Source organism: Pseudomonas sp. SDT291_1_S447, from assembly GCF_054070155.1.
Genome location: NZ_JBSVXS010000009.1, coordinates 57,672 through 105,501 on the forward strand (window position 1 = coordinate 57,672; position 47,830 = coordinate 105,501).

41 protein-coding genes and 4 tRNA genes (1 of these 45 running past the window's edge) are annotated in these 47,830 nt (G+C 59.6%); 8 read left to right on the top strand and 37 right to left on the bottom strand.

The features are described 5' to 3' along the window. The 3 genes from ACW9IR_RS05450 to ACW9IR_RS05460 form a co-directional block, all read right to left on the bottom strand. On the bottom strand, positions 1-89 hold the beginning of the coding sequence (locus ACW9IR_RS05450) for a sugar ABC transporter ATP-binding protein (protein WP_102901222.1). 1,465 nt of this gene lie to the left of the window's left edge; only the first 89 of its 1,554 coding nucleotides appear in the window; the start codon lies at positions 87-89; its stop codon lies off the left edge, out of view. A gap of 56 nt (positions 90-145) precedes the next feature. After that, positions 146-1,102 (bottom strand): sugar ABC transporter substrate-binding protein, encoded by a 957-nt coding sequence (locus ACW9IR_RS05455; protein WP_016984936.1) that lies wholly within the window; start codon positions 1,100-1,102, stop codon positions 146-148. Positions 1,103-1,303: 201 nt separating this feature from the next. Beyond that, a complete protein-coding gene (locus ACW9IR_RS05460) occupies positions 1,304-1,750 on the bottom strand; it encodes a hypothetical protein (RefSeq protein WP_457462067.1) in 447 nt (148 codons plus the stop codon). 349 nt (positions 1,751-2,099) lie between these two features. Here ACW9IR_RS05460 and ACW9IR_RS05465 point away from each other — a divergent pair, with 349 nt between their 5' ends. The 3 genes from ACW9IR_RS05465 to ACW9IR_RS05475 all read left to right on the top strand — a co-directional run bounded on the left by ACW9IR_RS05465 (position 2,100) and on the right by ACW9IR_RS05475 (position 4,348). Continuing rightward, positions 2,100-3,188: an asparaginase gene (locus ACW9IR_RS05465; RefSeq protein WP_034152752.1), complete on the top strand. Its 1,089-nt coding sequence runs from the start codon at positions 2,100-2,102 to the stop codon at positions 3,186-3,188. A 196-nt stretch (positions 3,189-3,384) separates the two neighbouring features. Further along, entirely contained in the window at positions 3,385-3,654 is a 270-nt protein-coding gene (locus ACW9IR_RS05470) for a DUF1654 domain-containing protein (protein WP_166219800.1), read from the top strand. Between the two features lie 4 nt (positions 3,655-3,658). Then, entirely contained in the window at positions 3,659-4,348 is a 690-nt protein-coding gene (locus ACW9IR_RS05475; protein ID WP_457462069.1) for an endonuclease, read from the top strand. 52 nt (positions 4,349-4,400) lie between these two features. On the opposite strand, the gene ACW9IR_RS05480 is transcribed toward ACW9IR_RS05475, so the two are convergent. Both ACW9IR_RS05480 and ACW9IR_RS05485 read right to left on the bottom strand, forming a co-directional pair. Then, entirely contained in the window at positions 4,401-5,303 is a 903-nt protein-coding gene (locus ACW9IR_RS05480; RefSeq protein WP_102901223.1) for a siderophore-interacting protein, read from the bottom strand. An 87-nt stretch (positions 5,304-5,390) separates the two neighbouring features. After that, positions 5,391-5,759, bottom strand: coding sequence for a penicillin-binding protein activator LpoB (locus ACW9IR_RS05485; RefSeq protein ID WP_102901224.1), 369 nt, complete (start codon positions 5,757-5,759; stop codon positions 5,391-5,393). A 250-nt stretch (positions 5,760-6,009) separates the two neighbouring features. On the opposite strand from ACW9IR_RS05485, the gene csrA reads away from it, so the two are divergent. Next, entirely contained in the window at positions 6,010-6,204 is a 195-nt protein-coding gene (gene csrA / locus ACW9IR_RS05490) for a carbon storage regulator CsrA (RefSeq protein ID WP_003179932.1), read from the top strand. A gap of 210 nt (positions 6,205-6,414) precedes the next feature. On the opposite strand, the gene ACW9IR_RS05495 is transcribed toward csrA, so the two are convergent. Continuing rightward, entirely contained in the window at positions 6,415-6,870 is a 456-nt protein-coding gene (locus ACW9IR_RS05495) for a DUF2214 family protein (protein WP_102901225.1), read from the bottom strand. Between the two features lie 615 nt (positions 6,871-7,485). Continuing rightward, positions 7,486-7,562 (bottom strand) — tRNA-Val (locus ACW9IR_RS05500). A 183-nt stretch (positions 7,563-7,745) separates the two neighbouring features. Here ACW9IR_RS05500 and ACW9IR_RS05505 point away from each other — a divergent pair. Next, entirely contained in the window at positions 7,746-9,029 is a 1,284-nt protein-coding gene (locus ACW9IR_RS05505; RefSeq protein ID WP_110719689.1) for an NAD(P)/FAD-dependent oxidoreductase, read from the top strand. A 47-nt stretch (positions 9,030-9,076) separates the two neighbouring features. Here the strand turns inward: ACW9IR_RS05505 and ACW9IR_RS05510 are convergent, their stop codons facing one another. The 23 genes from ACW9IR_RS05510 to leuC all read right to left on the bottom strand — a co-directional run bounded on the left by ACW9IR_RS05510 (position 9,077) and on the right by leuC (position 34,273). Further along, the gene (locus ACW9IR_RS05510) at positions 9,077-10,048 is read right to left on the bottom strand and encodes an XdhC family protein (protein WP_457462072.1); all 972 of its coding nucleotides are present in this window, start codon (positions 10,046-10,048) and stop codon (positions 9,077-9,079) included. A gap of 1 nt (position 10,049) precedes the next feature. Continuing rightward, complete coding sequence (locus ACW9IR_RS05515; protein ID WP_457462074.1) at positions 10,050-11,285, bottom strand: c-type cytochrome; 1,236 nt, start codon at positions 11,283-11,285, stop codon at positions 10,050-10,052. A 2-nt stretch (positions 11,286-11,287) separates the two neighbouring features. Continuing rightward, positions 11,288-11,827: a (2Fe-2S)-binding protein gene (locus ACW9IR_RS05520; RefSeq protein ID WP_102901229.1), complete on the bottom strand. Its 540-nt coding sequence runs from the start codon at positions 11,825-11,827 to the stop codon at positions 11,288-11,290. Then, on the bottom strand, positions 11,820-14,651 hold the full coding sequence (locus tag ACW9IR_RS05525) for a xanthine dehydrogenase family protein molybdopterin-binding subunit (RefSeq protein WP_457462077.1): 2,832 nt from the start codon (positions 14,649-14,651) through the stop codon (positions 11,820-11,822). The genes ACW9IR_RS05520 and ACW9IR_RS05525 overlap by 8 nt, the downstream gene beginning before the upstream one ends. A 503-nt stretch (positions 14,652-15,154) precedes the next feature. After that, a tRNA-Asp gene (locus ACW9IR_RS05530) sits at positions 15,155-15,231 on the bottom strand. Positions 15,232-15,324: 93 nt separating this feature from the next. Continuing rightward, positions 15,325-15,401: transfer RNA gene (locus tag ACW9IR_RS05535), tRNA-Asp, on the bottom strand. A 55-nt stretch (positions 15,402-15,456) separates the two neighbouring features. Then, positions 15,457-15,532: transfer RNA gene (locus ACW9IR_RS05540), tRNA-Val, on the bottom strand. A gap of 183 nt (positions 15,533-15,715) precedes the next feature. Continuing rightward, positions 15,716-16,492 carry an SDR family oxidoreductase gene (locus ACW9IR_RS05545; RefSeq protein WP_034152763.1) on the bottom strand — a complete coding sequence of 259 codons (777 nt, stop codon included), beginning with the start codon at positions 16,490-16,492 and terminating at the stop codon, positions 15,716-15,718. Continuing rightward, positions 16,489-17,700, bottom strand: coding sequence for an O-succinylhomoserine sulfhydrylase (locus tag ACW9IR_RS05550; protein ID WP_102901231.1), 1,212 nt, complete (start codon positions 17,698-17,700; stop codon positions 16,489-16,491). The genes ACW9IR_RS05545 and ACW9IR_RS05550 overlap by 4 nt, the downstream gene beginning before the upstream one ends. A 73-nt stretch (positions 17,701-17,773) precedes the next feature. Further along, positions 17,774-19,279: an amidophosphoribosyltransferase gene (purF, locus tag ACW9IR_RS05555; protein WP_016984539.1), complete on the bottom strand. Its 1,506-nt coding sequence runs from the start codon at positions 19,277-19,279 to the stop codon at positions 17,774-17,776. Positions 19,280-19,320: 41 nt separating this feature from the next. Then, positions 19,321-19,881, bottom strand: coding sequence for a CvpA family protein (locus ACW9IR_RS05560; protein ID WP_039771589.1), 561 nt, complete (start codon positions 19,879-19,881; stop codon positions 19,321-19,323). A 98-nt stretch (positions 19,882-19,979) separates the two neighbouring features. Further along, complete coding sequence (locus ACW9IR_RS05565) at positions 19,980-20,636, bottom strand: SPOR domain-containing protein (protein WP_110719694.1); 657 nt, start codon at positions 20,634-20,636, stop codon at positions 19,980-19,982. Further along, the gene (gene folC / locus ACW9IR_RS05570) at positions 20,620-21,927 is read right to left on the bottom strand and encodes a bifunctional tetrahydrofolate synthase/dihydrofolate synthase (protein ID WP_457462080.1); all 1,308 of its coding nucleotides are present in this window, start codon (positions 21,925-21,927) and stop codon (positions 20,620-20,622) included. The genes ACW9IR_RS05565 and folC overlap by 17 nt, the downstream gene beginning before the upstream one ends. Continuing rightward, positions 21,924-22,844 (bottom strand): acetyl-CoA carboxylase, carboxyltransferase subunit beta, encoded by a 921-nt coding sequence (accD, locus tag ACW9IR_RS05575; RefSeq protein WP_016984535.1) that lies wholly within the window; start codon positions 22,842-22,844, stop codon positions 21,924-21,926. The genes folC and accD overlap by 4 nt, the downstream gene beginning before the upstream one ends. A gap of 204 nt (positions 22,845-23,048) precedes the next feature. Then, entirely contained in the window at positions 23,049-23,675 is a 627-nt protein-coding gene (locus tag ACW9IR_RS05580; protein ID WP_102901234.1) for a phosphoribosylanthranilate isomerase, read from the bottom strand. Positions 23,676-23,740: 65 nt separating this feature from the next. After that, positions 23,741-24,565: a tRNA pseudouridine(38-40) synthase TruA gene (gene truA, locus ACW9IR_RS05585; protein WP_034152768.1), complete on the bottom strand. Its 825-nt coding sequence runs from the start codon at positions 24,563-24,565 to the stop codon at positions 23,741-23,743. 269 nt (positions 24,566-24,834) lie between these two features. Further along, positions 24,835-27,486 (bottom strand): FimV/HubP family polar landmark protein, encoded by a 2,652-nt coding sequence (locus ACW9IR_RS05590; protein WP_457462082.1) that lies wholly within the window; start codon positions 27,484-27,486, stop codon positions 24,835-24,837. A gap of 208 nt (positions 27,487-27,694) precedes the next feature. Continuing rightward, positions 27,695-28,705 (bottom strand): aspartate-semialdehyde dehydrogenase, encoded by a 1,011-nt coding sequence (locus ACW9IR_RS05595; protein WP_102901236.1) that lies wholly within the window; start codon positions 28,703-28,705, stop codon positions 27,695-27,697. A 276-nt stretch (positions 28,706-28,981) separates the two neighbouring features. Next, positions 28,982-30,094: an aspartate-semialdehyde dehydrogenase gene (gene asd, locus ACW9IR_RS05600; RefSeq protein WP_008083209.1), complete on the bottom strand. Its 1,113-nt coding sequence runs from the start codon at positions 30,092-30,094 to the stop codon at positions 28,982-28,984. Between the two features lie 66 nt (positions 30,095-30,160). Further along, a complete protein-coding gene (gene leuB, locus ACW9IR_RS05605) occupies positions 30,161-31,243 on the bottom strand; it encodes a 3-isopropylmalate dehydrogenase (protein ID WP_102901237.1) in 1,083 nt (360 codons plus the stop codon). A 54-nt stretch (positions 31,244-31,297) separates the two neighbouring features. Further along, positions 31,298-32,065 carry a class I SAM-dependent methyltransferase gene (locus ACW9IR_RS05610; protein ID WP_457462086.1) on the bottom strand — a complete coding sequence of 256 codons (768 nt, stop codon included), beginning with the start codon at positions 32,063-32,065 and terminating at the stop codon, positions 31,298-31,300. 133 nt (positions 32,066-32,198) lie between these two features. Beyond that, the gene (gene leuD / locus ACW9IR_RS05615) at positions 32,199-32,843 is read right to left on the bottom strand and encodes a 3-isopropylmalate dehydratase small subunit (protein ID WP_007913445.1); all 645 of its coding nucleotides are present in this window, start codon (positions 32,841-32,843) and stop codon (positions 32,199-32,201) included. A gap of 11 nt (positions 32,844-32,854) precedes the next feature. Beyond that, positions 32,855-34,273 carry a 3-isopropylmalate dehydratase large subunit gene (leuC, locus tag ACW9IR_RS05620; RefSeq protein WP_102901239.1) on the bottom strand — a complete coding sequence of 473 codons (1,419 nt, stop codon included), beginning with the start codon at positions 34,271-34,273 and terminating at the stop codon, positions 32,855-32,857. Between the two features lie 140 nt (positions 34,274-34,413). Between leuC and ACW9IR_RS05625 the strand changes: the two genes are divergently transcribed. The 3 genes from ACW9IR_RS05625 (at position 34,414) to ACW9IR_RS05635 (ending at position 40,429) form a co-directional block, all read left to right on the top strand. Then, positions 34,414-35,298: a LysR family transcriptional regulator gene (locus ACW9IR_RS05625; RefSeq protein ID WP_095123117.1), complete on the top strand. Its 885-nt coding sequence runs from the start codon at positions 34,414-34,416 to the stop codon at positions 35,296-35,298. A gap of 74 nt (positions 35,299-35,372) precedes the next feature. Further along, positions 35,373-38,651 carry a sensor domain-containing protein gene (locus ACW9IR_RS05630; RefSeq protein WP_457462089.1) on the top strand — a complete coding sequence of 1,093 codons (3,279 nt, stop codon included), beginning with the start codon at positions 35,373-35,375 and terminating at the stop codon, positions 38,649-38,651. Positions 38,652-38,737: 86 nt separating this feature from the next. Then, complete coding sequence (locus ACW9IR_RS05635) at positions 38,738-40,429, top strand: Hsp70 family protein (protein WP_457462091.1); 1,692 nt, start codon at positions 38,738-38,740, stop codon at positions 40,427-40,429. Here the strand turns inward: ACW9IR_RS05635 and ACW9IR_RS05640 are convergent. From ACW9IR_RS05640 to ACW9IR_RS05670, 7 genes are all read right to left on the bottom strand, one after another. Next, positions 40,426-43,128 carry a DUF805 domain-containing protein gene (locus ACW9IR_RS05640; protein ID WP_457462093.1) on the bottom strand — a complete coding sequence of 901 codons (2,703 nt, stop codon included), beginning with the start codon at positions 43,126-43,128 and terminating at the stop codon, positions 40,426-40,428. The genes ACW9IR_RS05635 and ACW9IR_RS05640 overlap by 4 nt on opposite strands. After that, positions 43,125-43,820 (bottom strand): DUF1266 domain-containing protein, encoded by a 696-nt coding sequence (locus ACW9IR_RS05645; protein ID WP_102901243.1) that lies wholly within the window; start codon positions 43,818-43,820, stop codon positions 43,125-43,127. Before ACW9IR_RS05645 ends, ACW9IR_RS05640 begins: the two co-directional genes overlap by 4 nt. Before the next feature lie 188 nt (positions 43,821-44,008). Beyond that, a complete protein-coding gene (locus ACW9IR_RS05650) occupies positions 44,009-44,455 on the bottom strand; it encodes an Hsp20 family protein (protein ID WP_034152778.1) in 447 nt (148 codons plus the stop codon). Between the two features lie 120 nt (positions 44,456-44,575). After that, complete coding sequence (locus ACW9IR_RS05655; RefSeq protein WP_095123107.1) at positions 44,576-45,535, bottom strand: tRNA dihydrouridine synthase; 960 nt, start codon at positions 45,533-45,535, stop codon at positions 44,576-44,578. 158 nt (positions 45,536-45,693) lie between these two features. Beyond that, positions 45,694-46,143 (bottom strand): acyl-CoA thioesterase, encoded by a 450-nt coding sequence (locus ACW9IR_RS05660; RefSeq protein WP_102901244.1) that lies wholly within the window; start codon positions 46,141-46,143, stop codon positions 45,694-45,696. A 46-nt stretch (positions 46,144-46,189) separates the two neighbouring features. After that, positions 46,190-47,023: an alpha/beta fold hydrolase gene (locus ACW9IR_RS05665; protein WP_457462097.1), complete on the bottom strand. Its 834-nt coding sequence runs from the start codon at positions 47,021-47,023 to the stop codon at positions 46,190-46,192. A gap of 30 nt (positions 47,024-47,053) precedes the next feature. After that, a complete protein-coding gene (locus tag ACW9IR_RS05670) occupies positions 47,054-47,593 on the bottom strand; it encodes a TetR/AcrR family transcriptional regulator (RefSeq protein WP_007913421.1) in 540 nt (179 codons plus the stop codon). Between the last annotated feature and the right edge of the window lie 237 nt (positions 47,594-47,830).

The window sequence follows — 47,830 nt, forward strand, 5'->3', positions numbered from 1 at the left end:
GTCAGATCGATGCCGGTGAGCACCGGTTGCGCATAGGTCTTACCGATACCGCTGACCGAGAGGACAGCGTTCGGGGCGGAAACTGACATAAAAACTCTCCATGCGCTCGCCCGGACGGACGAGCGCCGTTGTGTCGCCAGAAGACTTACTTGGTGACCAGCTCGACCGGTGTTTCGATCACGCCGTTGGCGCCGCTGTCGACTTTCTCGCCCTTGATGATTTTCAGCGCGGTTTCGATGCCGAAAACAGCTTGCTTGGCAGCGAACTGGTCAGCCGTGGCCAACACGCGACCGTCCTTCAACATGGGCTTAATGGCATTGATGTTGTCATAACCAACCACTTGGACCTGACCGGCCTTGCCCGCGGCGCGCACGGCGGAGACAGCACCTACAGCCATGCTGTCGTTGCCGGCCAGCAGCGCTTTGACATCCGGGTATTCGCTGAGGATCGACGCAGCAACCTTGTTGCCCTTGTCGATTTCCCAATCACCGGATTGCAGGGAAACGATCTTGATCTGCGCAGCGTCCATCGCATCCTTGAAGCCGGCAGTGCGCTGCTGAGCATTGGTGGTCGTGGAGACGCCTTCAATGATGCCGACTTCGTCACCGGCCTTGAGCTGCTTGGCCAGGTATTCACCGACCAGACGCGCACCTTTGCGGTTGTCCGGACCTACGAAGGGCACGCTGATGTTTTTGCTTTTGACGATGGCCGGATCGAGCTGGTTGTCGATGTTGATCACGGTGATGCCGGCATCGACGGCTTTCTTGATCACCGGCACCATGGCCTTGGAATCAGAAGGCGCGATCACTAGTGCATTGACCTTGGCCAGGATCATTTGCTCGACGATGCGGGTCTGGCCGGCCGTATCGGTTTCATCCTTGATGCCGTTGGAGATCAGGTCGAAATCGGCGGAGTGTTCTTTCTGGTAGGCCTTGGCGCCATCTTCCATGGTCAGGAAGAATTCGTTGGCCAGAGACTTCATGACCAGCGCGACTTTGGGTTTTTCGGCGGATTCGGCGAATGCCGAGGAGACAGGTAGTGCGGCGGCTGTGGCAGCCAGCATAGCGACAGCAAGAAGACGTCCAGCGAATGGCAGCTTCATGGGTTCACTCCGATCTTATGATTATTGTGAGCAACGTTTGCGCTGGCGTAAGCTACATCGCTCTCTTCCGGGCCATACAATGCGGGGAGAGCCGCGCAAACGTTTGCGTAGACCGAACTATGCGAATCCCGCCGACATTTGTCAACAATCAGAAATCGTCATTTGTTGTAGGGCGAATCGTCCGACTCGCCCCTTCGCTGCTTATGCTGTGGTACTGACCAGGTTACCGCTGGTGGAGCTCTTGGACATTTCCTTGACCAATGCACCCGCCACTTCTGCCATCGCGGCACTGGTTTGCGCGATCTGCCCCTGAATGGACATGACCGCCTGCGATTTCGCTTCGGGCGTCGGATAGGCTTTAGCTTGTGCCGCTGCCAGTTGCTGTTGCTGCTCCTGAAGTTGCTTCTGCAATTCCTGCATGCGCTTGAGCAGCATCTTGACGGTAACGCTCAGGTTACTGCCGCTTTCAGCCTTGCTGTCTTCTTGCGCAGCACCACCGGTTCTGACCTGATTGCTCTCATCTTTCTCAGTGCCCAGCGCCTCGGTTGAAGCATCCGCTTCCGCCTCGCTCAAGGCATTGATCGTCGCCGCCGTTTTGCCGCCGATGGTGACTGCCCCGGGATTTGAAAAACCGACCGTCAGTGACATGTGAACTCCCTACGTTTTAGTTTCCTTGAACACCCATCGGCCCGCGCGAGGGTTTCTTTAGCAGAAAAACCGAAACCGGCAACTCGAAACACCCGACAAAAGCAGTAGTCCTTTTCGGAGAGCCGAACACGAAAGCGCCGACTGTTCGGAAACCCGGATGAACGATTCAATCCAAGATTTGCCGACTCATAAAATCTTGATTTAAATCATCAAGTTAAACATTTCTCTGACGCAAAGTACGGCTGGTACAGATCCTGCTCCCTTCACCGTACTCCGGGCATCCAGATCGGCTTGGGGTGCATCTAGATGAACCTGCATCAGCACCGTCTCACTACTAGAGAGAAAAATAATGAAATCTGCTTTCAACACTTTGGTTCCGGGCGCTTTGGCCCTTCTCCTGCTCCTGCCTACCGCCCTTCAGGCGAAAGAAGTCGAAACCCAGACCAAGCTCGCTAACGTCGTGGTACTTGCTACGGGCGGCACCATTGCCGGTGCTGGCGCGAGCGCCGCCAACAGCGCCACCTATCAGGCGGCCAAGGTCGGCGTCGAACAATTGATCGCCGGCATTCCCGAACTGAGCAAACTGGCGAACGTGCGTGGCGAACAAGTCATGCAGATTGCCTCGGAAAGCATCACCAACGAAAACCTGCTGCAACTGGGTCGTCGCGTGGCCGAACTGGCTGATAGCAAAGACGTCGACGGCATCGTCATCACCCACGGCACCGACACCCTGGAGGAAACCGCTTACTTCCTCAATCTGGTGGAAAAAACCGACAAGCCGATCATCGTCGTCGGCTCGATGCGTCCGGGCACCGCCATGTCTGCAGACGGCATGCTCAACCTGTACAACGCCGTGGCCGTGGCCAGCAGCAAAGAAGCGCACGGCAAAGGCGTACTGGTGACCATGAATGATGAAATCCAGTCCGGTCGCGATGTCAGCAAAATGATCAACATCAAGACCGAAGCGTTCAAAAGCGCCTGGGGTCCATTGGGCATGGTGGTTGAAGGCAAATCCTACTGGTTCCGCTTGCCAGCCAAGCGTCACACCATGGATTCGGAATTCGACATCAAAAACATCAAGAGCCTTCCTGACGTAGAAATCGCCTATTCCTACGGTAACGTGAGCGATACTGCCTACAAGGCTCTCGCCCAATCCGGTGCCAAGGCCATCATCCATGCCGGTACTGGCAACGGCTCGGTATCCTCCCGCGTGGTGCCAGCGCTGCAAGCACTGCGCAAGGATGGCGTGCAAATCATTCGTTCGTCCCACGTCAACGCTGGCGGCTTCGTTCTGCGTAACGCCGAGCAGCCTGACGACAAATACGACTGGGTTGTCGCTCACGACCTGAACCCGCAAAAAGCCCGCATCCTGGCAATGGTCGCTTTGACCAAAACCAATGACAGCAAAGAGCTGCAACGGATGTTCTGGGAATATTGATCGACCTTCGCCCAATCAATTCTTGATTGGGCACCCTGCGCCATTCGCCTGTCGGGCGGGTGGTGCATCGCTCACAACGCTCTCGCACTTTTCCAACAAAAAATTCGACACGACCTACACCAAAATCGGAAAACCGCTGTCAGAGGATTTTCTTGAATTTTAAGCAGTTGCGAAAATGCTTACAGTTAAATACTGTATGCACGTACAGCTTAATAAGGATAACCTCGTGGCCACCTCCCCAGATGCTCCTGACGCTTACGAACGCATGGGCATGCGCGTTCAGAAAATCATCAACTCCCCCACTGCCCAAAAAGCCAAAGCCGCACTGATCTTCCGTCTGCCGGACGAGCCGATGGACGAGTGGGAGCGCCTGCTTGAGGAAATCGACGAAAACGACAACGTTACCCTCGCCTATCGCGACGACGGTGGCGTGCAGATTTTTTGGGTTGTACCGAAGGAAGATTGATTCAATGAGTGTCCGCTGTTTTGCTTTGCTGCTTTTGTTCATCGCCATGGGTGCCCAGGCTGGCGCCCCCCGCACCTTTACCGAAGCCAAGAAGGTCGCCTGGAAGCTTTATGCGCCGCAGTCCACAGAGTTTTATTGCGGGTGCAAATACACCGGCAACAAGGTAGATCTGAAGGCGTGCGGTTACGTACCGCGCAAGAATGCCAAGCGTGCATCACGCATTGAATGGGAACACATCGTGCCGGCCTGGCAGTTCGGCCATCAGCGTCAGTGCTGGCAGGAAGGTGGACGCAAGAACTGCACGCGTTACGACCCAAGCTATCAGAAAGCTGAAGCCGATCTGCATAACCTGGTGCCAAGTATTGGCGAGGTCAACGGAGACCGCAGCAACTTCAGCTACGGTTGGCTACCGGTGCAATCCGGGCAGTATGGCTCGTGCCTGACCCAGGTCGACTTCAAGGCGAAGAGGGTCATGCCTCGCCCGTCGATTCGCGGCATGATCGCCCGGACTTACTTCTACATGAGCAAGCAATACGGCTTGCGCCTGTCGAAGCAGGATCGACAATTGTACGAGGCCTGGGACAAGACTTACCCGGTGCAGGACTGGGAGCGCCAGCGCAATCAGAGTGTGGCGTGCGTGATGGGGCGCGGCAATGAATTTGTCGGCCCGGTGAACATGAAAGCCTGCGGCTGATCAACCACTGGAAAAAAGGCCTCGAACGTCATGTCCGAGGCCTTTTTTGTGGCTAGCTGCCCGCCTTGTTGTAACGCCAATAGCCCATCAGGTTGAGCGACTCCCGCGCGATTCCGCATTCTTTGATCAGGTACCTGCGCAGGCTCATCACTGCGGCGCTTTCTCCAGCGATCCAGCCATAGAAACCTTCACTGGCTGTCTCGGCTATTTCCCAAAGAATCTCTTTGTCGATATCGACCTCGGCCAACTCGACAGCCTGGCCGATGGATGAGGCATGAAGGGGTGGAACCGCTTTCTGTACCGCCGCCACCATCAACGTACCGGCGCTGGCCTGGTCTCGGATCAACCACTGCACCGTCAGCCCGGCCCAATCGGGAACTGCCAGCATATCCTCGACACTGTCGACTTCGAAAAACGCCTGCGTCAGGGGTGGCTCGGCCATAGCGGCCAACTCATCGAGAATGCCCATGGCCGCCGGTAGCGCCGTGCCGTCGGCGACCAACAGAACCTGCTTGAGAGTCTGCGGCGGCTTCCATTCGAATCCGCCGGCGTCCTGTGCTGAAAAGCGGCGATCCGGAGCGAGAATCTGCATCGAATCACCGGGCTGTGCCCGAAGCGCCCACCGCGAAGCCGGTCCGGTTTCACCGTGCAGAACAAAATCAATATCCACTTCGCCTTGTTCGGCCCGCAAATGGCGAATGGTGTAGGTGCGCATCGCCGGACGTCGATCGGCGATCATTGCCTTGAAGCGGGCGTACCAACCCTCGCCCTGAGCAAGCCTGGCAGGTGAACCATCAGCCGCAGGAAAAAACAGTTTGACCCTTTGATCCGGCGCCCAGGTGGCCATTTCTTTAACAGCAGGACTGGCCAGCGTGATCCGGATCATGTGCGGGCTGAGTAAGGTTTTGCGATGCAGGATGACGTCGAACAGCTTGTAAGGATTGGCGGAGGCCATGCGGAGCTCCTTCGGAAAATCGTGACTGACTCGTATAAGACGAGCCACATCCGAGGTCCTTTAGGTTGCTCCGCTGAAACGCAGCGCTTACGGCGTGAGCGGGTGCTCGATCACCACCGATTCAATATTCTGCTTCTTGGCTTTCACCAGAGCAGCATCCACTTGTACTTTTCGGGCTTCAGCTTCGGCTTGCGAGTTGAAAGGACCAATCAGAATTCGTGCTTTGCCACTGCTGTCCTTGATCACCGTAGGTACGAAAGCGTGCTCGATCAACCAGCCGCTAAGGTCGCTGACAGCCTGCGGGGTTTCGCCGCGCACTTCGAGATCCCATTGTGGTGCAGCGGGCGCAGCCGGCGCCGTCACTACAGCCGATTGTGGTTTTGCTGCGTCTGCATTCTTGCCTTCACCACACCCAGTCAATACCAGTGCCGCGACCAACCAAACCAATTTGCGCACAACGCTTTCCTCGAAATTCTCAAAGCCGCGATCTTATCATTCATAAATACTTCGCGAGGCCCGCAAAATGGGCACAAAACAACGAGATTGATGGTTGCAGCCTCTGTATAGTTACGCCCTGGGAATTAATGCCGCTTCTGCGCGTCAGAAAGAGGCACCCAAACCGTGAGACTTCGCACTAATCTATACGTACCACCGACCTCTGCACTGTCTGAATCAGGTGCCCTACAAAGCAATCAAGGAGAAGACCATGCTGATACTCACCCGCAAAGTCGGTGAAAGCATAAACATCGGTGATGACATCACTATCACCATTCTGGGCGTAAGCGGCCAACAGGTCCGCATTGGCATCAACGCTCCGAAAAACGTTGCAGTGCACCGTGAAGAGATTTACCAGCGCATTCAGGCTGGCCTGACCGCCCCGGACAAGCCACAAACTCCCTGAGCCAAATCGCAGTCAGTAGCCAGTCCGTTTACCCTGTGGAATGACTGGCTAGAGATTCACGCGCCGTTTTGCTATCCGCTCCCCACTCCGCTGGGCACGGCGCCTGACACACTCCCCCCTTTCACGCATCCCCTCTTGCTGCCGGATACTACCTGCCATCCCCCTGGCTGGCTGTCGGACGTTTCCGATAGAGCGCAGAGAATTCGCCCTCTAACTGAATGTCACGCCACGCGCCATGCCCGTGGCCGCCACCATCATCAGTACCAGCAACAACGCCTCGACATGACTGATTCGCGCGTACAGCTTGGCGCGCCCGGTATCGATTGCTGCATCGCGTGCGGACGCGATCCGCCACTTGATCAACGTGATCATCGGGGCGAGCTCTACAATCAGAATCAGCACAAACAACGTCATCTTCAGATGAAACAGCGGCTGATGGAGATAATAGTCAGTGCCCTTTTCAAAGCCGGCAAAAGCCCGCATCCCGCCTGTCACCAGCAGAATCAACGCAGAGATACCCCATAGGTTATCGGCCAGCAAAACGCGCTTGGTCTCACCTGCACCAGCAGCGAGGCGACTGAATGCCGTTCCTCGCGTCAGAACCGCCCAAAAGCCCAGGGCAAAAGCCAGTAGATGAATAGCTGCTAGAAACCAGTGAACCAGCATCGATACACCCCATCAGAAAGAGTTGAAAATCGGCCAGTCAGTAGTAGTTGAAAAAACAAGGATTTGCCTGCGGGGTGTCGCCAGGCTTTCAGGAGAGAGCGAAAGGAGAGATTTCAGCCAGTTGAGGCAAATCGCAGGCAAAAAAAATCCCAAGCAGCTGATGGAAGCTTGGGATTTAAAAATGCATAAACCGTGGTGGTGAACGCGGGGCGGATGTTACTTAATTCCACGAACAGTAACAACGTTTTTTTGATAACCGGCTGGTTAGTAACACTCGTAACCTGTTCAATATCCACACTTTTTCAAAGGACGCTGGCGACGAGCGGTGAATCGCCAGCCCACTGCCTGACCCGACGATGCAGAAATTCGATCGCAGGCGGGCGCACGACGAAGACTTGCGCACGCCATTCAGCAAGGACCGCAAAACGGTGAAGTACGCCTCGCAGTGAATCAACAGGCCTCGCATGGAATTTCGAATGCCCTGAGATCGACTAAACGCGAAGTCCAGCTGGCGCCCTAAGGAGGGTTCGCAAAAGCATTACAAATCGCAGACAACAAAAAAGGGCCCACCTTTCGGTGAGCCCTTCTAGACCGCCCAGCAGAGCGGATTTTGTTTGGTAGGCGCGATTGGACTCGAACCAACGACCCCCACCATGTCAAGGTGGTGCTCTAACCAACTGAGCTACGTGCCTGCTGTGAGGCGGCATTCTACGGAATTCCGGAGGGGTGTCAACACCTTTTTTTCACCTAACCCTATGAATATGCAAAATATTTAATTTCGGCTCGTCGACGAAGATTTTCCGGTGGCTGGCGGAGGTTTTTCAACTCGGGTAGGATCGACGCACTCGTAAAATATATTAAACAGAGGCTGCAGGATGGCGAACACCCTTTACCCAGAGTCCTATTACGCTGCGTCGGCCAACGCCGTACCGCCTCGCCCTGCCTTGCAGGATGATGTGGAGACGGACGTCTGTGTGATCGGCGCCGGGTATACCGGATTGTCCTCTGCCCTGTTTCTGCTGGAAAACGGTTTTCGCGTCACCGTGCTGGAAGCGGCCAAGGTCGGCTTCGGCGCTTCAGGGCGCAATGGCGGGCAGATCGTTAACAGCTATAGCCGCGACATCGACGTGATCGAGCGCAGCGTTGGGCCGAAGCAGGCGCAACTGCTCGGGCAGATGGCGTTCGAGGGCGGCCGGATCATTCGCGAGCGCGTGGCCAAGTACAACATCCAGTGCGACCTGAAGGACGGCGGCGTGTTCGCCGCGCTGACGGCCAAGCAGATGAGCCATCTGGAATCGCAGAAGCACCTCTGGGAGCGGTTTGGTCATACGCAACTGGAACTGCTCGATCAACGCCGTATCCGCGAAGTCGTTGCCTGCGATCAGTATGTCGGCGGCATGCTTGATATGAGCGGCGGGCACATCCACCCGCTGAACCTCGCGCTCGGCGAAGCGGCAGCGGTCGAGTCCCTTGGCGGCACTATCTATGAACAATCACCCGCCGTACGTATCGAGCGCGGCTCCAGCCCGGTGGTGCATACACCGCAAGGCAAGGTCAGGACCAAGTTCATCATCGTCGCCGGCAATGCCTATCTCGGCAACCTGGTACCGGAACTGGCGGCCAAATCGATGCCATGCGGCACGCAAGTGATCACCACCGAACCGCTGGGCGATGATCTGGCGAAAGCTTTGCTGCCACAGGATTACTGCGTTGAAGACTGCAATTACCTGCTCGACTACTACCGTCTCACGGGTGACAAGCGCCTGATCTTCGGCGGTGGCGTGGTGTATGGCGCACGCGATCCGGCGAACATCGAAGCGATCATCCGTCCGAAAATGCTCAAGGCATTCCCGCAGCTCAAGGACGTGAAAATTGATTACGCCTGGACTGGCAACTTCCTGCTGACCCTGTCGCGCTTGCCGCAGGTCGGGCGTTTGGGCGACAACATCTATTACTCGCAGGGTTGCAGCGGCCACGGTGTGACTTACACGCATCTGGCAGGCAAGGTGCTGGCTGAGGCGCTGCGCGGTCAGGCTGAGCGCTTCGATGCGTTTGCCGACTTGCCGCACTACCCGTTCCCCGGCGGACAGCTGCTGCGTACGCCATTTGCTGCGTTAGGTGCCTGGTATTACGGCTTGCGCGACAAATTCGGGATGTAAAAAAGGGCCGCTGAACAGCGGCCCTTTTTATTCAACACTGAACGGCTTCAGAGCTGATCCCGAGCAATCCCGCTACGGATGCGCAAGATATCCGCCAACACTGCCAAGGCAATTTCCGCCGGTGTCTTGCTGCCGAGGTTAAGCCCGATCGGCGCATGAATCCGCGCCAGCTCAGCCTCGCCCAAGCCGCCAATCCGACGTAACCGCTCAAAGCGCCTCTGCGAAGTCTGCTGCGAGCCCATCACGCCGATGTAAAACGCCTCGGTGCGCACCGCTTCCATCATCGCCAGGTCGTCGATGCGCGGATCGTGAGTGAGCGCTACGACCGCCGTATCACGATGACAACCACCGTCAGCAATAAACACCGACGGCAATTGCCGACGAATCTCCACGCCATCCAGCACCACGCCTTCAAGCACCTCATCGCGCGGATCACAGAGAATCACCTCAAACCCGAGGCCGACAGCAAACTCGGCACACGCCTGCGCCACACTGGAATACCCAGCGAGCAATAAACGCTGCGCCGCACCAACGCGAATCCGTACCCGATCAATCTCGCGCTCGATCCGCGCACCCTGCTCGCGATCAGCGAACAGACTGCGCGCACCACTGGCCAGATCAACCTCGCGAATCAAGCGGCGCTGACCGAGCAGCGCCGACTCCAATTCACGCAGATGCGCCTGCACCTCGCAGTCAGCGTCAAATTTCTCTACCAGCACATCAAGAATGCCGCCACAAGGCAGGCTGACCCGCGAGCGCGGATCGTCGCCTTCGCCGTAACGCACGACGTTGACCGCGTCGATAAACGCACCTTCGGCGACGCGCTCTAGGAAATCTTCCTCGACGCAACCGCCGGACAGCGAGCCGATCCACTGTCCGCCATCGCTCACCGCCAGCAGCGAACCCGGCGCACGCGGTGCCGAACCGTAGGTAGTCAGCACGGTGCAGAGCCAGATGCGCTGCCCCGCCACCGACCACTTCAGCGCTCGCCGCACCACTTGTAGATCGAGATGCTGCATGTCAGTGCGCCTTGTGCTCGATGGACGGTGCGTCGGCTTGCAGCTTCTGCACTTCACTCACGGCCAACTCAGCGGATTGACCACCCCAACCTTGACGCAGGTAGTTGAGCAGATCGGTCAGCTGTTCAGGACTGAGCTTGCCAGCGAAGCCCGGCATCGGTTGCATGCGCTCGAAACCGGAGAACTTTTGCTCGCCGATCCCATCCTCGATCACGCGCAACAGGTTGCGTGGATCTTCGAGGCGCAACGTGGTGTTGCCGCGCATGGCCACCGCGATGTGTGGTTTGCCTTCGCCACCGACCGCATGGCAACCGGCGCAGACGTTCAGGTATTCCTGCTGGCCGCGCTGGGCGCTGGCGCTGAGTTTCTCGACTGGCACTTCGACGAGGGCTTTGGCTGCCGGCGGTTTATCGCCGAGCAGGAACGTCGCCATCGCCGCCAGGTCCGCATCGCTCAGGCCTTGGGTGCTGTTGTGAAACACCGGAAACATCTCGTTGAACATCGTCCCCTGCGCACTCATGCCGTGCTTGAGGAACGTGGCCAGATCCTGCTCGTTCCAGCCGCGAGCGGCCAGATCGGTGGCCAGCAGGCTCGGCGCCAGATAACCATTGAGGATGCCGCCGGTGAGGCGTTTATCCAGCTGCATCGCACCCGGCAGACCGCGCGGGGTGTGGCATTCGCCGCAGTGACCAAGGACTTCGACCATGTACTGGCCGTGCTTCCAGGCTTCGCTTTTGCCTTCGGCTGGCTCCAGTTTCAGGGCTTTGCCGTACATCATGTTCCAGCCGATCAGGCCCGGACGCACGTTGAACGGAAAGCTCAGGCTGGTGACCGGGGCTGCACGCTCGATCGGCTCGATGGTTTTCAGGTACGCATGGATCGCATCCGAATCTTCACGCGGCATCAGGTGATACGAGGTGTACGGCATCGCCGGATACAGGTTCGCACCATCGCGACGCTTGCCTTCGGTCAGCGCAGCAAAGAACTCGTCATCGTTGTACAAACCGATACCGTGCTCCTTGCTCGGGGTGATGTTGGTGCCGTAGATCGTGCCGAACGGCGACACAATCGGCAGGCCACCAGCAAATGGTGCGCCACCCGCTGCCGTGTGGCAGGCCATGCAGTCAGCGGCGCGGGCGAGGTATTCGCCGCGCTTGACCTGATCATCGGCGTGGGCAAACAACACCGGCGCGGCGAGGCCGACCGCCAGGCTCAGGCGGGTCAGAAAAAGCTTCATGCTTAACCCTCCTTGACCAGGCCGAGATCGGTCAGCACGTTGCGGGTGGCGTTGTAATAACGCACGTACCCGGTGCAACGGCAGACGTGGTGGCCGAGGCTGTCCTCGATGACTTGTTCGAGCTTGCTCTGCACGATCGGCTGGCGCTGCAACTTCTCGACCAGCACGGTCGCGGCGTTGACGAAGCCCGGCGCGCAGTAGCTGCACTGGAACGCGAACTCATCGACGAAGCGCTGCTGGATCGGGTTCAGTTCGGTGACTTGGCCCGACTCGTCACGCTTGGCGTGGGATTCGATGGTGCGGACTTTCTTGCCTTCGAAGTAATGTGCGCCGGTGATGCAGGTGCGCACTTCCTCGCTAGTGCCGTCCGGGTTGTCGACGATCACCACGCAGGCGTGGCAGATGCCTTGGCCGCAGCCCAGACGCGAACCGGTGAGGTTTTTGTATTCGTGCAGGTAGTCGATCATCGGCAGGTCATCAGGGATGTCCACCGGGCCGACGGATTGACCGTTGAGGGTCAGTTGAAGCGGACGGTTAGCCATTGAGGGCCTCCTTGATGCGCGTAGCAGTGATGGGCAGATCGCGAACACGTTTACCGATGGCGTGCGCCACGGCGTTACCGATGGCACCGACAATCGGGATCATCACCACTTCGGCGATGCCTTTCGACGGATCACTTGGCGACAGTGCCGGCAGAATCTCCGACGTCTGCTTCCACACGGCAACGTGACGTGCCATCGGCAGACGGTAACGGTTGAAGTTCCAGTCACCCTCCCCCGGCCCACCTTCGTACAGCGGCATTTCTTCCATCAAGGCGTGACCGATGCCCATGGCGATACCGCCTTCGAGCTGGCCCTTGACCAGTTCTTCGACCAACACACGGCCGCACTCGACCCACGAATGGTGGTTGAGCACTTCGACTTCAGCAGAACCCTTGTTGACCTTCAGTTCGACCAGCGTCGCGACCGGGCTGTAGTAAGTCACGGCAGCGTTGTTCAACTGCACAACCGGGTAATTGATGTTCTGGCGATCCAAGAGATGGAAACCAGACGTGGTCATCAACGCTTTCTTGGCTTTCGGCGCGCCGTCACCGTATTTCACGGCGAGACCATCGAGCGGCAGACGCTCGCGCACGCCGTCGATGCTGTATTCGGCTTCGGCCCAGCTCCAGCGGTTGAACGCGTGAACGGTGGCGCCAGTCACCAGACCACGCTCGTGAGCGTGTTTGGCCAGCTCTTCGAAGGTCAACGGCTGCATGCCGTTGGCGGTGAGCTTGCCGTCGACCCAGTGCGCATCTTCGCGACGCACGACGTAAGGGTTGGCTTGACCGCCGTAAGGACCCTGACGCCAGATTTCCATGGCCGCCGGCCACAAACCGTTGTTGAACAGCACGCGTGCCGCTTCACGGGTAGCGTGACTGAAGTAGTAAGCCGAGTTGGTCGCGGACGAAGCCGAAGCCAACTTGCCGACCCAGCGCGGATTGCGCAGCAGGTTGTCCTGCTCGGTCTGGCTCATGATGTAAGGGTTGCCGCTGGTGATCAGCTGCATTTCCTTCCATTCGGTTTCGCCGGTCTTCACTTCGTGCGCCGGGCTGCCGAGGAAATCGGCCACGACCAGGGCTTGCGAGGTGGACATGCCGGTGCCGATTTCGATACCGATGTGGCGCAGGGTGATGCGACCGTCGGCAGTGAATTCGATACTTGCCATCGGCGCTTCGGAACCGGTGCCGAAGTCTTTCTGGCAGATGGCGAAACCGACGCCGTACCAGTTATCCGGGTCTGCGGCTTCGCGCTGTTTCTTGATCGCGTCACGGTTTTTCCAGACTTCGTGCACCGAGGCCTTGTCGAGGATCTCGTGCAGGCGCAAGGCACCGGCGGGGATCGCGCCCTGGGTGTTTTTCATGCCCGAGCGCAGGGCGTTCTTGCGACGGAGGTCGATGGCATCGACACCAAGGCGATTGGCGATTTCGTCGACCATCATTTCGGTCGCCGCCATGCTTTGCAGGGTGCCGTAACCGCGCATCGAACCGGCCTCAACGCCACGCGAGTGGTAGGCGGTGACTTGCAGGTCGTTCTGCGGCATGTAGTAGATCGACTGCGCCGCCGTGGCGCCCACTGCCGCTACGGATGGGCTGTAGTTGATTCGGCCACCACCGTCGACGCTCATTTCGGCGCGGAAAATCTTGAAGGTGTAGTCGTTCTTGTCCACGGCCAACTGGTAGCGGATGTCGAACGGGTGACGCTTGATGCCGCTCTGAAACTGCTCATAGCGGTCGTTGGCCAAGCGCACTGGCACACCGGCGCCGTACAACGCGGCAAGAGCTGCGTAGTAGACGAAGATGTTGTGATCTTTGGAACCGTAACCGACGGTGTAACCCGGGTGCATGTTCAGATTGTCGAGGCCGAAGCGCGACGGCGCGATCATTTTCGCGGTCTCGGTCGCTGCTTCCAGCGGACACTGGGTCGCCACCACGAAATGCAGGGTCTTGATCTTCGGGTCATACCAGCCATTGCCGTTGTCCGGCTCCATTGCGGCCGGCTCGATCGACGGGGTCTTGTAGCGCTCGTCGAATACCAGCCAGTTGTCCGGCGGCGTATCGATCTCTTGCTTCATGCGGTCGGCGTAGAACAGGCCGCGCTCGGTCAGGTTGCCGTGCAGGTTCGGCTGGGAATTCCACACCGGACGACGGTTCTTCAGCATCGGGAACAGGATCGAGTCCTTCAGGCTGGCGAACTCATCTTCATCAGCCGAGGTCGCGCCGCCAACGCGCACATAGCGGAAGCTGCCGTAGGGGTCGCCTTCGTAGAACGGCACTTGGGCACCGTAACGAATCGCCTTGTCATTGAATTTGAGTTTGTTCTTGGCCTGACGGAAACGCTCGAAGTCATTCCAGATCAGGATCGCCACCGGGTGACCGATGAACATCGGCACTTTGCCTTCTGGCAGCAGTGGATCCGGCGCGTGCTCTTCCGGGAAGACGATGCCGTCCTTGTCCAGATCCGCGGCGGTGACGATGCGGTCCGGCTGCAAATCGGCGCCGAGCCACGACAGGTCGTAACCGGCGTAGATGCGATCAGCCTTGATGGTTTTCAGCAGCATGGCGTGGCCTTGCTGTTCAGGCCAGCCCGGCATGTCCTTGGAGCGGATGTCGCGGGCAAAGACTTTGCTGCCGCAGACCTTGGACAGTGCGTCGTTACGCTGACGCGCCTTGCCGTTGTTGCCGAGCCATTTCTCGGACGGCACGGTGACGCTGTTTTCCATCAAGGCAGCCAGCGCCTGACTGCTGAGCGGCGTGAGCGTGACGCTCACACCCGCCACCAGCCCGCCCTGGAGGAACGAGCGCCGGGATATATCACGGTTGGACATGGATCATCCTCTGGGCGGTTATGTGTCCGCCCTTCTGGTTATCTACTGGGGAATCTCGAGTCTTGCAGAAGCCCTCTTTGGCGAAACAAAGGGCGTGTTGACAGTGCAAAGCTGACCGAAAGGTTAACTTTAAAGGTTTCTGCGCTCGCAGCAAACAACCAGTTACAAAAATTTGACTAAAGAATCAAAAAATCAATGCGACGTGGTACCGCATCTAGACCGCAGAGATAATTGGGCATGCCCATGTGGGAGCGAGCTTGCTCGCGAAAGCGTTGTGCCAGCCGATGCAAATTTTGAATGTGCCGACGCCTTCGCGAGCAAGCTCGCTCCCACAGGGATTTGTGTAGGGCACAGGATGGAGGGGATAGAAGAAAAAAGCGGAAAAGCCAAATTTCAGACACAAAAAACCCCGGTCTTTCGACCAGGGTCTTTGCTATCGATTCCGAATCAACCAAGGGTTGCTTTCGGTGCTTCAAGGCGTTCAGTGGTCCTTGTAGCAGATATGGCGCAGCGGACGGGACTCGAACCCGCGACCCCCGGCGTGACAGGCCGGTATTCTAACCGACTGAACTACCGCTGCGTATCGCTTTGAGCTTGCGCTCAAGTAACTCGTTTTGACTGCAAGCTTCGGTGCTTTGCAATCGCGAACCAGACAAGCCTGATTCGTAAAATATGGCGCAGCGGACGGGACTCGAACCCGCGACCCCCGGCGTGACAGGCCGGTATTCTAACCGACTGAACTACCGCTGCGCGTCGGTGCAGGCACTTTCAGCCTACGTTCTTGCTTACGCAAGTATCTCGGGAGTGGTGGGTGATGACGGGATCGAACCGCCGACATTCTGCTTGTAAGGCAGACGCTCTCCCAGCTGAGCTAATCACCCGTTTGCATCTCCGAGGCCGCGAAATTTACGCAGGTAGCGAACCTAAGTCAATAGCAGGATTGAAGTTTTTTTCAAAAACAGTTTTTAGCGGCAAGTCTCAAGCTGCAAGCAAAAGCATAAACATCTAAAGCAGACACACCGTGATCTCGCTTCAACTTGCAGCTCGACGCTTGCAGCTGCCTCTCACTGCTCGTAAATCATCTTTTTCGTCATACCACCATCGACGACGAATTCCTGCCCGGTGACAAACCCGGCATTCCTCGACAGCAACCAGGCGACCATCGCCGCTACGTCTTCAACCGTCCCTACCCTGCCCGCCGGATGCTGAGCATGATCGGCATCGGCCAAAGGCTCTGCTCGGCGCGCAGAAGGATCCCGCGCATCAATCCAGCCCGGACTGACCGCGTTGACACGAATCTCCGGACCCAGACTGATCGCCAGCGCATGCGTCAGCGCAAGCAAGCCACCCTTGCTCGCCGCGTACGCCTCGGAGTCCGCCTCCGACTGCCGTGCTCGGGTCGAGGCCAGATTGACGATGGAGCCGTTGTGCGCGCGCAGGTACGGCGCACAGTGTTTGGCCAACAACATCGGCCCACTGAGATTCACCGCCAGCACGCGATTCCAGTAAGCCAGGTCGAGACTTTCGAGCGTGATGTTGTGCGGATCAGCCACCGCCGCGTTGCACACCAGCGCATCGAGACGACCAAACTGCCCCAGCACTTCAGCAACACCGAGCGCAACCTGGCCCTCATCGGCGACGTCCATGGCGATAAACCAGGCGTTTTCGCCCAGGACTTTCGCCACTTTCGAACCGCGCGCACGATCCAGATCCGTCAGCACCACTTGCCAGCCTTCGCTGATCAGCCACGCCGCAATCCCCAGACCGATACCGCGCGCGGCCCCTGTGACCAGCGCAACGCGGCCATGGGTACCGGCTTTCGGGGTCGACAACTCGATCACAACGCTGCCAGACCGCGCGCCAGATCGGCTTGCAGATCCGCGACATCTTCCAGACCGACCGCGATGCGAATCAGACTGTCACGAATGCCCGCCGCTTCCCGCTCCTGCGGCGCCAGACGGCCGTGAGACGTAGTGCTCGGGTGCGTGATGGTGGTTTTGCTGTCACCGAGGTTGGCAGTGATCGAAATCAACCGGGTGGCATCGATAAAGCGCCAGGCGCCCTCTTTGCCGCCCTTGACTTCAAAGCTTACGACCGCGCCGAAGCCCTTCTGCTGACGCTGGGCCAGTTCGTGCTGCGGATGGCTCTTCAGACCGGCGTAATGCACCTTCTCGATGCCGTCCTGCTGCTCCAGCCATTCGGCCAGTTCCTGAGCGTTCGCGCAGTGCGCCTTCATTCGCAGATTCAGGGTTTCCAGACCTTTGAGGAAGATCCACGCATTGAACGGGCTCAAGGTCGGCCCGGCGGTGCGCAGGAAGCCGACGACTTCTTTCATCTGCTCGCTGCGACCGGCCACCACACCGCCCATGCAACGGCCTTGGCCGTCGATGAATTTGGTCGCCGAGTGCACGACGATGTCTGCGCCCATTTTCAGCGGCTGTTGCAACGCCGGTGTGCAGAAGCAGTTGTCGACTACCAGCATCGCGCCTTTGGCGTGCGCGATTTCCGCCAGTGCGGTGATATCGACCAGCTCAGCCAATGGATTGGAAGGCGATTCGACAAAGAGCAACTTGGTGTTGGGCTTGATCGCCGCATCCCACGCCGACAGATCGGCCAACGGAACGTAATCGACTTCCACGCCGAAACGCTTGAAGTACTTCTCGAACAGGCTGATGGTCGAGCCGAATACGCTGCGCGAAACCAGCACATGATCGCCGGCGCTGCACAGACTCATCACCACCGCCATGATCGCCGCCATGCCGGTTGCGGTCGCAACGGCTTGCTCGGCGCTTTCCAGCGCGGCAATGCGTTCTTCGAACGCGCGTACGGTCGGGTTGGTGTAACGCGAGTAAACGTTGCCCGGCACTTCCCCGGCAAACCGCGCGGCGGCGTCGGCAGCCGTGCGGAACACGTAGCTGGAGGTGAAGAACATCGGATCACCGTGCTCGCCTTCCGGCGTACGGTGCTGACCGGCACGTACGGCCAGGGTATCGAACGCTACGCCTTCGAGGTCGCTGTCCAGCCGACCGGCATCCCATTCCTGACTCATGCTGTCACTCCTTGCCCTGTTCTCGAAAATTGAAAGTCAGATACAAAACCGGCCCCTCAGGGCCGGTAGAAACTCAGTTGTTGTACAGATCGATGATCGCACTGACCGCCTGGGTCTTGACCTTCGAGGCATCGTTGCGGGCCTGTTCGATCTTGTCCAGGTAAGCCTCATCGACGTCGCCGGTGACGTACTTGCCGTCGAACACCGCGCAATCGAAGTTCTCGATCTTGATCTTGCCGCCACCGACCGCTTCGATCAAGTCAGGCAGGTCCTGATAGATCAGCCAGTCAGCACCGATCAGATCCGCCACGTCCTGAGTCGAACGGTTGTGTGCGATCAGTTCGTGGGCGCTTGGCATGTCGATGCCATACACGTTCGGGAAGCGTACCGCTGGGGCTGCCGAGCAGAAGTAGACGTTTTTCGCGCCGGCTTCGCGGGCCATCTGGATGATCTGCTTGCACGTGGTGCCACGCACGATCGAGTCGTCGACCAGCATCACGTTCTTGCCGCGGAATTCCAGCTCGATGGCGTTGAGCTTCTGGCGTACCGACTTCTTGCGCGCCGCTTGGCCCGGCATGATGAACGTACGGCCGATGTAACGGTTCTTGACGAAACCTTCGCGGAATTTCACGCCCAGGTGGTTGGCCAGTTCGAGCGCCGCGGTACGGCTGGTGTCCGGAATCGGGATCACCACGTCGATGTCGTGCTCTGGACGCTCGCGCAGGATCTTCTCGGCGAGCTTCTCGCCCATGCGCAGACGGGCCTTGTAGACCGACACGCCGTCGATGATCGAATCCGGACGCGCCAGGTAGACGTGCTCGAAAATGCATGGAGTCAGGGACGGGTTGGTCGCGCACTGACGGGTGTGCAGCTTGCCGTCTTCAGTGATGTAGACCGCTTCGCCCGGTGCCAGGTCGCGAATCAGGGTGAAACCGAGCACGTCCAGCGAAACGCTTTCGGAGGCGATCATGTACTCGACGCCTTCGTCAGTGTGACGCTGGCCGAACACGATCGGGCGGATGCCGTGCGGATCACGGAAGCCGACGATGCCATAACCGGTGACCATCGCCACAACGGCGTAGCCGCCGACGCAACGGTTGTGCACGTCGGTCACGGCGGCAAACACGTCTTCTTCGGTCGGTTGCAGCTTGCCGCGCTGGGCCAGCTCATGCGCGAACACGTTGAGCAGCACTTCCGAGTCGGAACTGGTGTTGACGTGACGCAGATCGGATTCGTAGATCTCTTTGGCCAACTGCTCAACGTTGGTCAGGTTACCGTTGTGCGCCAGCGTAATGCCGTAAGGCGAGTTGACGTAGAACGGCTGAGCTTCGGCCGACGTCGAGCTGCCCGCGGTCGGGTAACGGACGTGGCCGATACCCATGTGGCCGACCAGACGCTGCATGTGACGCTGTTGAAACACGTCACGCACCAGGCCATTGTCCTTGCGCAGGAACAACCGGCCATCATGGCTGGTCACGATACCGGCAGCGTCCTGGCCGCGGTGCTGGAGCACGGTTAGCGCGTCATACAGCGCCTGATTGACGTTCGACTTACCGACGATACCGACGATGCCACACATGCGACGCAACCCCTACTTAATGGATCTGAACTGAACAACACTCACTGAGGCGTTTTCGCCGACGGCAAGAGTTGCTCCTTGAACGGAATATCAGCGGGTACGCTGATTCCGCTGGCAAGCCACTGACTGCTCCACCCGAGTATCAGGTTTTTGGACCAGTCGGCGACCAATAGAAACTTTGGTACGAGCTGTGATTCTTTCCACCACCCGTCCTGCTGTACCGGCCCCAGGCTCAACAGCCCGACCGCCACGACCACCAGCAACACGCCACGCGCAGCGCCGAAGGCCATGCCGAGGAATCGATCGGTCCCGGACAACCCGGTGACGCGTACCAACTCGCCGATAAGATAATTGATCATTGCGCCCACGATCAGTGTGGCGACAAACATGATGGCACAGCCCGCGATCACGCGAGCCGATGGGGTTTCGATGTATCCGGCGAGGTACTCGGACAGTGAGCCACCGAACATCCAGGCGACGGCTCCTGCGATGATCCAGGTCACCAGCGATAATGCTTCCTTGACGAAGCCGCGGCTCAAACTGATCAAAGCGGAGATGGCGATGATTGCAACGATCGCCCAGTCAACCCAGGTAAATGGCACAGTGCAGCCTACAGACGGATAAGGCGGCGCATTTTAGCAGAGCGCATGCCTCTCGGTAAGCTGCGATTGTCAGTGCATTTCAATCGGCGCGATAGTTTTTAGCCGCGCTCAGGCTGGAAGCGCACGACAAACCCCTTGAGGTTCTGCTGACGCCCCAACAGATCACGCAGCCGATCGGCTTCGGCACGCTCGATCAGCGGCCCGACGAACACTCGATTCTTGCCATCGGCTGAACGGATGTAGGCGTTGTAGCCTTGGCTGCGCAGGTTTTTTTGCAGGCTTTCGGCACTGGCGCGGCTCGACAGGCTGGCCAGTTGCACCGACCAGCTCACCGACAGACCATTGGCATCGACACGGCTTTGCGTGGTGTCAGGCTTGCTCGATGCCGAGGTAATCGGCTGGGCAGGCGCAGGAATCGGCTTGGCCACCGCGGGCGGCGCAGCAGGCTTGGTGATCATAATGGGCGCTGTTGCTGCCGGTGCCGGTGCAACGGGCGCAGCAGGCGCCGTGTCTTCGGCGACTTCTTCGTCCGTTGGCACAGGTTCTTGCGGCAAGGCTTGCGGTTCAGGCACTGCAACCGTTTCCATCTGAATCTGCGGCATGGCAGGCGCCTGCGGAGACGCCGGCGCCTCAACGGTCACCTGACGCTGTTCATCCTGACGGGAAAACAGCATCGGCAGGAAGATCACCGCCAGCGCAACCAGCACCAGAGCGCCAACCATGCGCTGCTTGTACGCTTTATCCAGCAAAGCCATTTGCCGCTTCCTCCGTGGAGCGCCGGGCCAGCCATTCAAGGGCCTCGGCGACACAATAAAATGATCCGAACAACAGAATCTCGTCGTCGCTTGTAGCCACTGCGCACTGCCCTTCCAGAGCGGCGGCGACACTGTCGTAAGACGTGACCGCAGCGCCAAGGTTCTGCAATGCAGCGTTTAATTCAGCCACTGGACGTGCGCGCGGCGAATCCAGCGGTGCAACGGCCCAATGCTCGACACTAGCATTCAATTCGCTGACAACACCATCCAGATCCTTGTCCGCCAGCAGACCAAACACCGCCAGTCGCTTGCCGACCGGTGGACGCGAGGCCAGACGACGGGCCAGATACTCGGCAGCATGCGGGTTGTGGCCAACATCCAGCAACAGATTCAGACGCTTGCCGTTCCACTCGAACGAGCGGCGATCCAGCCGCCCGACCACGCGAGTGGCCTGCAACGCTGCGACGATCCGCCGCGCATTCCACGGCAAACCGAGCAGCAGATACGCCTGCAACGCCAGCGCGGCGTTTTCCATTGGCAGATCGAGCAACGGCAAGTCACGCAACTCGACAACCTTGCCTTGCGCATCGGTGCCGCGCCATTGCCAGTGCTGATCGGTAATGCCGAGGTCGAAGTCACGCCCACGCAGGAAGAACGGACAGGCCAGTTCACGCGCCTTGTCGAGCAGCGGTTGCGGAGGATTCAGATCGCCGCACAAGGCAGGCTTGCCCTGGCGGAAAATTCCGGCCTTCTCGAAAGCCACGGATTCACGGGTATCACCGAGATAATCGGCATGATCGACACCAATGCTGGTGACCAGCGCGATATCGGCATCAACCACATTGACCGTATCCAGACGCCCGCCCAGCCCGACTTCCAGCACCACCGCATCGAGCCCGGCCTGCTGAAACAGCCAGAACGCCGCGAGGGTGCCCATTTCGAAGTAGGTCAGGGAAGTGTCGCCGCGCCCGGCCTCGACCGCAGCGAAGGCTTCACACAGCTGCGCGTCAGTGGCTTCGACGCCATTGAGCTGCACCCGCTCGTTGTAACGCAGCAGGTGCGGAGAATTGTAGACACCAACGCTCAGACCCTGCGCGCGCAGCAATGAAGCCACGAAAGCGCAGGTCGAACCCTTGCCGTTGGTGCCGGTGACCGTGATCACCCGAGGCGCCGGCTGGCCCAGCCCCATGCGGGACGCTACCTGTTGTGAACGCTCCAGGCCCATGTCGATGGCCGACGGATGCAACTGCTCAAGGTAGGCGAGCCATTCGCCAAGGGTGCGCTCGGTCATAGGCCAGCAGGTACCGGTGGAACCACGATCGGCTCGATTGGCGCGGCGACGAATTTCGGCGTCGGCTTGCCAGTCATTTGTGCCAGCAGGTTACCCAGACGCGGGCGCAGTTCCTGACGGTGGATGATCATGTCGATCGCACCGTGCTCCAGCAGGAATTCGCTGCGCTGGAAACCTTCCGGCAGTTTTTCACGCACGGTTTGCTCGATAACGCGCGGACCGGCAAAGCCGATCAGGGCTTTCGGCTCACCGACAATGACGTCGCCAAGCATCGCCAGACTCGCGGAAACACCACCGTAGACCGGGTCGGTCAGTACGGAGATGAATGGAATGCCCTCTTCACGCAGACGCGCCAGCACAGCCGAGGTCTTGGCCATCTGCATCAGCGAGATCAGCGCTTCCTGCATGCGCGCACCACCGGAGGCGGCGAAGCAGATCATCGGGCAGCGGTTTTCCAGCGCATAGTTGGCGGCGCGCACGAAGCGTTCACCAACGATGGCGCCCATCGAACCGCCCATGAAGCTGAATTCGAACGCCGAAACCACTACCGGCATGCCCAGCAAAGTGCCGCTGACGGAGATCAGCGCGTCTTTTTCGCCAGTCTGCTTCTGGGCAGCGGTCAGGCGATCCTTGTACTTCTTGCCGTCGCGGAATTTCAGGCGGTCAACCGGCTCCAGATCGGCGCCCAGTTCGTTGCGACCTTCGGCATCGAGGAAGATGTCGATGCGCGCACGTGCGCCGATGCGCATGTGATGGTTGCACTTGGGGCAAACGTCCAGGGTCTTTTCCAGCTCTGGACGATACAGCACCGCCTCGCAAGACGGGCATTTGTGCCACAGACCTTCAGGCACCGAGCTCTTCTTGACCTCGGAACGCATGATCGAAGGGATCAGTTTGTCTACTAACCAGTTGCTCATGCTTTCTTTCTCCAGTACCGGCGGCCCGAACGCTCTGGTTCGCAGCCCCGCGTATGCCCTTGAGCTAAATTCATGTGTGTGGCGATGATTGGTGGAACGCCACGGTCAGCGCGAAACATGACCTGCGTGCGATCCAGAAACCCTCAGCCGCGCCTGCTTTGTGCAAGTGCATTGATGGACGGCGGCAGACTGCCAGCCGTCACATCAATATGGCGCTTTGCGTACCGCTTTGATGAACGCGTGAATCTTTGCGTGATCCTTGATGCCCTTGCTCGCCTCTACCCCACCGCTGACGTCTACCGCGTAGGGTTTTACCCGGGCCACGGCGTCGGCGACGTTCTCAGGGGTCAGGCCGCCGGCCAGAATCAACGGCTTGCTCAAACCCTGCGGAATCAATGACCAGTCGAAGGCCTCACCGGTTCCGCCGGGCACGCCCTCGACGTAGGTGTCGAGCAGCACGCCACTGGCGCTTGGATAGGCATCAACCGCTGCCGCAATATCGTCGCCAGCCTTGACCCGCAGCGCCTTGATATACGGACGATGCCAGCCTTCGCAGTCTTCAGCGACTTCATCGCCATGGAACTGCAGCAGATCCAGCGGCACGGCATCGAGGATTTCCCCCAACTCGCAGCGGCTGGCGTTAACGAACAGACCCACAGTGGTGACAAATGGCGGCAACGCCTTGATGATCGCCCGCGCCTGCTGCACGGTCACCGCCCGCGGGCTCTTGGCGTAGAACACGAACCCGATCGCATCCGCCCCGGCCTCAACGGCGGCCAGCGCATCTTCTATGCGGGTAATCCCGCAGATCTTGCTGCGAACGGCTGACATATCGAGAAAAACTCCGAGGCAGAAACCGGGAAAGTCCCGGATGGTAACAAAAGCGTTCGAGGGCGTCAGCCGTCAAGTTCGGAGAAACCCGTAAGGAAATGTGGCCCGATAAAACGCTCGGGCAACGGGAATTCGTCGTGGTACTCGACCTGCACCAGATACAGGCCGTACGGATGAGCTGTAACGCCGCCGGAACGGCGCTCGCGGCTTTCCAGCACTTCCTTCATCCACTCCACCGGACGCTCACCGGCACCGATGGTCATCAGCACACCGGCGATATTGCGCACCATGTGATGCAGAAATGCATTAGCGCGGATGTCGAGCACGATCATCTTGCCGTGACGGGTCACGCGCAGGTGATGCATCTTCTTGATCGGTGATTTGGCCTGGCACTGGCCGGCGCGGAAGGCACTGAAATCGTGAGTGCCAATCAGGTATTGCGCGGCCTCGGCCATACGCTCGACGTCCAGCGGGCGGTGGTTCCAAGTGATTTCTTCGTTGAGATGCGCCGGACGGATCTGATCGTTGTAGATCACGTAGCGGTAACGCCGGGCGATGGCTTTGAAGCGCGCGTGAAAATGCGCCGGCATCACCCGCGCCCAACTGACGCTGATGTCATGGGGCAGATTGATATTGGCGCCCATGACCCAGGCTTTCAGCGAACGATCGACGGTTGTATCGAAATGCACCACTTGCCCGCAGGCATGCACGCCCGCGTCGGTGCGCCCGGCGCACTGTAGCGAAACCGGTGAGTTGGCGACTTTCGACAGGGCTTTTTCCAGCTCTTCCTGCACCGTCGCCACACCCGTCAACTGACGCTGCCAGCCGCTGTAGCGCGAGCCTTTGTACTCAACGCCCAGCGCGACGCGGTAAAAGCCGTCGGGGGCCATTTCGGCGACCGGGTTATCTATGTTTGCCAAGGTGGGACAGCCTGCTGTTTGTGCAAAGGCGGGCATTATAAGGCTGTGGTTCAGGGATGCCAGAACTCTCTATTGGCAGTTCTGGCCCTATCGCGAGCAGGCTCACTCCTACAGGGGAACGCATTCCAAATGTAGGAGTGAGCCTGCTCGCGATAGCAATCCTTCAGACACCACTGAATCCCGCCCAAACAAAAACGGCAGCCTCAATGGGCTGCCGCTTTCGTTTATCGCTGGACTTACTACAAGCTCGACAGCATGTCCTTGGCTTCGCCACGCTGCTTCTCGTCACCCTCGGTCAACACTTCGTTGAGGATGTCGCGCGCACCGTCGCTGTCGCCCATATCGATGTAGGCCTGGGCCAGATCAAGCTTGGTCGCGGCTTCATCGGTGCCGGCGAGGAAGTCGAAATCGTCTTCACCCAGATCACCACCGATTGCCGCATCGGCTTCGGTGAAGGTCGGCTCGGCAATGCTCTGCGACAGGCGATCCAGCTCGGCGTTGACGTCATCCAGCTCGGCCGCGAACGCATCGGGTTCCGCCGCAGGATTGCTGTCCATTTCGTCGGCCAGCGACAGGTCGAAATCGGCCGGCAGCTCCAGATCATCCTGTGGCACGTCAGCCACCACCGGCGCCTCGACCGGAGGCAGATCCTTCACGCCTTCGTCCAGATCCAGCAGGAAGTCATCGTCCGCCAGATCAACCGCAGGCGCCGGCTCGGCCCCCAGGTCCATATCCAGGTCGAAGTCCGACAGGTCGTCCAGGTTCTCCTTGATCTCGGTCTGCTGTTGCAGCACCGATTCAAAGCTCAGGTCGTCGTCAGACGGGAATTCGTCCAGCTCGACCGGGGCTTCAGGCTCAACCACTGGCGCAGGCTCGACCGGGGTGATGTTGTCGAGATCGTCCAGACTCAGATCAAACGCGCTGTCCAGATCATCTTCCACTGGCGTCGGCGCAGGTGCTTCTGGCTCATCCAGCAGCAGCTCCTTGACGTATTGCGCGTCCAGTTCGGCAGCCACGGCAGCAGCGGCCAGACCCGTAGCAGCCACGACGGCCATGGCCGGGAAGCGGCTTTTCAGCTCTTCGACCTTGGCGAAGTTGTCGCCATTGGCCACCAGTTGACGCTCCTGACCGACGAACGCATCGCGATCGCCCTGCTGACCGTAGACTTCCATCAGCTTCAGACGCAGATCACTGCGCTGCGGCTCCAGGCTGACGCCCTCTTCAAGCAGAGCGGCAGCCTGATTCAGGCGACCGGCGTTGATGTGCGATTGCGCCTTGTCGAGCACGTCATCGGAACGCTCGGCGGCCGGTGCCACCAGCGGCGCGGCAATCGGCTCAGCCATCACGATTGGCGCCACTACCGGAGCCACAACTGGAGCAGGAGCAGGCGCCGGGGTGTTGAGTTTGACGCTTGCCGCCGGAGTTTCCAGGCCTTCGAAGCTGCTTTCCGGCAGATCCTGTTCGGCGGAGAACTCTTGCTCTTCCGACAGAGCACGGGCCATGCGCATGTGTTTTTCGGCTTCCTGCTGGGCTTTGCGGCGACGCGCCAGCAGCAACAGCAGAAGCAGCAGAACGACGGCGCCACCACCGACCAGACCCAGCAGGATCGGATTGGTCAGCAGCTCGTTGAAGGTCTTTTCATCATCGGCGGCAGGCTTGGTTTCGACAACCGGCTCAACCACTGGCTCAACCGGCGTCTCGGCGGGTGGCGCAATGGCGGATTCTGGCGTCGGCGCTGCTTCTGCAGGAGTAGCCGGCGGTGTGGCTGCCAGCTCAGCAGTGATCGCCGGAACTGGTGCGACTGCGCCATTCGCGGCCGGCGCAGCGCCCGCCCCTTCAGCCTGCAGTTTCGCCAGTTGATTGTTCTTCAGCTCGATGAGCTTTTGCAGCTTGTCCATCTGACTTTGCAGATCGGACATGCGGCTTTTCAGTTCCTCGTTGTCACGACGGGTCGTGTCGAGGTTTTCCTGAGTGACCGCAAGCTTGTTGCTCAAGGCTTGGGCGTCACCTGCCGGACCTTTGCCGCGCGCCTTGGCATTTTCGGCGGAGACCAGGCTCAGATTGTCCTGGGCGTTCTGTGCGCCAGCGGTATTGCCGCGACCACGGTTGGTCGCATCAAGTTGTTGCTGACCGGTGCCGGGCTTGGCCACATAGCGACGGCCCGTGCGCCACGCTTCGTTCTGCGCCGCGACCTCGGCAATCGCTTTTGACTGCGGCAATGCAGTGCTTTGCACCGAATCCGGCAGACGTAGCACCTGACCGGTTTTCAGACGGTTGATGTTGCCGCCAATGAACGCATCCGGATTCAGTGCCTGAATAGCCAGCATGGTCTGCTGCACCGAGCCACCATTGCGCGCCTTCGCGGCGATTTCCCACAAGGTGTCGCGCGGCGTGGTGGTGTATTGCGTCGAGTGCGTAGCGCCAGTGGTGGGCGCAGCAATGGTCTGCGACGGCACCGGTTGTGCGGCGGCATCAGCGGTCTGTGGCGAGAATTTCGAAGGATCGAGCAGCACGCTGTAGTCGCGCAGCAGACGGCCGTTCGGCCACATCACCTGCACGAGGAATTTGACCATCGGTTCCGACAACGGCTTGCTCGAGGTGACGCGCAGCACGCTTTTGCCGCTGGCGTTGAGCACCGGAGTGAAGGTCAGATCGTTGAGGAAGGCCTGGCGATCGACGCCGGCCTTGGCAAAATCTTCGGGTGAAGCCAGGCTCGGCACCACTTCGGCAGCGGTGAGATCCTTGACGTCGAGCAGCTCGATCTCGGCCACCAGCGGCTGGTTCAGGGTCGACTTCAGGGTCAGCTCCCCGAGCCCGAGGGCATGCGCCATACCGGAGGACAGCGCCGAGGCGGCCGCTATTGCTAACACCAGTTTGCGAACTTGAACCATAGCCTCATCCTTTGTTTGAACGTTCCTCGGCCAGCGAGAAGATATTGATTGTCGCTGCCGTAAGGCATTGCGCGCGACGACGACAGATGTCGCGCGCGATCATTTCTTTGATGCCCCGGAATGTCCCGGAGGGTGACACGTTATCAAGCGATCTGGGCAAGCATAGCGCTCACCTAGAATCAGTCGACAAATTGTTGCCAAGTATCTTTTACAGCAGGTCTTTTATCAACAACTCAGCCACCTGCACAGCGTTAAGGGCCGCGCCTTTGCGTACGTTATCTGACGTCAGCCACAGATTTAGTTCCGCCGGGTCGTCGACACCACTGCGCACGCGACCGACATAAACAACATCCTGCCCCACCGCGTCACCGACTGCGGTCGGATAATCGCCGGCCTCGACCAGCTCGATACCCGGCGCATCTTCGAGTGCAGCGTTGACTTTTGCCAGGTCGACAGCCGACGTTGACTGCAAGGTCACGCTAAAGCTATCGCCAAAAAACACCGGGGCTTGAACGCAAGTTGCGGAAATCTTTAATAAAGGCTGTGCCAGCACCTGGCGCAGCTCACGTACCAGGCGTTTTTCCAGCAGCGTATGGCCCTGCGCGTCGGGCGTGCCGACCTGCGCCAGCAGGTTGAAGGCCATCTGCCGATCGAAGAAAGTCGGTTCCAATGGGCGCATATTCAGCAATTCGGCGGTCTGCCGCGCCAGCTCGGTCACGGCCTCACGACCCTGAGCGGAAACGGCCAGATTGGCAGTGACATTGAGGTATTGCAGATCGACCAGTTCGAGCAGTGGCGCCAGCACCACGGCCAGCGAAGTGGCCGACGGGCTTGGACTGCTGACCTGGAACGGCGCCTTCAGACCGGCGAGCACTTCGGCGTTGGCTTCCGGCACGATTTGCGGCGCCTGATCGGCCGGCAGCGCGCCGGACAAGTCGATCAGCGAGCAACCGGCGGCGTGGGCACGGGCGGCGTAGCTCAGGGTAATTGCCGGGCCTGCGGCGAAGAACACCAGTTTGACCTTGCTGAAATCGAACTCGTCGACTTCGCGAACGCGTACGTTCTTGTTGCGGAACAGCACCGAACTGCCGGCGGATTCGCTGCTCGCCAACAGGTGCAGGTTAGCAACCGGGAAGCTGCGCTCTTCGAGAATCTGTACGAGGGTTTCGCCGACAGTACCGGTGGCGCCGATCACGGCAATATCTAGGGTCTGGGTCATGGTGCGAGCCTCTGGCGAAACGGGGGGAGCGGCACTTTACCGGGTGACTGGCGCACAGGCAATTTCTGCCGGGGATTTGCCGCGCCTGCACCGGCCCCTTCGCTGGCAAGCCAGCTCCCACAGGTTTCTGTGTTGTGCATGAATCTTGTGTACAACACTGAACACTGTGGGAGCTGGCTTGCCAGCGATGAGGCCGGTACAAACACCCGAGAAACCCCAGGCATAAAAAAACCCGCACCTCTTTCAAGGCACGGGCTCTTTCATTGCTTCAAGCAATCAACGCTCGAGCAAAATCCGCAGCATGCGACGCAGCGGTTCGGCCGCGCCCCACAGCAGTTGGTCGCCAACGGTGAACGCGCCGAGGAACTGCGAGCCCATGTTCAGCTTGCGCAGACGGCCAACCGGCACATTCAGGGTGCCGGTGACCTTGGTCGGGCTCAGCTCCTGCATGCTGATATCGCGGTTGTTCGGCACCAGCTTGACCCAAGGGTTGTGCTGGCTGATCAGCCCTTCGATATCGGCGATCGGCACGTCTTTGTTCAGCTTGATGGTCAGCGCCTGGCTGTGGCAACGCATCGCACCGATGCGCACGCAGATGCCGTCGACCGGGATCGGGCTCTTGAAGCGGCCGAGGATCTTGTTGGTCTCGGCCTGAGCTTTCCACTCTTCACGGCTTTGGCCGTTCGGCAGTTCCTTGTCGATCCACGGGATCAGGCTGCCGGCCAAAGGTACGCCGAAGTTTTCCGTCGGGTACGCTTCGCTGCGCATGGCGTCGGCCACGCGACGGTCGATGTCGAGGATCGCGCTGGCCGGATCGGCCAGTTGATCGGCGACCGCGGCGTGGGTCGCGCCCATTTGCTTGATCAGTTCACGCATGTTCTGCGCGCCGGCACCGGAGGCCGCCTGATAGGTCATGGCGCTCATCCACTCGACCAGACCGGCCTCGAACAGACCGCCCAGGCCCATCAGCATCAGGCTGACGGTGCAGTTGCCGCCGATGTAGTTCTTGGTGCCCGCGTCGAGCTGCTGGTCGATGACCTTGCGGTTGACCGGATCGAGAATGATCACCGCGTCATCGTTCATGCGCAGGCTCGAGGCCGCGTCGATCCAGTAACCCTGCCAGCCGGCTTCGCGCAGCTTGGGGAACACTTCGCTGGTGTAGTCGCCACCCTGGCAGGTCAGAATCACGTCGAGGGTCTTCAGCTCGTCAATGCTGTAAGCATCCTTGAGCGGAGCAATGTCCTTGCCCACGGACGGGCCTTGGCCACCGACGTTGGACGTGGTGAAAAACACCGGCTCGATTAGATCGAAATCCTGCTCTTCCAGCATCCGCTGCATGAGCACGGAACCGACCATCCCGCGCCAACCGATCAGACCTACACGTTTCATCGCAACTACACCTTCTTGAAAAGTGGGCCGCTGCTTTGTATTGAATTTCGCAGCGGGCCCGAGAGATTACAGATTCCGCAGCGCGGCGACTACTGCGTCGCCCATTTCCTGCGTACCGACTTTGCTGCAACCGGCCGAATAGATGTCGCCAGTGCGCAACCCTTGATCGAGCACAACGCTAACGGCTTTTTCGATGGCATCGGCCGCGTCATGCAGATTGAAGCTGTAACGCAGCATCATCGACACCGACAAAATGGTCGCCAACGGGTTGGCGATGCCTTTACCGGCGATATCCGGCGCGGAACCGTGGCAAGGCTCGTACATGCCCTTGTTGTTGGAATCCAGCGAGGCCGAAGGCAGCATGCCAATGGAACCGGTAAGCATCGACGCTTCGTCGGACAGAATGTCGCCGAACATATTGTCGGTGACGATCACGTCGAACTGCTTCGGTGCGCGCACCAGTTGCATGGCGGCGTTGTCGACGTACATGTGGCTCAGTTCGACTTGCGGGTAATCCTTGGCCACTTCTTCGACGATTTCACGCCACAGTTGGCTGGAGGCCAGCACGTTGGCCTTGTCCACCGAGCAGAGCTTCTTGCCGCGAACCATGGCCATGTCGAAACCGACGCGGGCGATGCGGCGGATTTCGCTTTCGCTGTACGGCAGCGTGTCGTAGGACTGACGCTCGCCGTTCTCCAAAGTGCGGGTGCCACGTGGCGCGCCGAAGTAGATACCGCCGGTCAGCTCGCGAACGATGAGGATGTCCAGACCGGCAACGATTTCCGGCTTCAGGCTCGAAGCGTCGGCCAGTTGCGGGTACAGGATCGCCGGACGCAGGTTGCCGAACAGGCCCAGTTGCGCACGGATTTTCAGCAGGCCGCGCTCAGGACGGATGTCACGTTCGATGGTGTCCCATTTCGGGCCGCCAACGGCGCCCAACAGCACAGCGTCGGCAGCACGAGCGCGGTCGAGGGTTTCGTCGGCCAGCGGCACGCCGTGCTTGTCGATGGCGGCGCCACCGATCACGTCATGGCTCAGCTCGAAGCCCAGGCTGTACTTGTCGTTGGCCAGTTCCAGCACCTTGACCGCTTCGGCCATGATTTCCGGACCAATACCGTCACCTGGGAGAATCAGAATCTGCTTGCTCATGCTTTCCTCGTGTCTTCAGTCGGTGCGCCTTTACCGGCACGCCCGGAAAAATTCTTATCGCTCGGCCATCAATACAATTACATCGGTACTGAACGAGCCATCGGCATCAATCTCAAAATATTCGCGCACTTCGTTGCCCATCGACTGCTGCAACTGGCGGATCGCGGCGCGCATCACTTCCGGTGTACGCATGCGCTCAACCCAACTGCTGTACTCCAGACGCAAACGCTGACGCGTGGTGCTGCGAGTATGCAAACCGGCCTCGCTGACCTGCCGCAGCCACTCAGCGGCGGAATAATCGCGCACATGACTGGTGTCACGCAGCACTTCGACGCTTTGCAGGTAAGTGTCGAACAACGGACTGCCCGGTGACAACACATCAACGAACGCCGCCACACCGCCCGGCTTCAGCACCCGACGCACTTCGCGCAGGGCCACACCGAGATCGCTCCAGTGATGCGCCGAATAACGGCTGAACACGAACTCGAACTCGCCATCGGCAAACGGCAGACGCTCGGCTGCGCCGTTGACCGTGGCGATGTTGGTGAAACCGCGATCAACGGCAGCGGCGTCGACCACGTCGAGCATTTGCTGCGACAGGTCGTAGGCGACCACTTCCCTGACCAGCGGTGCGACGTGGAAACTGACGTGACCGGCGCCGCAACCCAAGTCCAGTACCCGCGCCTCGCCCTGCCCGGCCAGCTCAGCTTGTAGCAGTGCGAATTCGGTGCCTTGAGCGTGAACCGCGCTGCTCAGGTAGGCGGCGGCCTGTTCACCGAATTGCTTTTGTACGACCTGGGTGTGCTGGACGGTGCTGGTCATGGGACTTCCTTTTTAGGGTGAGTCTTGTGGTGCTTTTGAGGGCCTCATCGCGAGCAGGCTCACTCCTACATTTGGAATGCGTCCCCCTGTAGGAGTGAGCCTGCTCGCGATGGCGCCATTCGCCATACGCAAATTATGCGTCGCGGAACAACCACGGCTGGCTCACACGATGCTTGGCCTCAAACGTCGCAATCGCATCGCCGTCCTGCAAGGTCAGACCGATATCGTCCAGACCGTTCAACAGACAATGCTTGCGGAACGCATCAATCTCAAAGCTGTACACCTTGCCATCCGGGCGGGTCACGGTCTGCGCTTGCAGATCGACCTGCAATTGATAACCCGGCTCAGCCTCAACCTGCTTAAACAATTCATCGACTTCAGCGTCGCTCAAGATGATCGGCAACAAGCCGTTCTTGAAGCTGTTGTTGAAGAAGATATCGGCGTAGCTCGGCGCGATGATGCTGCGGAAACCGTATTCTTCCAGGGCCCACGGCGCGTGTTCACGGCTGGAGCCGCAACCGAAGTTCTCGCGGGCCAGCAACACGCTGGCGCCTTGGTAACGCTCGGCGTTGAGGACGAAGTCCTTGTTCAGCGGACGTTTGGAGTTGTCCTGATACGGCTGGCCGACATCGAGGTAACGCCACTCGTCGAACAGGTTCGGGCCGAAACCGGTGCGCTTGATCGACTTCAAGAACTGCTTCGGAATGATCTGGTCGGTGTCGACGTTGGCACGATCCAAAGGCGCGACAAGACCAGTGTGCTGGGTAAAAGCTTTCATGCTGCGCTCCTTTAAATCAATTCACGAACGTCGATGAAACGACCGTTCACCGCTGCCGCAGCCGCCATGGCCGGGCTGACGAGGTGGGTACGGCCACCGGCGCCCTGACGGCCTTCGAAGTTACGGTTGGAGGTCGAGGCGCAATGCTCGCCGGACTCCAAACGGTCCGGGTTCATCGCCAGGCACATCGAGCAACCCGGCTCACGCCATTCGAAACCGGCTTCGAGGAAAATCTTGTCGAGACCTTCGGCCTCAGCCTGAGCTTTCACCAGACCCGAGCCCGGCACCACGATCGCTTGCTTGATGGTCGACGCGACTTTGCGGCCCTTGGCAATCACTGCCGCAGCGCGCAAATCTTCGATCCGCGAGTTGGTGCAGGAACCGATGAACACGCGATCCAGCTGAATGTCGGTGATCGCCTGATTGGCAGTCAAACCCATGTATTTCAAGGCGCGGACGATCGAGTCGCGTTTGACCAGATCCATCTCTTTGGCCGGATCCGGCACGTTCTGATCAACGGCCAAAACCATTTCCGGGGAAGTACCCCAGCTGACTTGCGGCTTGATCTGCGCAGCGTCGAGTTCAACCACGCTGTCGAACTTGGCGTCGGCGTCGGAAACCAGATCTTTCCAGGCTTCGACGGCCATGTCCCATTCCGCGCCTTTTGGTGCGAATGGACGGCCCTTCACGTAGTCGACGGTCTTCTGATCCGCTGCCACCAGGCCAACGCGGGCGCCGGCTTCGATGGACATGTTGCAGATGGTCATGCGGCCTTCGACGGACAAGTCGCGGATCGCGCTGCCAGCGAATTCGATGGCATGGCCGTTACCGCCGGCGGTGCCAATCTTGCCGATCACCGCGAGGACGATGTCCTTGGCGGTCACGCCGAACGGCAATTGCCCTTCAACGCGCACCAGCATGTTCTTCATTTTCTTCGCGACCAGGCACTGGGTGGCGAGCACGTGCTCGACCTCGGAAGTGCCGATACCGTGCGCCAGAGCGCCGAACGCGCCGTGGGTCGAGGTGTGCGAGTCGCCGCAGACCACGGTCATGCCCGGCAAGGTCGCGCCCTGCTCCGGGCTGATGACGTGAACGATGCCTTGGCGCACGTCATTCATCTTGAACTCGACAATGCCGTATTCATCGCAGTTGTCATCGAGGGTCTGAACCTGCAAACGCGAGACCTGATCGGCAATCGCTTCGATGCCGCCCTTGCGTTCCGGGGTGGTCGGTACGTTGTGGTCCGGGGTCGCGATGTTGGCATCGATGCGCCAAGGCTTGCGCCCGGCCAGACGCAGGCCTTCAAAGGCTTGCGGCGACGTCACTTCGTGAATGATGTGACGATCGATATAGATCAGCGCCGAGCCATCGTCGCGCTGCTTGACCAAATGCGAATCCCAGAGCTTGTCGTAGAGCGTTTTGCCGGCCATCAGACGGTTCCTCATCAGCTTGTTTCTATGCCCTGGGCTTATCAATAACCCTTTGGCTTGTGAGGCCGATCCTATGGGGTTAGATTAAATAACTCAAATTCATATTTTTTATGCTTTGGATAACCAACTGGAATACGAACATGGATCTGGCCAACCTCAACGCTTTTATCGCGATTGCCGAGACCGGCAGCTTCTCCGGCGCCGGCGAACGCCTGCACCTGACGCAGCCAGCGATCAGCAAACGCATCGCCGGTCTGGAGCAGCAATTGAAGGTACGCCTGTTCGATCGACTGGGCCGTGAAGTCGGTCTGACCGAGGCTGGCCGCGCCCTGCTGCCCCGGGCTTATCAGATTCTCAACGTGCTCGATGACACCCGCCGCGCCCTGACCAACCTCACCGGTGAAGTCAGCGGGCGCCTGACCCTCGCCACCAGTCACCACATCGGTTTGCACCGTTTGCCGCCGCTTTTACGGGAATTCACCCGCCGTTACCCACAAGTGGCGCTGGATATTCAGTTCCTTGATTCGGAAGTGGCCTACGAAGAAATTCTCCACGGCCGTGCCGAACTGGCGGTCATCACCCTCGCGCCTGAGCCACACACACTGGTCAAAGCCACACCGGTGTGGGATGACCCGCTGGATTTCGTGGTCGCCCCGGAGCATTCGCTGATCAGCAATGGCCCGGTCAATCTGGCGGACATCGCCGGTCATCCGGCGGTTTTCCCCGGTGGCAACACCTTCACCCACCATATTGTCCAACGCTTGTTCGAGGCCCAAGGGCTGACGCCGAACATCGCCATGAGTACCAACTATCTGGAAACCATCAAGATGATGGTCTCGATCGGCCTGGCCTGGAGCGTTTTGCCGCGCACCATGCTCGATGAGCAGGTGGCGAGCATCGTATTGCCGGGCATACAGCTCAGTCGCCAGCTAGGCTATATCCTGCACACTGAACGGACGCTCTCGAACGCGGCAAGAGCCTTTATGGCGTTGCTGGATGCACAAATCGATCTGCCAGGGACTTGAGGCCAACTTGTGCTACTCCTATAGAGCCGCTGCTCCTGTGCCTAACGCCACCATCAGCTCAAGGCCTGTCCACAATGCCGAAATCTGTTGACCGAATTCCGCCGATGCCGCGTATTCAAGCAATTGACCCGCGTCATTCCGAGCAGAGCTGGGAAAGCGCGCCGCAATTGCTGGCGGCGCTCAACGGCGCGCGGCTCGGCGCCTGGTATTGGGACATCGAGCGCGGGCAGATCAGTTGGTCGCGTGGCACCCAGGCATTGTTCGGCTTCGATCCTCGGCAACCGCTGCCCGAAGATCTGGAATACCTCGATCTGCTGCCGCCGGAAGACCGGGCGAAAACCGTTCGCGCCTTCCACGCGGTAATTGCCGGCGCACCGCTGGAACAGGCGATGCACCACCGCATTCGCTGGCCCGACGGCAGCCTGCACTGGCTGGAGATCAGCGGCAGCCTGCTGCCGGATAAAAACGGCCGCCCCCGAATGATCGGGGTGATTCGTGAAATCACCCACCAGCGCCAACGCGAACAGGCCCTGAGCAGTTCTGAGAAACGTTTCGCGACACTTTTTCACCTGTGCCCGAACATGGTCTTGCTGACCCGCCAGGAAGACGGTCTGATCAGCGAAGCCAATCAGTATTTCGAAAGCCTGTTCGGCTGGCCGGTACAGAGCGCCATCGGTCGTACCACGCTGGAACTGGGCCTGTGGGTGCATCCCGAGCAGCGCGCCGAACTGGTCAAGAAGACCAACACCAAGGGCGAACTGATCAGCATGGAGGTGCAGTTTCGCGCCAGTAACGGGCAAATTCACGATGGCATTCTCAGTGCGCAGAAAGTCGAACTTGAAGGTCAGCCGTATCTGCTCAGCACCTTCCTCGACACCACCGAACGCAAAGCCGCCGAACACGCCTTGAAGGACAGCCAGGAACGCCTCGATCTGGCGCTGGACTCGGCGCAACTCGGCACCTGGGACTGGCACATCCCCAGCGGCATGCTCTACGGCTCGGCGCGGGCCGCGCAATTGCACGGGCTCGAGCCGATACCGTTTCATGAATCGTTTGAAGAGTTTTTTGAAGGCGTACCCGGCGAAGAGCGCGACAGCATGCGCGACGCCTACCGCAGCCTGCGCGAAGGCCCGGCGGGCAATTATCAACTGACCTATCGCGTGCAACTGCCGGACGGCAGTTCGCGCTATCTGGAAAGCCGCGCCCGCCTCTATCGTGATGATAACGGCGCGCCGCTGCGCATGGCCGGCACCTTGCTCGACATCACTGATCAGGTCGAGCGCGAGCAGCGGCTGGTGGCCTCGGAAGAGAAATTCGCCACGCTGTTCCAGGTCAGCCCGGACCCGATCTGCGTCACCCGCCAGGACAGTGGCGAGTTCATCGAAATCAATAACAGTTTTACCCAGACTTTCGGCTGGAGCGCCGCCGACGTGATTGGCCACACCGCCGAAGAAATCGGCCTGTGGGACGCCTCGGCAAAAAGCCTGCAACGCATTGAACGGGTCATCCGCGAACAGGGTTTGAGCAATGTCGCGATCATCGTCCAGCACAAGGACGGCCAGTCGCTGACCTGTGTGATCTCCAGCCGACAGATCAGCGTCGGCGATCAGCCCTGCATCGTCACCACCCTGCGCGACATTACCCAGCAGCAGCGCTCGGAAGCAGCGCTGAAAGCCAGTGAAGAGAAATTCGCCAAGGCGTTCCACTCCAGCCCCGACGCAATCACCATCACCGAACGCGACACCGGGCGTTATCTGGAGGTCAACGACGGCTTCTGCCGTCTCACTGGCTATCGCGCCGAAGAGGTCGTAGGCAAAACCGTGTATCAGGTCGGTATCTGGGCCGAGGAAAAACAGCGCTCGGCCTTACTCGCCGAGTTACAAATCAAAGGTCGCGTGCACCATCAGGAAATGCTCGGGCGCAACAAACGCGGGGAAATGCTGACGGTGGAAGTCTCTGTCGAGCCGATCACGCTAAATGAAACCGCGTGCCTGCTGCTGACCGCGCGGGACGTCAGCCTGTTGAAAAACGCCGAAGCGCAGATTCGGCATCTGGCCTATCACGATCCGCTGACCAACTTGCCCAACCGCGCCCTGCTGATGGATCGCCTGAGCCAGCAGATCGCCCTGCTCAAGCGCCACAACCTGCGCGGTGCCTTGTTGTTTCTCGATCTCGATCACTTCAAGCACATCAACGACTCCCTCGGCCATCCGGTCGGAGATACGGTGCTGAAGATCATCACCGCGCGGCTCGAAGCCAGTGTGCGCATGGAAGATACGGTCGCACGCCTCGGCGGCGACGAATTTGTCGTGCTGCTCAGCGGTCTCGAAGGCTCGCGCAATGAAGTCAGCACGCAAGTGCGCAATCTGGCCGACACCCTGCGCGAATTGCTCTCGGAACCGATGTTCCTCGACGGCCAGCGCCTGCAGGTGACGCCGAGCATCGGCGTGGCGCTGATTCCCGACCACGGCTCGACGCCGACTGATCTGCTCAAACGCGCCGACATTGCTCTGTACCGGGCCAAGGATTCCGGGCGCAACACCACGCAGATGTATCACAACACCATGCAGAAGGCCGCCAGCGAACGGCTGCGCATGGAGACCGACCTGCGTCTGGCGCTGTCGCGCGGTGAATTCAACGTGCACTTTCAGCCGCAGGTCGATGCCCGCGACAACCGCATCATCGGCGCCGAAGCCCTGGTGCGCTGGAATCACCCGGAACTGGGCGCGCAGTCGCCTACCGAGTTCATCAAGGTGCTGGAAGACAGCGGCCTGATTCTCGAAGTCGGCACGTGGATCCTCGACGAAGCCTGCAATGCCTTCAAACAACTGATTGCGCTGAAACTGGTCGACCCGCTGAATTTCAGCCTGTGCGTCAACATCAGCCCGCGACAGTTCCGTCAGAACGATTTCGTCGAGCGCATCGAACACAGCATGACGAGCCACGGTCTGCCCTGCTCGCTGCTGAAACTGGAAATCACCGAAGGCATCGTCATCCAGAACCTGGAAGACACCATCAGCAAAATGCGCCGCCTGAAAAAGCTCGGCGTGAGCTTCGCCATGGACGACTTCGGCACCGGTTATTCGTCGCTGACTTACCTCAAGCGGCTGCCGGTGGACACGCTGAAAATCGATCAGTCGTTTATTCGTGATGCGACCACTGACCCCAACGATGCCGAGATCATTCGCGCGATTGTCGCCATGGCGCGCAGCCTCGAGCTGGAGGTGATTGCCGAAGGTGTGGAGACCCCGGAACAACTGGCGTTCCTGCAAGGTCTGGGCTGCCATCTGTATCAGGGTTATCTGCACAGTCGACCGGTTGCGCTGGAGGATCTGAAAAAGCTCCTGCCATAACCGCTGCACGTTGCAACAGACGCGCAATTGCCACGGTTTGCGGCAACCTGTAGGGTCGCGTTTTTTGCGCCGTTTCGAGATCTGTCATGCAGGATGCAACCCTCCCCCGCCCGGCTTTGCTGGGCATCGACCTTGGCACCACCAACAGCCTGATCGCCGTCTGGCAGGACGGTCAGGCCCGACTGATTCCCAACGCTCTGGGCGATGTGCTGACGCCCTCGGTGATCAGCCTCGATGAAGACGACACCATTCTGGTCGGCAAAGCCGCCCGCGCCCGCCTGACGACGCACCCGGAACGCAGCGCTGCGGCGTTCAAGCGCTTCATGGGCAGCGACAAACAAGTCCAGCTCGGCACACGTCAGTTCAGCCCCGAAGAGTTGTCGGCGCTGGTGCTCGGCTCACTCAAGCAGGACGCCGAAGCCTTTCTCGGCCACCCGGTGTCGGAAGCGGTGATTTCCGTGCCGGCGTATTTCAGCGATGAACAACGCAAACGCACGCTGTTCGCCGCCGAACTGGCCGGGCTCTCGGTGACGCGCCTGATCAACGAACCGACTGCCGCCGCCATGGCTTACGGACTGCATGAGCAGAAATTCGAACGCACGCTGATCTTCGATCTCGGCGGCGGCACCTTCGACGTCACGGTGCTGGAATACGCCTTGCCACTGATCGAAGTGCACGCCTCCACCGGCGACAACTTTCTCGGCGGTGAAGACTTCACTGCCGCGCTGTTGCAGGCCTGTCTGAAACACTGGCAACTGACCCCGGCAATGGTCGATGCGCAAAGCATGGCCAGCCTCGGTGATGCCCTTGAGCAGCTCAAATGCAAACTCGGCGAAGGCACTCAACACCTGAGCTGGCGCTACGCCGACAAGACCTTCGAATGGTCATTGGACGAAGCCGCTGCGGTAAAAATCTGGGAACCGTTGCTGGCGCGTTTGCGCGCGCCGATCGAACAAGCGCTGCGTGATGCTCGCCTCAAACCTCGCGATCTCGACAGCCTGGTGCTGGTCGGCGGTGCCACGCGCATGCCGGCGGTGCAGCAAATGGTCGCCACGCTGTTCGGGCGCCTGCCATACCGGCATCTTGATCCGGATACCATTGTTGCGCTCGGGGCGGCGACGCAAGCAGCGTGCAAGGCGCGCGACGGGGCGGTCGAAGAGTTGATTCTGACGGATGTCTGCCCGTATACGCTGGGGATTGCGACCATGCGTGGCGAAGACATCAAAGGTGCCTTCTCGCCCATCATCGAACGTAACACCATCATTCCGACGTCAAGGGTGGAGCGCTATTACACCACCCAACCTAAGCAAACAGTGCTGCGCATCGCTGTCTATCAGGGTGAGCGGCCGTGGGTATGCGACAACATTCTCATTGATGCTTTCGATGTGACGTTGACGCCAACTCAACACATCCAGGAACTGGACGTGCGCTTCAGCTATGACATCAACGGTTTGCTCGAAGTCGACGTCACCCTGCTCGAAACCGGCGAGCGTCACAGTCACAGCATTGATCGCAGCCCCACCGGTCTGGACGAGCAAGCGCGCCGCGACAGCCATAACCGGCTGTCGACGCTGAAGGTCCATCCACGCGATGCTCTGCCCAACCGCACATTGCTGGCTCGTCTGGAGCGGGCATGGATGCAGAGTCTGGGCGAGCAACGCGAGCACATTGCCGAATGGCTGCACAACTTCACCAGCGTGCTCAGCGGCCAGCAACCCGCGGAGATCGCCAGCCATCGCTCAGAGCTGAACAAGGCGCTGGATCAACTGCGTCTCTAGCCGTTGAGCCGCCGCAAGGCAGCCTGCAGGCCGCCGGACAGCGTCTCGCTATCGCCGCTGTCCGGCGGCACACCATAGCGGTTGGGCAACTTGTCACCGGCAAGCCCGAACAACACCAACGGCAAAAATGGCAGAACCGGCGTCAGCGCCATGAAAATCAGCAACGTCGGAATGCCCCGGCCCATGTCGTGCAAGCGACGCAGAATGGCGCCGAACACCAGCAGCACGCCCAATAGCAGGATAAGAATGCCAGCGCCCGTGGTGCCACTGATCAGCCCTGCCACCGGCGCAATCACCAAACACCCCAAGATCTGAGCGATAAAAGCCTTGCGCCCCAACCGCGAGCCGAGACGCCAGATCGCTGTCGCCGGTACCGGCTGCACATCGCTTTTCGCCAGCAGTAATCGTTCCGACCAGGACAATATCGCGCAAAGGGCCAGGCGCAACCCAACACTGTTCTGCACATCGTCCTTGCCCTGTTGCAGTTGGCGCAGGACGCGCGTTTTCGGCACCCCGGCAGCGCCATAACGAATCAAGCCCTTGAGCGCATCAAGCGTCTCGTACGCCAGCAGTTTGTCGACACCAAAATCGGTCAGCACTTTGCGCGGCGGCCACACCGGTTCGCCTTTGATCAAACCGTCGCGGAAGCCTTCGAACCAATCGTCTTCACAACTGATCGCAGCGATCGATTGCAGCAATGCGCGATGCTGTTCGGCACTCAGACTCGGATCGTGATAGAGCACGCCCCAGAACATCATCAATCCCAGCAAATCGTCGCCGCATGCCGCACGATCACTTTCGAGGCAGGTGTAAAGCAGGGTATTGGCAGGCAACCGGACACTGTCGAGTGCCTGCTCTACGCTGAACAATTGCTGCACCAACAAACCGTGCACCGGATCATTGCCTTGCAGCCATCCGAGCAAACCGTTGCAATTGCCTTGCTCGCGCAGCAAGCGCCGCAGCAGTGGCTGCAGTCGACTCAAAGGATGAGCCGGATTGAATGACAGGCGCTCAAGGCACTGCGCGTCAATCAACTGCAACCAGCGTTCGGGTTGTTCCAGCAACGCCAGCAAAAACAAAGTCTGCGCATGCCACTCCCAAGTGGCCTCACCCAGCCCCACGGGTGGCAACTGAATCCCGCGCCGGCTCAACTGCAGAATCAAATCGAGTTCGGACAAGTCACAATCATCTTTGACCGCGGCCAGCGTGAACGCGTCTGCCAGTCGTTCCAGCGCAGCGTCGTTGTAAGGCCGCAAGCGACGCAACCACAGACGACAGACCTTATGCAGCTCGCCGTCGGTCAGCACCTGCGGCAAGGGCCGCGAACCTGAATCCGCATCGCTGAACGCGCTCATGGCCAACACAATCGGCGCCCTGCGCAACCAGCGCAGGTGCTGCTCAGCCTGATATTTGAACCCACTCATCACCAGGCTTTCGAGGGCATCGATCGGCAGCGGTGCATCCACAATCTGCTGCAACAACGCCGAATCACCCCGGTGCAACGCCCAGGCGTGGCGGTACAGATGCAGCAATCGGCTGTCGGCATTTTCGCCGAGCAATTGCGCGAGCAAGGGCAGTTCATCACCGCTCATGCGCCAATCGACAAAACTGTGCGCAAGGCTCTCAAGCTTTAACCGCCCGACACCCAGCCAACGGTTCAGCGTCTCGGGATGTTGTGACGGACAGCCATACACTTGGCCGTCATCGCCAAGATCCTCTGGCCAGGCAGAAATACCCTGCAGGCGATCGAATGCCTGAATCAACAGGGGCAGAAAAGTCGGCTGGCGCTTGGCACACAGCTCCAGCAGACGACTTTCCGCCATCGGATGGCGATGCTCGTTCCACAGCCTGATCCAGCACGGCAATGCCTGATCGTCGCGCCCCAGCAGACTGTTCTGGCACGCCAACAGGTAAAGCCAGTCGACATCATCCGATGCGGCAAGCTGCTGTTCGACACAGCACTGCAAAAACGTCGGCCCGCCAATACCTGCCTGAGTGAACTGCACCAACAGACGCTTGAGAAACGCGGCATCATCCGGCAACGGCAGGCAGGTGTGCTGACTGGCGAAGTCGGCGAACTCAGGCAGTGGACGCTGGTTGAAGATGAAGTCGAGGCTGCGGGCGTACCACAGTGATTCGGTCTGCGCAGCCTCTGACCATGTGCTCATCAGATCCGTATCGAACGGGTCCGGCGTTTCGATACGCTGGAGAAAGGATTCCACCCGATGTGCGTCGTCGAAACCCAGATCCAGCAACTGTTGATCCCAGGCCATACGCTTGGCCAACAGATTCGCGCAACGGTACGACAACGGACCGGCGTCGGCCATCCGGTGGTACAGCGCCCAGTTGAGTTCATCGAGCACGTCCAGCGACAGCTCATCCAGCCCTCGGACAAAGGCCTGCCACGCGGCAAAATTGAACCGGCGCGCGGGATCATCCAGCAGCTCGCAAAACTCCCCGAACACTGGAGGGACCTCAACGACAGTCTGTTCTGAGGCTTGGGACTCGTACTCGTCCTGGGGCTCTTCTTCCTCATCTTCACGCGCCAGACGCAGGGCGTTTTCGTAGGCCATGCGCAGCGCCTGGAAGCCTTGCGGGTCAGTCTCCGGGTGATGTGCCGGCAAGCGTGCGCGGTAGGCGTTGCGAATCAGGGTTTCGTCGTTAGTAGGCTCGATGCCCAGGCGGATCCAGCAACTCATGACCAGTCGAACTCCTTGAGCGATGCCGGACGTGGCGGCAGATCAATTTCCATGTGCCACGGCAAATCAGCCAGAAACTGAGGGATGTTCGCCGCAAGGCCACGGGCAATCCGCACGTTAAGGGCGCTGGCGCCTTGTCGATCGAGTTCGCGCGCCAGCTCATCGTCGCTGGCACTCAGGCAGGACCAAAACGTCCGGCCCACGACAAAGCCATCGAAGTAAGCCATCCAGCTACCGTAGTGAAATTGCGCTCTGAGGGCCAAACGACTGTGCAGCCAATTGCTTTCGTCCAGGTCGACCCACTGATTGCGCACCGCGCAACGCAAGAGAAAGCCCATGCGGCCATAGTCCCAGGACAAAATCCCGCCCGGCCCGCAACTGCCGAACGTGCGACTGGCAAACTCATGCAGGATGCGTTCGCGGGGGGAGAGATCGTCCAGCAAGGCCTGCCATTCACTCGGCAGACAGCGCTGCCACGCCAAGTAGGCCGCGCTGAGGTGCTTGGCATGGCCGTCGTCGGTCATCCGTACGAGCATGTCGAACAGCTGGCCACGGTCATCGATCCCCCAACTGTCCTTCAGGTCGATGTAGCGATCGTCGCAGAACGCGGGGTCGTCGTAGCTGGCGCCGGTATTGATCGCCGCCATGGGTGCAGACAGGGCGCACAGCCAGCGCTGTTGAATCTCGTCCATGAAAAAAGGCTCCAGGCCGACCGGTGAGGAATGGGGGTCGGCAAAACTGCCGCGGATTGTAGAGAAACCGCCGCCAGTGGCAAAGTCGAACAACGGTTTTCTTGCGCGCACAAAAAAGGCCCCGACGTATCGGGGCCTTCATTCAGCGGCTCATCGTCCGTTCAGACGATTGTGTTGCGGCACATGACTCAGTGCTGCAGCGCCGGCTTCTGCGTCCCGTTGATCGGGATGCGTTTGGCTTTCGCTTCTTCCGGGATCACCCGCAACAGGTCGATGCTCAGCAGACCGTTTTTCAGATCGGCAGCCTTGATCTCGATGTGATCGGCCAGGCGGAAGGACAGCTTGAACGCACGCTGAGCGATGCCCTGGTGCAGGAAGGTCACGCCTTCGTTGGCATCACGCTTGCCACCACTGATGGTCAGCACACCTTTTTCGACTTGCAGTTCCAGGTCTTCTTCCTGGAAACCGGCTGCCGCTACGACGATGCGGTATTGATCATCACCGTGTTTTTCGACGTTGTAAGGTGGGTAGCTGCTGCCTGGTTCGTTGCGCAGGGCAGTTTCGAACAGGTCGTTGAAACGATCGAAACCTACCGAGGAACGGAACAGTGGCGCGAGGGAAAATGCAGTACTCATGGTTCAAATCTCCTGAAAACAATCAGCAAGGTTTTTTGACTCCGCGACCCGAATTCGGCATCGCGTAACCCTTAGATAGGGACCGCTGAAATGATTTCAAGAGATTATTTGCAGATTTTTTCAGGCCGCTTCGGCCACCGGCAGACCGAGTAAACGCGAAACATGATCCGGTTCGGTCTCACGGCGCAGGACGGTGAACAGCTCAGCCGCCTCGGGATAATTGCGCGTCAGCATCGCCAGCCATTGCTTCAATCGGCCCGGCGATTGGCGTGCAGTCATCTGCGCTTTGGCTTGCAACCAGAAGTCCTGGATCAACGGCATCAGCTCGGCCCAGCTCATCTCGACCACTTCTTCACCAGCGCGGGCGGCGGCGATCTGCTTGGCCAGATCCGGGCGCGACACCAGACCGCGACCGAGCATGATGTCTTCCACACCACTGATTTCGCGGCAACGCCGCCAGTCTTCGACGCTCCAGATATCGCCGTTGGCGAACACCGGGACTTTGACTACGTCCTGCACGCGCGGGATCCACTCCCAGTGTGCTGGTGGTTTGTAGCCGTCCATTTTCGTACGGGCGTGAACCACGATGTGCTCGGCGCCGCCCTCAGCCAATGCCGTGGCGCAGACCAGCGAACCGTCGGGGCTATCGAAGCCCAGGCGCATTTTCGCGGTGACGGGAATATGCGCAGGTACGGCGCGGCGCACGTGCTCGACGATCTGGTTAAGCAATTCCGGCTCTTTGAGCAGCACGGCGCCGCCCCGAGATTTGTTCACAGTCTTGGCCGGGCAGCCGAAGTTGAGGTCGATCACTTCGGAGCCGAGTTCGCAGGCCAGTGCAGCGTTTTCCGCCAGGCATACAGGATCGGAGCCGAGCAATTGCACGCGTAATGGCACACCGGATGCGGTGCGCGCGCCGTTGAGCAGCTCAGGGCCGAACTTGTGAAAGTAGGCCGGGGTGAGCAACTGGTCGTTGACGCGAATGAATTCGGTCACGCACCAGTCGATGCCGCCAACGCGGGTCAGCACGTCGCGGAGGATGTCGTCGACCAACCCCTCCATGGGCGCCAGAGCAATTTGCATGGGAAAACACTACTTGAAGAAAAACGTGCGGCAGTTTACTGGATATCGCAAGAAATCGCAGAAACCTTGTGGGAGCGAGCCTGCTCGCGAAGGCGGTGTGTCAATGAGGCATATGTTGGCTGACACACCGCTATCGCGAGCAGGCTCACTCCTACAGTTTAGATTCGGGCAGATTCCGGGATCTGGATCGCCGGGCCATAGCCCTCAATGAACTCGACCGGCATGCGCTTGGGCTTGCCCGTGGACAGTTCAATGCAGACAAACGTGGTCTGCGCACGCAGCAGAGTGGTGTTGTCGCTCGGGCGCTTGAGCTGGAAATGCCGGGTCATTTTCAGGCGCTGATCCCAATCGACGATCCAGGTCGCCAATTGCAGTTCGTCACCTTCATAGGCCGCAGCCAGATAATCGATCTCATGGCGCACCACGGCCATCGCTCGATCCAGTCGCCGATACTCGACCAGATCCAGGCCCAGACGCTGCGAGTGGCGCCAGGCGCAGCGCTCGAGCCAGGTCACGTACACCGCGTTGTTCGCGTGGCCCAGCCCGTCGATGTCCTCGGCGCCTACTTGCAGATCAATGGTAAACGGCGTTGCCCGATCCCAGCCCATGCCCCACTCCCGGTCAATGTATTCAACCGGGGCAGTGTAACGGAGCTCACGCCGATTGGCGCGCCTGAAGGCTGCGGCCGGCCAGCAGTGATAACACGCCATCAACCACCCGAGGGTCGGCCAGCACACGCTGATGGCCGCCGCCTTCAAGGCGCAACAGGCGGCTGTCGAACCAGGATTCGTGGATCAGTTGCGATTCTTTGACCGAGACGAAGTTGTCGTCCTCGGCATGCACGATCAGGCCGGGCATATCCAGTTGATAGTGGGCAACGTCGAGCGTGGCGGCGCGCATCCCGACATCTTGTTCGACCTGACGAATAAAGGCCGAACGCGCCCGGGGCGGCATGCCGACGTAGCGTGCAAAACCCCGCAACACCCCGAGAATGCGCGCAGGCGCGGCGATGCTGACGAGGGTTTCGGTGCGCAAGCCCAATTGCACGGCGAGCATCGCGCTGGCGCCGCCCATGGAATGACCGATGACCGCTTGCAGTGGCGGCAACTCGGCAGCCGCTTCAAGCATCGCCCGAGCGAACAACACGACATTGGCTTCACGCCCCGGCGAACGCCCGTGGGCCGGGCCATCCAGCGCAACAACGGTATAACCGGCCTCGACCAGCGCGGTGATCAGCGCGGCGAACTGGGTTGGCCGCCCTTCCCAACCATGCATCAGCAGCACCGCCGGGCCTTGGCCCCAGCGCAGCGCCGAGAGACCGAAGCGCAAGGTGATGCGTTCGGAACTGGCCAGCAGCGGCAGCTCCCAATCCCTTAGCGGCAGCGAACGTGGCGTCATGAACGCCAGACGCATTTTGCTCGCTACCCGTTGCGGTGCAATCCAGCCCAAGGTGCCATTAACGCCACGAACCCACTTCAACGTGTTCATCGCTCTCTCCTCAGGCGTGTTGCCTTCAGGTCAACGCACCGCCGACTTGGCAGCGCGCAGCAATCGATCGGATAAATCTCCCGGGCCCAGCGCCCTTGCGAGCGCCAGACCACCCACCATCAAGGCCACGTCGGCCAAGGCTTTGTCGGTGTCCTCAGGGCTGGACGCCAACTGCGCAATCATCAACTCCAGGTGTTCGTTCAGCGCAATGCGGAACGATTCCGGCAGACGACCCAATTCGCCGATGGACGCTGGAATCGGGCACGCGGCGTCGCTGGAATCACGATGCTTGCGCGACAGGTAGAACGCGGCGACCAGGGCGCGGCGCTCTTCGCCGGTCAGTTCGGCATCCATGTCGGCAATCAGGTCGCGGCGGCGGCCGAGCAATTGCTTGAACGCTTCGAGCATCATTGCGTCCTTGCTTTCGAAGTGCGCATAGAAGCCACCGACGGTGAGGCCGGCTGCGCCCATCACTTCGCCCACGCTCGGGTCGGCCGGGCCACGCTGAATCAGTGCGGCGCTGGCAGCCTTAAGGATGCGTTCGCGGGTTTGAGCTTTTTTATCGTTCATCGTTGCCTCCGAATATTACGACTAGAATATTATTCGCATAATAATATTCTGCAAGTCAAGGATATGACCGCTGGTCTGAAGCACAGTGTAAGGAAAAAGGAGAATTGGCCAAACGCCAGACAAACAAAAGGGCCATTCAATAATTGAATGACCCTTATAAAATCCCGCAGAGCGGGTAATCGTGGCGTCCCCTAGGGGACTCGAACCCCTGTTACCGCCGTGAAAGGGCGGTGTCCT

Excerpts from the sequence above, each read along its gene's own strand:
- folC (WP_457462080.1), bottom strand. The coding sequence starts at position 21,927 with ATGACCGAGCGCACCCTTGGCGAATGGCTCGCCTACCTTGAGCAGTTG.
- ACW9IR_RS05665 (WP_457462097.1), bottom strand. The coding sequence starts at position 47,023 with ATGAACACGTTGAAGTGGGTTCGTGGCGTTAATGGCACCTTGGGCTGG.
- ACW9IR_RS05465 (WP_034152752.1), top strand. The coding sequence starts at position 2,100 with ATGAAATCTGCTTTCAACACTTTGGTTCCGGGCGCTTTGGCCCTTCTC.
- ACW9IR_RS05580 (WP_102901234.1), bottom strand. The coding sequence starts at position 23,675 with ATGTCAGCCGTTCGCAGCAAGATCTGCGGGATTACCCGCATAGAAGAT.
- ACW9IR_RS05635 (WP_457462091.1), top strand. The coding sequence starts at position 38,738 with ATGCAGGATGCAACCCTCCCCCGCCCGGCTTTGCTGGGCATCGACCTT.
- ACW9IR_RS05455 (WP_016984936.1), bottom strand. The coding sequence starts at position 1,102 with ATGAAGCTGCCATTCGCTGGACGTCTTCTTGCTGTCGCTATGCTGGCT.
- ACW9IR_RS05650 (WP_034152778.1), bottom strand. The coding sequence starts at position 44,455 with ATGAGTACTGCATTTTCCCTCGCGCCACTGTTCCGTTCCTCGGTAGGT.
- ACW9IR_RS05655 (WP_095123107.1), bottom strand. The coding sequence starts at position 45,535 with ATGCAAATTGCTCTGGCGCCCATGGAGGGGTTGGTCGACGACATCCTC.
- ACW9IR_RS05495 (WP_102901225.1), bottom strand. The coding sequence starts at position 6,870 with ATGCTGGTTCACTGGTTTCTAGCAGCTATTCATCTACTGGCTTTTGCC.
- ACW9IR_RS05610 (WP_457462086.1), bottom strand. The coding sequence starts at position 32,065 with ATGACCAGCACCGTCCAGCACACCCAGGTCGTACAAAAGCAATTCGGT.
- ACW9IR_RS05550 (WP_102901231.1), bottom strand. The coding sequence starts at position 17,700 with ATGAGTCAGGAATGGGATGCCGGTCGGCTGGACAGCGACCTCGAAGGC.
- ACW9IR_RS05525 (WP_457462077.1), bottom strand. The coding sequence starts at position 14,651 with ATGTCCAACCGTGATATATCCCGGCGCTCGTTCCTCCAGGGCGGGCTG.
- ACW9IR_RS05565 (WP_110719694.1), bottom strand. The coding sequence starts at position 20,636 with ATGGCTTTGCTGGATAAAGCGTACAAGCAGCGCATGGTTGGCGCTCTG.
- leuB (WP_102901237.1), bottom strand. The coding sequence starts at position 31,243 with ATGAGCAAGCAGATTCTGATTCTCCCAGGTGACGGTATTGGTCCGGAA.
- ACW9IR_RS05470 (WP_166219800.1), top strand. The coding sequence starts at position 3,385 with ATGCACGTACAGCTTAATAAGGATAACCTCGTGGCCACCTCCCCAGAT.
- ACW9IR_RS05645 (WP_102901243.1), bottom strand. The coding sequence starts at position 43,820 with ATGGACGAGATTCAACAGCGCTGGCTGTGCGCCCTGTCTGCACCCATG.
- ACW9IR_RS05630 (WP_457462089.1), top strand. The coding sequence starts at position 35,373 with ATGCCGAAATCTGTTGACCGAATTCCGCCGATGCCGCGTATTCAAGCA.
- ACW9IR_RS05660 (WP_102901244.1), bottom strand. The coding sequence starts at position 46,143 with ATGGGCTGGGATCGGGCAACGCCGTTTACCATTGATCTGCAAGTAGGC.
- ACW9IR_RS05670 (WP_007913421.1), bottom strand. The coding sequence starts at position 47,593 with ATGAACGATAAAAAAGCTCAAACCCGCGAACGCATCCTTAAGGCTGCC.
- ACW9IR_RS05520 (WP_102901229.1), bottom strand. The coding sequence starts at position 11,827 with ATGGCTAACCGTCCGCTTCAACTGACCCTCAACGGTCAATCCGTCGGC.
- ACW9IR_RS05625 (WP_095123117.1), top strand. The coding sequence starts at position 34,414 with ATGGATCTGGCCAACCTCAACGCTTTTATCGCGATTGCCGAGACCGGC.
- ACW9IR_RS05475 (WP_457462069.1), top strand. The coding sequence starts at position 3,659 with ATGAGTGTCCGCTGTTTTGCTTTGCTGCTTTTGTTCATCGCCATGGGT.
- ACW9IR_RS05460 (WP_457462067.1), bottom strand. The coding sequence starts at position 1,750 with ATGTCACTGACGGTCGGTTTTTCAAATCCCGGGGCAGTCACCATCGGC.
- ACW9IR_RS05505 (WP_110719689.1), top strand. The coding sequence starts at position 7,746 with ATGGCGAACACCCTTTACCCAGAGTCCTATTACGCTGCGTCGGCCAAC.
- purF (WP_016984539.1), bottom strand. The coding sequence starts at position 19,279 with ATGTGTGGCATCGTCGGTATCGTCGGTAAGTCGAACGTCAATCAGGCG.
- leuD (WP_007913445.1), bottom strand. The coding sequence starts at position 32,843 with ATGAAAGCTTTTACCCAGCACACTGGTCTTGTCGCGCCTTTGGATCGT.
- ACW9IR_RS05480 (WP_102901223.1), bottom strand. The coding sequence starts at position 5,303 with ATGGCCTCCGCCAATCCTTACAAGCTGTTCGACGTCATCCTGCATCGC.
- truA (WP_034152768.1), bottom strand. The coding sequence starts at position 24,565 with ATGGCCCCCGACGGCTTTTACCGCGTCGCGCTGGGCGTTGAGTACAAA.
- ACW9IR_RS05595 (WP_102901236.1), bottom strand. The coding sequence starts at position 28,705 with ATGACCCAGACCCTAGATATTGCCGTGATCGGCGCCACCGGTACTGTC.
- ACW9IR_RS05515 (WP_457462074.1), bottom strand. The coding sequence starts at position 11,285 with ATGAAGCTTTTTCTGACCCGCCTGAGCCTGGCGGTCGGCCTCGCCGCG.
- ACW9IR_RS05510 (WP_457462072.1), bottom strand. The coding sequence starts at position 10,048 with ATGCAGCATCTCGATCTACAAGTGGTGCGGCGAGCGCTGAAGTGGTCG.
- leuC (WP_102901239.1), bottom strand. The coding sequence starts at position 34,273 with ATGGCCGGCAAAACGCTCTACGACAAGCTCTGGGATTCGCATTTGGTC.
- ACW9IR_RS05590 (WP_457462082.1), bottom strand. The coding sequence starts at position 27,486 with ATGGTTCAAGTTCGCAAACTGGTGTTAGCAATAGCGGCCGCCTCGGCG.
- asd (WP_008083209.1), bottom strand. The coding sequence starts at position 30,094 with ATGAAACGTGTAGGTCTGATCGGTTGGCGCGGGATGGTCGGTTCCGTG.
- accD (WP_016984535.1), bottom strand. The coding sequence starts at position 22,844 with ATGAGCAACTGGTTAGTAGACAAACTGATCCCTTCGATCATGCGTTCC.
- ACW9IR_RS05640 (WP_457462093.1), bottom strand. The coding sequence starts at position 43,128 with ATGAGTTGCTGGATCCGCCTGGGCATCGAGCCTACTAACGACGAAACC.
- csrA (WP_003179932.1), top strand. The coding sequence starts at position 6,010 with ATGCTGATACTCACCCGCAAAGTCGGTGAAAGCATAAACATCGGTGAT.